The following is a 56,404-nucleotide window of genomic DNA, read 5'->3' as shown; positions in this document are numbered from 1 at the left end:
CGGCAACCAGGTCACGCAACCGCGCGAGGTTTTCGTCGAACTGGCTGCGGCCGGTCTTGAAGGTGGTCAGGTCGGCCGGCGTTGCAGACAGGGCGTAGCCGCGGGCACCGGTCGCCATGGCCTGGCTGGCCTGTTGCGTGTCGGCAATGGCCAATCGGACCTCGTAGGTGTGCTTTGCCCAGCTGCGGGTGATTTCCTGGCGTTGCAGCGCACCCAGGGTCACCACGCTGGTCAGCATGAACAGGCCCAGCAGCGGAACCACCGCCAGCAGGATTTTCTTCTGGCCCGGAAGCCGGGTCAGCCATCGATTTCGTGATCTTGTCTGCATGCCCCCACCCGCCGTCTGGAAGGACGTCCCCCGCGCCCCACCTCGTGTTTCGCAGGTGGATCCGACATCGCGAAGATTAGCGTAGGCCCTGCCGGGAAAACAGCGTGGTTGCGGCTTGGATGCCTCTCAGCGGCGGCGCCATGCCGGTGGTACGAGCGTGCCGCGACGGTATGCCACGGCAAGCAGGCCCAGCGAGCACAGCAGACACAGCGTCAGCGTGACCACCGACGCCTCCGCGCCAAACACGCCGCCGCTCAGCCAGTCCGGCCCGGTCCGTTGCGACACCAGCCAGCCGTCCGCGCTGAGTCCCGATACCGGGATTCCGTAGATCGTGCCCTGCGCAAAATTCCAGGCTGCATGCACGCCCATGCATAGCGGCAGCGAGCGGGTCACGTGGTAGAGCAGGCCGAACAGCAGGCCCGCTTCAATGGCGATGGCTGACGAACTCCATGCGGTGGCGCCGGGGTTGTGGGCGTGGGCGAAGCCGAAGAACAATGCCGAAATCAGCAGTGCGGCCCAGGTGCCCAGGCCCTCCTCGGTCACGCGAAAGAGCACGCCACGAAACATGATTTCCTCGCCGATGCCGGCACCCAGGCCCGTCATCAAAAGCGCCGGCAGCCACGCGGCATGCGGGTTGAAGCCGATGACGTGGTAGCTGCCCAGCAGCCACAGCAAGCCCACCGCCGCGCTGAACAGCAAGGTGCCGGCGAGAATGCCCAGCACCCCCTGCGGCAGCAGTTTGCGCGGCGCCAGTTCGTGCAGTGGGCGATGCTCGATCAGCCTGACCAGCACGACATAGGCCAGCACCGTCGGCACCACGCGGATCAGGAACTGTGCCAGACCGAGCATCGGCGTCGTCGCGCCCTTGCCGGCCAACATGGCCTTGTCTATCCCGAACAGCAGGTGCAGCGCGATGCCGGTCAGTGCCGAAAAAACCACGAACAGCGCCACGAAAATCACGATGCGCGCCAGCGGTGAATACAGCATCCAGCGTTTCCACTTCGTTGCCGAATCCGGGGTAACGAAGGCAACGTGAGCGGTTGGCATGCCAGGTGTCTCCATGAAGTGGGTGCCGCGACAGCCTGACGAGTGGCGATGGCCCACGGTAGTGACAGCTGTCACGCGGAATGGCTCACACGTCGACGGCCGCCGCGTGTTCGCGGGTGTTGGCGAAACGCACCTGCGGCCAGCGCTCCTGCGCCAACTGCAGGTTGACCCGCGTGGGTGCGATGTAGACCAGTTCGCCGGCGCCGTCGATGGCGAGGTTCATCGCGTTCTTCTCGCGGAACTCCTCCAGCTTCTTCTCGTCGTCGCAATGCACCCAGCGTGCGGTGCTCACGGTGACAGGTACGAAGGTGGCATCCACGTTGTATTCGTCCTTCAGCCGGTAGGCAACCACCTCGAACTGCAGCACGCCGACCGCGCCCAGGATCAGGTCGTTCGACATCAACGGGCGGAAAAACTGGGTGGCGCCTTCCTCGCTCAACTGCGCAAGGCCCTTCTGCAGCGCCTTCATCTTCAGCGGGTCGCGCAACTGGGCGCGGCGGAACAGCTCCGGCGCGAAGTTGGGGATACCGGTGAAGCGGACAGGTTCGCCCTCGGTGAAGGTGTCGCCGATGGTGATGGTGCCGTGATTGTGCAGGCCGATCACGTCGCCGGGGTAGGCGGTTTCGACGATCTCGCGATCCGATGCCATGAAAGTCAGTGCATTGGCGATGCGCACTTCCTTGCCGGTACGCGTCTGCATCATCTTCATGCCGGCGTTGTAGGTACCCGAGCAAACCCGCATGAAAGCCACGCGGTCGCGGTGCGCCGGGTCCATGTTCGCCTGGATCTTGAACACGAAGCCGGAGAGTTTCTCCTCCTCCGGCTCGATCTCGCGCGTGGTGGTGGCACGCGGCTGCGGCGACGGTGCGTTCTCGACGAAGAAATCCAGCAGCAATTGCACGCCGAAGTTGTTCACCGCCGAACCGAAGAACACGGGCGTCTGCTTGCCGGCGCGGTACTCGTCGATATCGAACGAGGGCGCCGCGCCCTGCACCAGTTCCAGCTCCTCGCGCAATTCGCGCATCGCCTCGTCGCCGATGCGCTCCAGCAGGCCGGGCGCGTCAAGGCCCTTGAAGATGGTCGAATCCTGGCGGGTGAAATTCTTGCCCGCCTCGAAGATGTGCACCTCGTCCAGCGCCAGGTGGTACACGCCCTTCAGCCGCTTGCCCATGCCGATCGGCCAGGTCAGCGGCGCGCAGGCGATGCCCAGCACCGACTCCACCTCATCCAGCAGTTCGATCGGCGAACGGCCCTCGCGGTCGAGCTTGTTGATGAAGGTCATGATCGGCGTGTCACGCAACCGGCACACCTCCATCAGCTTGATCGTGCGCTCCTCCACGCCCTTGGCGCAGTCGATCACCATCAGCGCCGAATCCACCGCGGTGAGTACGCGGTACGTGTCCTCGGAGAAGTCCGCGTGTCCCGGCGTATCGAGCAGATTGACGATCTTGCCCTCGTACGGGAACTGCATCACCGACGAGGTCACCGAAATCCCGCGCTCCTTCTCCAGCGCCATCCAGTCCGAGGTGGCACTGCGCGACGTCTTGCGACTCTTCACCGAGCCGGCCATCTGGATCGCGCCGCCGAACAACAGCAGCTTTTCCGTCAGCGTCGTCTTGCCCGCGTCAGGATGGCTGACGATGGCGAACGTGCGGCGGCGACGGGTTTCCTGGAGATGGGAGGGCATAAGGCGTGGGTCGATGCGATGCGAACCGGGCATTCTAGCGCGAAGCAGGCTGATCCTCGACGTGGATCGGATGCCGAAGATTGCGGAACTGGCGACGTCGCGAGCCAGTGATTGGTTGAATGTCTGCCATCGGCGGCGGAAACGGAGTTTGGCAAATCCACCCGCCGGGTAAATGAGAAAGCCCGAGGATGGCCCCGGGCTTTTCTTTGCGACTGGTCGAACGAGCGCCGCTACTTCGCCTCCTTCTCCATCAGCTTGTCGACCATGTTGGCGGGCACTTCCTGGTAGTGGTCGAAGATCATCGAGAAGTTGCCGCGGCCGCTGGTGGCCGAGCGCAGGAAGTTGATGTAGCCAAACATCTCCGACAGCGGCACGAAGCCCTGCACGAAGGCCGACGTGCCTTTCTGGCCCTGCTCGGTGATGTTGCCGCGGCGGCGGTTGATGTCGCCGATGACGTCGCCCAGGTACGCCGCCTCGGTGACCACTTCCAGGCTCATGATCGGCTCCAGCAGTTTCGGCTTGCTGAGCCGCTGTGCCTCGCGGAAGCACTGGCGAGTGGCGATCTCGAATGCGAGTGCCGATGAATCGACGTCATGGTATTTGCCGTCGATCAGACGCGCCTTGAAATCCACCACTTCGTAGCCGGCGATCTGGCCTTCCTGCGATTCGGTCTTGATCGCGTGTTCGACCGCGGGGATGTACTCGCGCGGCACGCGGCCACCGACCACCTCGTCGGAGAAGACCACGCCCGAGCCCGGTTCGCCCGGCTCGAAGATGATCTTCACCTCGGCGAACTGGCCGGAGCCGCCGCTCTGCTTCTTGTGGGTGTAGGTGTGTTCGACGGCCTGGCCGAAGGCTTCGCGGAAGCTCACCCGCGGTTTGCCCATGCTCGCTTCCACGCCCAGTTCGGTGCGCATGCGGTCGATGGTGATTTCCAGGTGCAGCTCACCCATGCCCTTGAGCACGGTCTGGCCGGTTTCCTGGTCCACTTCCATGCGCAGCGAGGGATCGGCCTTGACCATCTTGTAGAGTGCGGTGGACAGCTTGTCGACGTCGTTGCGGCTCTTCGGCTCGACCGACACGCTGATCACCGGGTCGGGGAAGCGCATGCGTTCGAGCAGCGCCGGGTGCGCCGGATCGCTCAGCGAATCGCCGGTCTCGGTGTCCTTCATCGACACGAAGGCGCAGATGTCGCCGGCGCGGACCTCGTCGATTTCCTTGGTGTCGTCGGCCTGCACTTCGACGATGCGGCCCACGCGCTCCTTCTTGCCGCGGGTGACGTTGAGCAGGGTGTCGCCCTTCCTGATCACGCCGGAGTAGACGCGGCAGAAGGTGAGCGTGCCGAATTGGTCGTTGATCACCTTGAACGCCAGCGCGCGCGCGGGCGCGTCGTCGGTCACCGCCTGCTCGCCGACGACGTTGCCGTCTTCGTCGACCATCGCAATGCCACCGTTCTCGCCGGGGTAGGGCAGGTAATCGACCACGGCGTCCAGCAACTGCTGCACGCCCTTGTTCTTGTACGACGAGCCGCACAGCACCGGCACCAGTTCGCCGGTGACGGTGCCTTTGCGGATGCAGTGCTTCAGCAGCTCCGGGTCGAACTCACCGGTGTTGAGCAGGCGCTCGAAGGCGTCGTCGTCCAGCGCCAGCGCGCTTTCCAGCAGGTCCTGGCGCAGCTTGGGCAACTGCGCGATCCAGTCGTTGTCGGCGTCGGAGCCGAAGGTCAGGCGACCCTCCAGTTGTTCCAGCGGCACGCTCTCCCAGGCGCTGTCCTTGTCGTCGGAGGCCCAGATGTAGCCCACGCCGGCGACCAGATCGGCCATGCCCACGAATTCGTCACTGCTGCCCAGCGGCACCTGGCACAGCAGCGCGTTGGCGCCAAGGCGCTCGCGGATGCCTTTCACGCAGTGCGCAAAGTTGGCGCCGATGCGATCCATCTTGTTGACGTAGCACAGCCGCGGCACCTTGTACTGGTCGGCCAGGCGCCAATTGGTTTCGGTCTGCGGCTCCACGCCGGCGACGCCGTCGAACACCACCACGGCGCCATCGAGCACGCGCAGCGATCGGTTCACCTCGATGGTGAAGTCGACGTGTCCCGGGGTGTCGATGACGTTGATCTGGTGGCCCTTCCACACCGCCGACACCGCGGCCGACTGGATCGTGATGCCGCGCTTGCGCTCCTGCTCCATGTAGTCGGTGGTGGTGGAGCCCTTGCCGTCCTTGGTTTCGTGCGTGTTGACGATCTGGTGCTTCTTGCCCGTGTAGTACAGCACGCGTTCGGTGGTCGTCGTCTTGCCGGCGTCGATGTGGGCAATGATGCCGATGTTGCGATAGAGGGCGAGGGGTTTCTGGCGAGCCATGAGGTGCTCCAAAGGACGATGAACGCAGACAGACGAGTCACATGCCGCCGAGGCGCCGGGAATTCAAGAAAGGTGTGATCAGCGGCGGACGGAATGGCGTGAAGTTGCAGGATGGTTCCTCCCCTGCATGGCAGGGGAGGTCAGGAGGGGTTCGCTTGACCTTCAGATCAAGAGCGACCCCACCCCAGCCCTCCCCTGCAAACAGGGGAGGGAGTCAGGGCGGCAAGTCGCCAGTAACGCCGCGAAAGGTCACCACCAGCACGTCGCGGTGGGCCGGTTTGTCGGGATCAAGCGGGGTGACGGCGGTAACGCCGTGGAAAACCCGCGCATCGTCGACCAGCGCGGCATCCAGCGGCCGGGTGAGGGTGAAGCTGCCCAGTTCGTGGCGATCGGGCGCATGGATCGTGGTGGTGCCGCTGGCGATGTTCTGCCGGTCGATCAGCAGCACCAGCACATAGTCGACGCCGTCGCGATGCACACCCTCCGGCGTGGGTTCGCCATCCTCGCCGCGACGCGCCTCGATGCGGAACTGGTGCGTTTCGATATGCCAGTGCTTCGCGGCCGGTGCCAGCGAACCGAAGAAATCGCGGCAGAAATCCAGGATGCGATGCAGGCTGGCGCCGTCGGCCACCGCAGGCAGGATGGGGTCGAACCAGCGCTGGATGTCGCCCTGCAGATGGTTGTAACTGCGGCTCTGGAAATGCGGCTGGGCCGGCTGCCGCCGTATCTCGCCCTCGCGTTCCGCGGCAAAGGTGGCGTAGCGGCGGCGGCGATGGCGACCGCTGGCGGCGAGGTAGGTGTCCGGCGACAGATCGTTCCAGCTGTCCGCGAAAGCGTCCCAGTCGTCGAGCGCCTCGCCGTGCAGCAGCGTGCGCATCACCTGCGCGGTGACGAACGCAAACCCCTCGTCCCGCAAGTTGGCGTGCAAGGCGGGCAGATCGAGGGGATGGTTCATCGACGTAATTTAGCAGGGCCGGGGTGACGCGGCGATGGCTGTGTTCCCGCGAGCACCCGCCCCTCTCCTCAATCCTCTCCCCGCAGGGGAGAGGAGGCACGGCGCCTTCGCGCTTATCAACAGGCCTCAGCGCCGAAAGACGCCGTAATCCCCTCTCCCCTGCGGGGAGAGGGCAGGGAGAGGGGGACACGCTGCGGGAAAGCCACGACGGAGCGACCCGAAAAACCGAACCAAAAGCACCACCCCCACAAACCCGCGATAATGCGCGGATGACCTCCATGCAATTCGACCTCCAGGCCACCGATGGCGCCGCCCGCCGCGGCCAACTCCACTTCGCCCGCGGCACCGTGGAAACGCCGGCCTTCATGCCCGTGGGCACCTACGGTTCGGTCAAGGCGATGACCCCGCGCGACGTGCGCGAGACCGGCGCCGAGATCATCCTGGGCAATACCTTCCACCTGTTCCTGCGGCCGGGGCTGGAGATCGTCGGGAAGTTCGGCGGGCTGCACCGGTTCATCGGCTGGGACAAACCCATCCTCACCGATTCGGGCGGTTTCCAGGTTTTCTCGCTGGCGCACAAGCGCAAAATCACCGAGGAAGGGGTGATGTTCGCTTCGCCCGTGGATGGCTCGAAGGTGTTCCTGTCGCCCGAGGTGTCGATGCGGATCCAGACCACGCTGGATTCGGACATCGCGATGATCTTCGACGAATGCACGCCGTATCCGGCCGCAGAGAAGGTGGCCAGCGATTCGATGGAGCTGTCGCTGCGCTGGGCCGCGCGCTCGCGCCAGGCGTTCGATGACCTGCAACGTGCCAATTCAAAGCCGCCCAACGCCCTGTTCGGCATCGTGCAGGGCAGCGTGTACGAGAACCTGCGCCAGCGTTCCGCGGCGGGGCTGGTGGAGATCGGCTTCGACGGTTACGCCATCGGCGGCCTGGCGGTGGGCGAGACGGAGGACGAGCGCAACCACGCGCTGGACTTCACCGTGCCGCTGCTGCCGCGCGACAAGCCGCGCTACCTGATGGGCGTGGGGCGCCCGGAAGACATCGTGGAAGCCGTGCGTCGCGGCGTGGACATGTTCGATTGCGTGATGCCCACGCGCAACGCGCGCAACGGTTTCCTGTTCACCGCCGAAGGCACGCTGCGCATCCGCAATGCGAAGTTTGCCGGCGACATGCGGGTGATCGAGGAGGGCTGCGATTGCCATGCCTGCGCCAACGGTTTCAGCCGTGCCTACCTGCGCCACCTGGATCGCTGCAACGAGATCCTGGGCAGCCAGCTGGCCACCATGCACAACCTGCGCTACTACCAGCGGCTGATGGCTGGCTTGCGCGAGGCGATCGCGAACCGGACGCTGGACGCGTTCACGGCGGAGTTTTACGCACGGCGGCAGGGCGCGGCCGCGCTGTAGGAGCGGCTTCAGCCGCGACGCTTCTGCTTTGATCCAACGAAAGGCATCGCGACTGAAGTCGCTCCTACAAAAATCTCCGTCCCCCAGGCGGTGCGGCGAGCCCTTGCAACCGGCAATCGGCGCCCTCAGTAGGGTTCGGCGGGCCAGTTGACCGTGCCGGAAGGCGTCGTGCATGGCTCCGGGGCGCATGTCATAATCAATGATCTTTTATCAGGCGTTCAGCTGATTTGCCGGGCTGCGTCATCACTTGCGAGTTAAAACCATGAGTTTTCCGATTCCCCTGGTGATTGCCCAAGGAACAGCCCAGCCAGCCGGTGGCGGCGCGTCCATGATCATCATGATGGTGGTGCTGTTCGGCCTGATGTATTTCATGATGATCCGGCCGCAGATGAAGCGGCAGAAAGAGCATCGCGCGCTGATTTCGGGCCTGGCCAAGGGTGACGAGGTTGTCATGAATGGCGGCATCGCCGGCCGCGTGGACGAGGTGGGCGAGACCTTCCTCACGGTGGAGATCGCTGCCAACGTGAAGGTCAAGGTGCAGAAGAGCGCCGTACAGCAGGTGTTGCCGAAGGGCTCGCTGAAATCGGCTTGACCGCTGGTCCGCAACGCGCCGGTTCGATGCCGGCGCTTTCCCAACGATAGACGCTACCGCCGCGGCCGATGCCGCGGCTTTGATGGGTGCATGGCATGAGTGATTTCCCCCGCTGGAAGTACGCGCTGGTCGCGCTGGTGATGTTGTTTGGCGTCATCTACGCGCTGCCGAACGTGTTCCAGCCGATACCGGCCGTGCAGGTCACCGCTAACCGCGATGCACCGCCGATCGACGAGGCCGTGCGGCAGAAGGCCGCGGCAGCGCTGCAGCAGAAGCATGTCGTCGCCGGCGAGGTGCTCGTGTCGGAGGATGGCCACCTGCTGGCCACGTTCGCCAACAGTGACGTGCAGAAGACCGGCGCCGACGTGATCAAGGACGCGCTGGGCGACGGCTACACGGTAGCGTTCAAGCTGCAGCCGACGGTGCCGCGCTGGCTCACCGCCATCGGCGCCAACTCGATGCCGCTGGGCCTGGACTTGCAGGGTGGTGTGCACTTCCTGATGCAGGTCGATCAGGACGACGTGATCGACAAGCAGGAAACCAGCTACGCGGACGACATCCGCAACCTGATGCGCGAAAAGAAACTGCGCTACGTGTCGGCCAATCGCAACGCCGGGCGTGGCAACGGCATTGCCGTGGCATTCCGCACCGAGGCCGAGCGCAACACCGCGGCCGACGCGATGGCCGTGGCGTTTCCCGACCTCAACGTGACCAACGGGCCGGACACGGACGGCCACTTCGTGGTCACCGCCAAGGTCAAGCCGGACAAGCTGCGCGAGCTTGCCGCCAACACCATCAAGCAGAACCTGGGCACGCTGCGCAACCGCATCAACGCACTGGGCGTGTCCGAGCCGCTGATCCAGCAGCAGGGCGAAGACAAGATCGTGGTGGAGCTGGCCGGCGTGCAGGATCCGGCCGAGGCCAAGAAGCTGATTGGCGCCACCGCCACGCTGGAATACCGCGCCCAGGGCGGCTCCGACGCGCAGGCGGCGGAAGCGGCCCGCACCGGCAACGTACCGCCGGATGCGCGCCTGTATTACGAGCGCGGCACGGGGCGGCCGATCCTGCTGAGCAAGCGGGTCATCGCCACCGGTAATGAGTTGATCAACGCCACCTCGTCCTTCGATTCGCAGAGCGGTTCGCCCTCCGTGTCGGTGACACTGAACGCGACCGGCGCCAAGAAGATGCTGGACTTCACCAGCGGCAACGTCGGCAAGCGCATGGGCGTGGTCTACGTCGAGCGCGTCGTCGACACCAAGGTGGTCGACGGCAAGGAAGTACGCGTTCCCAAGATCACCCAGGAGGTGATCAACTACGCCACCATCAACGGCGTGTTCGGCAAGGATTTCCAGACCACCGGCCTGGGCAGCGCGAAGGAAGCTTCCGATCTGGCGTTGCTGCTGAAGGGCGGCGCGCTGGCCGCGCCCACCGACATCGTCGAGGAGCGCGTGATCGGTGCCAGCCTGGGCCAGGACAACATCGAGAAGGGCTTCAAGGCGGTGATCCTGGGCCTGGCGCTGGTGCTGCTGGCCGCCGCCTTCTACTACAAGCTGTTCGGTCTGGTGGCTGACGTCGCGCTGTTCTTCAACCTGGTGGTGTTGATCGCCATCATGTCGATGATCGGCGTGACCCTGACCATGCCCGGCGTGGCCGGCATCGTGCTGACGCTGGGTATGGCGATCGACGCCAACGTGTTGATCTGCGAACGCATACGTGAGGAATTACGCAACGGCTGTACGCCGCATGCGGCCATCCGCGCGGGTTACGAGAAGGCGTGGTCCACCATTCTGGATGCCAACGTCACCCACCTGATCGCCGCACTGGCGCTGACCACGATGGGCACCGGCGCGATCAAGGGTTTCGGCGTGACGCTGATGATCGGCATTCTGACCTCGCTGTTCACCTCGGTGACGCTGACCCACGCGTTCACCGCGCTGATCCACGGCCACCGCAAGCTCAAGACGCTGTCGGTCTAAGGAATCGTCATGGAAATTTTCAATCACGACAGCAACATCCACTTCCTGGGGATGCGCAAGTACACCGTCGCCATCGCCATTTTCCTGATGGTGGCTTCGGTGGCGCTGATTGCCACCAAGGGCCTCAATTACGGCCTGGATTTCACCGGCGGCGTCTCGATGGTGGTGGACTACGACCAGCCGGTGGAGATCGCCGACGTGCGAGCGGCGCTGGAAAAGGGCGGCCTCGACCATGCCGTGGTGCAGGCCCTGGGTGGCACCCGCGAGGTGTCGATCCGCATGCAGCCCAAGGATGATCCGGCCGCCTTGCAAAGCGCCGATGGCAAGGTCAACCTGGACCGCATCGCCGCCGACGTCACCCGCACGCTGCAGGCTGCGCGCCCGGACGCCAAGCTGAAGAGCCGCGACTACGTGGGCTCGGAAGTCGGTGCCGAATTGCGCAGCGACGGCACGGTGGCTGCGATCTTCGTGATCCTGGGCATCATGGCCTACCTGTGGATCCGCTTCGAACGCCGCTTCGCGATCGCGGCGGTGATCACCGAAGTGCACGACACGCTGGTGACGCTGGGCATCCTGGCGCTGGTGCAGCGCGAGTTCGACATGACCGTGCTGGCCTCGGTGCTGGCGGTGATCGGCTACTCCATCAACGACAAGGTGGTGGTGTTTGACCGCATCCGCGAGCTGTTCCGCCTGGCGCGCAAGGCCGAGCCGGAGGAGATCCTCAACCGCTCGATCAACAACACCCTGTCGCGCACCATCATCACCTCGCTGTTCACCGGTATCACGATGGGCGCGTTGTACTTCTACGGTGGCCCGGTGGTGCACGGCTTCGCCATCACCATGCTGATCGGCATCGTGGTCGGCACCTTGTCGTCCATCTTCGTCGCCAGCCCGATCCTGCTGTGGCTGGGCGTGTCGAAGAAGGACCTGATGCCCGTCACCAAGGAAAACCCGGAGCTGGCGCGGCGCCCCTGAGGTCACCCCAATCCGCAAAAAAAACGGTACCAGCAGGTGCCGTTTTTTTTTGGGGGGTTTCCTGTAGGAGCGGCTTCAGCCGCGATGCTCTCGTTTCGAAGCCCGGGACAAGGGCATCGCGGCTGAAGCCGCTCCCACATTCAAGGTGGGGTTCATTCCAGCAAGCGCTTTCCATAGGCGAAATGATCGCCCCAGTACGGCCCGTCCAGGTCATCCAGGCGTACCGTGCCGCCGCTGTTGGGCGCGTGCACGAAGCGGCCCTTGCCGACATACACGCCGACATGGCTGATCGCGCCCCCGATGTCGAAAAACACCAGGTCGCCGCTGGCCAGCTGCGTCATGCGGTTGACCTTGCGGCCCTGCATGGTGGACATGGCATGCGACGTGCGCGGCAGGGAAATACCGGTGGCGGCGCGGTAGATGTAATCGACCAGCCCGCTGCAATCGAACCCGCTGTCGGGGGTATTCCCGCCCCAGCGGTAAGGCGTGCCGACGAGGCCGATGGCCCGGAACAGCACGTCGTTGGCCTCGCCCGCGCTGGCCGCCGACGGCGCGCGCGGCGGCAGGTCGGCGAGCGCGGAATGCGAGGTCTTGAAGGTGGGTTGGCGTTTGTGTGGTGTGCTGGCGCAGGCGACCAGCAGCAACGCCATGCCGCCCAGCAATCCGTAGCGCACGGCACGCCATGGCAATGGTGCGACAGCGTGGCAGACGTTTGGCTCAGGATTCACGGGAGCCCCTCGGTGGCGACGATCTCGAGGTTATCAAATCAACCACTTGGAAGGAAGTTGTGAGAAACAAGACGAATTTTGCGATATCGGGAACGGCAGCCACCGTCGTCATCGCTAACGCGGCCGTACTTCGACGAATTTGTCGGACAGCGTGTTGCCGTTGATGCCCCAGGCCCGCAGGCGGTAGCGACCGGGGCGCAGGTAGAGCTTGGTCACGGTGTCGCCCTGCAGGAAGGCGTAGCGATCGGCGGCGATGGCGTCATCCGGCTCGTCCGGATAGTGCGCGTCGACGACACAGGGCACGACCGCCTTGCACAGCGCGGTGTTGATGTTCAGTGGGCGTCGCTCGCCGTCCAACGTCAGCCATGGCGGTCGCTGCGCATTGACCTCGTGCGCCAGCATCGGCAGGGCGCGCGTGGTGTTGTGGATCATCGTCCAGGTTTGGGTGTAGCCGCTTTCGACGGCGCCCATGCCCGAGGCCGGCAGGATCACGTTGATATCGTACTGATCGGGGTGCGCGCTCCAGGCATGGCCGTCGGCGCGGTTGAGCAGCGCGGTCGGCCCGGTCGGTTCGAAGCGTGTCACCAGTTGCTGGTAGGCCTCGTCCGGTTCGGCGGGAATCTGTTCGCGAAACTGGGTCTGGTCGACTGACAGCGGCACCAGGCCGGTCAGTTTCTGCAGGCGCATCGCCATCGAATCGATCGCGCCCAGCCGCCCGCGCGCCTTGTCGATGTGGGCGTAACCCGCGTGCACGAACAACTTGGCTGCCGGATCGTGCGCAAAAACCTTCTTGTAGAGGTTTTTTGCCTGCCCGGTTTCGCGCGCCTGACCCTTGGCGCCCTCGGTGTCATAGGCGACCACGGTGAACCCGAGTCGCAGCGCCTGGCGCACGATCTCGCCGTAAAGTGGCTCATGCAGGTAGTCGCTGCCGTCGGTTTTCAGCGGGTAGCCGCGTTTGGCCAGATCGCGGTCCTCACCCAGCGCCTCCACCGCGAAATAATCGAAGCCCAGGGCGCGCAGTCGTGGCAGCAGTGCCAGTGTCAACTCGCGCGTGTGCGCATCGTGGTGGGCTTCGTTGACCATCACGATGCGCCGGTCGGTGGCCAGCCCGGCAACCACATCGACGGCGCTGGCGGCCTTCCATGCGTCGGTCGTTGGCAGCGTGGTATCGGCCGGCACGTGGCTTTTCAGCGGAAAGTCGCGCACCGCCTCGTTGTAGAACCCCAGTTCGTTCTCGACCGAGGCGAACATCTGCATCGCCAGCTGTCGTTCGTGCGGTGCGAATTGCGGCATCACCTTGAGCACGTAGACGTAGCGGGCCAGATCGTTCGGCTGCTCGTTGAGCGTGCGGAAAAACGTGATTTCGGACGCGCTGAACGACTGCGCGAACAGCGGCGCGGCCGCCAGCAGCGCCATGCAGCCGATGGCGGATATCGAGCGTATTTGCATGCGCAAGCCTCCGGACTTTTTCGAGAGCCTGCACGCGGCAGGCACGTTGGGCAAGCTGCGCGCCAGCATTGCGCGTCGTTCCGTGCGGCCGGGGTGCCCCGTGGGTGCCAGGGGGATTTTTACCGTGGCGATCGCGTTGACGCCACGATCCCGGCCGGCAGGCGACACTTCCTGCATCTTTCCAGGAAAAACATCATGGCGTCCCATCCTGACTTGATCGTGCTCGGCGCCGGCTCCGGCGGGCTGGCAACATCATTTCGCGCCGCGGAGCATGGCGCGCGCGTGGCGCTGGTCGATCCGGCCGAGTTGGGCGGCACCTGCGTGCATCGTGGTTGCGTGCCGAAGAAGGCGCTGTGGTTCGCGGCGCAATGGGAGCAGGCGCAGCGGCTCGCCGCCGCGGTGGGTTTTGCGACCCAACCCGGGCCGCTGGACTGGGCGCGTTTCCGCACGGTGCGGGCGCGCTACATCGACGGGATCGAGCAGCGCTACGGCGAGCGGCTGCAGCGGGCGAACGTGCAGCGGTTCCGGCAGCGGGCGCGGTTTGCCGGGCCGGACGTGGTCGAACTCGCCGACGGCACCCGCCTGCAGGCGCCGCACATCGTGATTGCCACCGGCGGCCGGCCACGCACGTTGTCGTTGCCGGGTTTCGATCTGGGCATGGTGTCGGACGACGTCTTTGCGCTGTCGACCTGCCCGCGCCGCGTCGCGATCGTGGGCGGCGGCTACATCGCGGTGGAGTTTGCCGGCCTGCTGCAGGCACTGGGCAGCGAAGTGACGGTGCTGGCGCGCGAACGACTGCTGCAGGGTTTCGACGACGAACTGGTGCAGGCGTTGGCGGCGCACATGCACGCGCAGGGCATTGACGTGCACTACAACACCGACGTGACGGCGGCCCGCCGCACGGACGCCGGCATCCTGCTGGACGACGCACCGGCCGGCGTGGTCGGCCCCTTTGACGCGCTGCTGTGGGCGGTGGGCCGCGTGCCCAATACCGACGACCTGGGCCTGGCGGCCGTGGGTGTCGATACCGACGAGCGGGGCCGCGTGCGGGTCGACGCGCGGCAGAAAACCAGCGTGGAGGGCATCCTGGCGATCGGCGACGCCAGCACCGACAGGGCGCTGACGCCGGTCGCCGTGGCGGCGGGGCGCCATCTCGCGGATCGCCTGTTCGGTGGCCAGCCCGATGCGCAGTTCGATGGCGAGAACATTCCCAGCGTGCTGTTCAGCAAGCCGCCGCTGGGCACGGTGGGCATGACCGAGGCGCAAGCGCGCCGGCAGCACGGCGATCAGGTGGTGGTCTATCGCAGCCGCTTCACGCCGATGCAATGGTCACTGGCCGGCGAGCAGGGGCAGAGCCTGATGAAGCTGGTCTGCGTGGGTGCCGAGGAGCGTGTGGTCGGCATCCATGCGTTGGGTCCCGGCGCGGACGAGATGCTGCAGGGATTTGCCGTGGCGTTGAAGGCGGGTTTGCGCAAGCGCGACCTGGACGCCACGCTGGCGATCCATCCCACTTCGGCGGAAGAACTGGTGTTGATGCGTTGAGTACCATGGCGGCTATGGACACTTTTACCTTGCGTCGCGGCCGCGTGCCGCTGCTGATCAGCCTGCCGCACGACAGCAGTTTCATTCCCCCCGCCATCGCCGCGCGCATGCGGCCATCGGCGCACCGTTCGCCGGATACCGACTGGCACGTGGGGCGGTTGTACGAACCGCTGGCGCAGGTGCTGGACGCCAGCGTGTTGCGCCCGCTGGCGTCGCGTTACGTGGTCGACCTCAATCGCCCCGCCGATGGCCATGCGCTGTACCCGGGTCAGCGCGAAACCGGCTTGGTGCCGTTGATCGGCTTCGATGGCGAACCGCTGTACACCGCGGCCGAGCCGGTCGATGCGGCGGAAGTGCAACAACGCATCGATGACTACTGGCGCCCGTATCACCAGGCGCTGGCCGACGAGCTGGCGCGGTTGCACGCGGCGCACGGCCGCGTGGTGCTGTGGGAAGGCCACTCGATCCGCAGCGAGGTGCCTATGCTGTTCGAAGGCCGCTTGCCGGATTTCAACCTCGGCACGGCCGCCGGCGCCAGCTGCAGTCCTGCTTTGCAGGCGCAGCTCGAAGCGTGCCTGGCCGCGCAAACGTGCTTCAGCGTGGCGGTCAACGGGCGCTTCCAGGGTGGCTACATCACCCGCCATTACGGTGCCCCGGCAAGCGGCGTGCAGGCGGTGCAACTGGAGCTGGCGCAGCGTCACTACATGGACGAGCAGACGTTCGCCTACGATGAGGCGAAGGCGCCGGCGGTGCAGCAGCTGATCGAGAAACTGCTGCGGATCTGCCTGGTGTAAGTCGTCAGCGGCGGATGGTTCAGGGCGCGGATGCGCCGATCGCGGCCACGCACTTCAGTTCGATGGCGATGGGCGTGGGCAGGGAGGTGACGCCCAGCGTGGTGCGGCAGGCGTCCACGCCGGCGAAGTATTCCGCGTAGAGGCGGTTATACGCGGCGAAGTCACGTTCCATGTCGGTGAGGAACACGGTGACGTCGACCAGGTCGGTCCAGGCTGCGCCACTAGCTTCCAGTACGGCGCGCACGTTGGCGAACACCTGGTGGCACTGCGCTTCGAAGTCGTAGCCGGTCAGCCGCCCGGCCGCATCGTGGACGTTGCCCGGTATGACATTGTCGCCCGGCTGGCGCGGGCCCACGCCGGACAGGAACAGCAGGTTGCCGACGCGTCGCGCGTGCGGGTACGCACCGACGGGCGCGGGTGCGGTGTCGGTGCGTACGATGCCGCTCACGCCGGGGCTTTCCAGCGCTCGGCCAGGTTCACCAGCGAGCGCTCGTAGGACTCGCGCGATTGCTCGTGCCCGCGCACATCGAGGCCCAGGTCCTGGATGCAGCCGTCGTCCAGGCCGTAGATCCAGGCGTGCACCGCCAGTTCCTGGCCGCGATCCCAGGCCTCGCGTACCACCGTGGTGCGGCACACGTTGAGCGCCTGCTCGATCGCGTTCAGTTCGCACAGGCGCGCATGGCGTATCGCGAAGGCCTCGGCGGAGTCGAGCTTGTCGGTGTGCTTCATCGCGATGTCGTCGATGTGTCGCAGCCAGTTGTCGATCAGGCCCAGGTGCGACTGCTTGAGCACCGCACCCACGCCACCGCAGCCGTAATGGCCCACCACCAGGATGTGCTTGACCTTGAGCACGTCCACCGCGAACTGGATGGTGCTCAGTGCGTTGAGGTCGGTGTGCACCACCACGTTTGCCACGTTGCGGTGGACGAAGATCTCGCCCGGTGGCAGGTCCACGATCTGGGTGGCCGGCACGCGCGAGTCGGAGCAGCCGATCCACAGGTATTTCGGTGCCTGCTGTTGCGCCAGCTTCTCGAAGAAGTCCGGTTCCTGGGCGGTGACGTTCGCGGCCCAGCGCCGGTTGCTGGCGAGCAGATCTTTCAGTGAGTTCATCGATGGTCCTGTGCAGTGTTCAAAAGTGTATGCAGATGTTTTTGGGCTCGGTGAAGAAGTGCAGCGCGTCGTTGCCGCCTTCGCGGCCCAGGCCCGATTGGCCCATGCCGCCGAACGGCGTACGCAGGTCGCGCAACAGCCAGCAATTGATCCAGACGATGCCGAAGGCCAGCGCGCCGGCCAGCCGATGCGCGCGCGACAGGTCCTGCGTCCACAGCGAGGCCGCCAGGCCGTAGCGGCTGTCGTTGGCGATCGCCATCGCCTCGGCCTCGTCCTCGAACGGGATCAGGCTGACCACCGGACCGAAGATCTCCTGCTGGTTCGTCGCCGTAGCGTTTCCCAGCCCTTCGATCACCGTGGGCGCGATGAACCAGCCTTCGGCGCAGCGGCCGGGCAGCCGCACAGCGTCACCGCCGCAAAGCACGCGGCCGCCTTCGGCGCGGGCCTGCGCGATGCAGCCCAGCACCTTGTCGTGGTGGGCCTTCGAGACCATCGCGCCCAGGTCGCTGTCCGCGTCATCCGGGTCGCCCACGCGCAGCGCCTGGACGCGCGCCAGATAGCGGCTGCGGAACCCGTCGTAGATCGATCGCTGCACCAGCAAGCGCGAGCCGCACAGGCAGATTTCGCCCTGGTTGGCGAAGCCCGAGCGCACGATGGTGTCCATGTTGGCGTCCGACAGATCGGCGTCCGTGAACACGATGGCCGGATTCTTGCCGCCCATCTCCAGCGACACCTTCTTGAACTGCGGCGCCGCGGCGGCAGCGATCGCCGCGCCGGTGGCGGTGCTGCCGGTGAAGGAGATCGCGCGGACCTGCGGGTGTTCGACCAGCGCCTGGCCCACGGTAGGGCCGCGGCCCTGCACGATGTTCAGCACGCCGGCGGGAAAGCCCGCCTCGATGCTCAGCTCGCCCAGAAGCGCGGCGGTGCAGGGCGTGATTTCCGAGGGTTTGGCCACCACCGTATTGCCGGCCGCCAGCGCGGGCGCGATCTTCCAGCTGAACAGGTACAGCGGCAGGTTCCACGGGCTGATGCAGGCGACCACGCCCAGTGGCTGGCGCAAGGTGTAGTTGATGGCGCCGCTGCCCGGCACGCCGCTTTCCATGGCGTGCGATTCGCTGCCCCAGCTGGTGATGGCGGCGGCGAAGTGGCGCAGGTTGCTGACCGCGCGGGGGATGTCCAGGCGACGGGCCAGCGCCACGGGCTTGCCGCTGTCGCGCGATTCCAGCACGGCGAATTCCTCCAGCCGTGCCTCGATCAGTGCGGCCAGCCGCAACAGCAGGGCGGCGCGCTGCTCGATCGGGGTGGCGGCCCATGCCGGCGCAGCCGCGCTGGCCGCCGCCACGGCGGCGTCGACGTCACGCGCATCGGAATCGGGGCATCGGGCGAACACCTGGCCGGTGGCCGGCTCGTGCACATCCAGCCATCGATCGATGAGCGGTGCCTGCAGGCGACCGTCGATCAGATTGGCTAATTGCAGCGATGGCATCCGCCAAGCTTACGTCCAGCGGCCCGCAATTGCACCGAACGCGGGCGTATGCAACGGCCGTGAAGCCGCGGCACCAGGGCATTTTTCCGCTACAGCGAGCGGGTGCGGCCACCGTCCACCGGCAGGTTGATGCCGGTGATGTAGCTGGCGGCGGGCGAGGCCAGAAAGGCGACCGCCGCGGCGGTTTCGGCGGGGTCGGCGAAGCGGCCCATCGGGATCGCCGCCGCCATCGCCTGCTGCACGTCGCGCGTGCTGCGGCCGCTGGCCTGCGCTTTTGCCGCCACGATCTGCGCAATGCGCGGCGTATCGGTGGAGCCGGGCAACACGTTGTTGACGGTGATGCCGTCGGCGGCCACTTCGCCCGCCAGCGTCTTGGCCCAGTTCGCCACCGCGCCACGCGTGGCGTTCGATACGCCGATGCCCGCGATCGGCTCCTTCACCGAGGTGGAGATGATGTTGACGATGCGGCCCCAGCCTGCCGCACGCATGCCGGGCAACACGGCCTGCGCCAGCGTGTGGTTGGCCAGCAAGTGCCGGCGGTAGGCATCGAGAAAGGCGGCCGGTTCGGCGGTGGCGATGTCGCCTGGCGGCGGACCACCGCTGTTGTTGATGAGGATGTGCACCGGATGCGCCGCCACCAGCTCGTCGGCCTGGCGGCGCAGCGTGTCGGTATCGGCCACGTCGGCGACCAGGAAACCGTGTCGTTGCGCGGCGTGGCTGCGCGGCAGTTCGTTCGCCAGCGCAGCCAGCACATCGGCGCGCCGCGCCAGCACCGTCACATCGGCGCCCAGCAGCGCCAGCTCGATGGCGCAGGCCCGGCCGATGCCTTGCGATGCACCGCAAACCAGTGCGTGGCGTCCCGTCAGATCAAGTTGCATCGGCGTTCTCCCTCGGGGCGTGGGACGCCCGTCGATTAAGGCGACGCTGATTAAGTATCGCCGCCGTCATGATGACTGGAAGGCCCGCAGGTGGTGTTGCGTGGCGCCGGCAAGACTGGCCGTCTTGCCAAGCCGCGCGGCATCGCCTGCGGGCCTTCCAGTCATCACCTCATCATTTCAAATTCAACCGGTTGAGGCCCATCCTCTCTGTCCGCACACCTTCGGCCCGCCGCCTCGACAGACGGCCAGTCTGCCTTCGCCGACGGTCCTGTGGTCTGCGAACAGAGAGGGTGGGTGACGGCGGTGATACTTAATCAGCGTCGCCTTAATGCAGCAACAGACGCATCGCCAGCGCGCCAAGCCAGCACAACCAGCCCAGCCAGGGGCTGTAACGCCAGATGGCGCGCCAGCGGTTGATGGATGCGTCTTCCAGCGCCGGCAGGGCGGGCGAGCGCAGCGCGTATTGCATGCGCATCCAGGTGCGCATCGCGCCGGCCTTGCCGTTTTCCGGTTCGGCGATGATTTTCCACTGCTGCGGGTAGCGCTGGCGCAGCAAGGCAGCCACCCGGAAATGGGCGGCGTACGAGAGCACGAACAGCGCGACGCCGGCGAGCAGCAAACCGAGATAGAGGACGATCACGGGCTGCGGGCCCGATCGCCATTGTCACCGTGGTTGCTGTCGCCAGCGTCATGGCTCCATGGTGTGGGCAGCGCGGTGCGCAAGGTGCTCAACACGCCGTTGCCCTCGGGCGCCTTCTTGCAGATCGCGTTGTCTATGGCCTTGGCATAGGTGGTGTTCATCATGCCGACCCACAGCGTGCCGTCCGGCCCGTGCGGCACGCTGAAGCTGCCGGCGGAGTTCATGTTCAAGGTGGCCTTGGTGCTGAAGGCGGCGGGTGATTGTTCCCAGTAGGTCTGCCCCGACTGCTGCGCGGCAGAGCTGTAGACCAGCAGGTAGCGCGCCTTGTCGCTGCCTACTTCCAGGCTGCCAAACGCGCCGGTGGTTTCCTCGCCCCAGCCCATGTGTTCGCACAGGTCGATGTCCTTGGAGCGGATCGGCTGGAAGCCGCCATCCAGCAGCACGATGGTCGGTGCAAACAGATAGCTGCTGTGCAGCCAGCGACCGTTCAATTCGGATTTCAGCGCTACCCGGTACGGCAGCTTGGCGTCCGCGGGCAGTCGGAATGCCAGGAAATAACTGTGCGCGCCGTTGAGGTTGGCCACCATGCCGCCGCTGCCCAGCGTGAATTTCTGCGGCTGCCACGGCAGCATGCGCTGGTAGGAAAAGTCGGCAAAACTGCTGCAGCACGGGGTCGCCTGCAGCAGGCGTTGCATCGCTTCGTCACGGGTGTTGCCGGTATCCGTCGACGGCCGGAGGTTGGGCGGCAGCAGCGTTTTCACGCTGTGGCAACCGGCCAGCAGGACGCCGAGGAACAAGGCAAGCAGCAGGGGCAATCGATGGGTCATGGCCAGTCGTTACTCAGAATTCCGCCAGCCCCGCCGCACGCGGGAAGGGGATGGCATCGCGGATGTTGGCCAGGCCGCACACATACACCAGCAGGCGCTCGAAGCCGAGGCCGAAGCCCGCGTGCGGCACGGTGCCGTAGCGGCGCAGGTCGCGGTACCAGCCATACGTGGTGGCATCGAGGTTGAACTTCTGCATGCGGCGGTCGAGGTAATCCAGCCGCTCCTCGCGCTGGGCGCCGCCGATGATCTCGCCGATGCCCGGCGCCAGCACGTCCATCGCCGCCACGGTTTTCTCGTCATCGTTCAAGCGCATGTAGAACGCCTTGATCGCCTCGGGGTAATTCATTACGACCACGGGGCGGCCGATATGTTTCTCGGCCAGGTAGCGCTCGTGCTCGGTCTGCAGGTCCACGCCCCATTCCACCGGGTATTCGAACTTCTGCCCGGATTTCTTCAGGATCTCGATGGCGTCGGTGTAGTCGATGCGCTCGAACGGCTGGGCGATGAATGCCTCGATGCGGCTGATCGCCTCCGGCAACACGCGCTCGGCGAAGAACGCCATGTCGTCGGCGCGCTCGTCCAGCACCGCCTTGAAGATCGCCTTCAGGAAACCCTCGGCGCAATCGGCATCGGCGTTGAGGTCGGCAAAGGCGATTTCCGGCTCCACCATCCAGAACTCGGCCAGGTGGCGCGGGGTGTTGGAGTTCTCGGCGCGGAAGGTGGGGCCGAAGGTGTAGACCTTGCTCATCGCCAGGCAATACGCCTCCACGTTGAGCTGGCCGGACACGGTGAGGAACGCCTCACGGCCGAAGAAATCCTTGCGGAAATCGATCTTGCCGTCCGGCGTGCGCGGCAGATTGGCCAGATCCAGCGTGGACAACCGGAACATGTCGCCGGCCCCCTCGGCGTCGGAGGTGGTGATGATCGGCGTATTGATCCAGAAGAAGCCCTGTTCGGTGAGATGGCGGTGGATCGCCGTCATCATCGTGTGGCGCACGCGGGTCACCGCGCCGAACAGGTTGGTGCGCGGACGCAGGTGGGCGACCTCGCGCAGGAATTCCATCGAGTGCTGCTTGGGCTGGATCGGGTAGGTTTCCGGATCGTCGACCAGGCCGGTGACGATCACTTCGCTGGCCTGGATCTCGAACTTCTGCCCCTTGCCCTGCGACGGCACCAGCGTGCCGCTGACGATCACGCCCGCGCCGGCGGTGAGGTGCTTGATCTCGCTGTCGTAATTGTCCAGCGTGGCCGGTACCACCGCCTGGATCGGGTCGAAGCAGGAGCCGTCGGTGACATTGACGAACGACAGCCCGGCCTTGGAATCGCGTCGCGTACGCACCCAGCCGCGCACGGTGACCGCGCTGCCCGCGTCGATCGCGCCGGACAGCGCCTGTTTCACGCTGCAAATGCTGGGGCTGACTGCGGCCATCGATTGAAACTCCTGGGCGGGCACCGCATCTGGGTGCAAGGGTGGAAAGCGGCGGCGCCGGCCGGCGCGCGCCAAACCACCATGATAATGTAGGCATTGCCCGGGCCGCGAATGTCCGGGCGCCAGTCCGAGGTCTTGTCGCACCATGAGCATCACCATCACCCCCGCCGCCAACGAACGCATGCGCCATTTCCTGGCCAGTACGCCCGCCGCTGCCGGCGTGCGCTTCGGGGTCAAGCGCACCGGCTGCTCCGGCTTCGCCTATGTGGTGGACCTGGCCGATACCGTCGGTGACGGCGACCAGAGGGTCGAGGTGGACGGCTTGCCGCTGATCATCAACGACAGCAGCGTGGCGCTGGTCGAGGGCGTGGTGATCGATTTCCAGCGCCAGGGCCTGAACGCCAGCTTCGTCTTCCACAACCCCAACGCCACCGGCGCCTGCGGTTGCGGCGAGAGCTTCACGGTCAGCTGAGCCGGCCGCGGGCGCAGCGCGCGCCTCGCTCCCCAACGACTTGCGCTTCAATGACTTGCGGGTTGCCGCTGCGCCGGCTTACAATCCCGCTTCTGTCCGCGCCCTTTCTGGCGGGCAGCACACTTGCCTCACCGCCACGGCGGGAGGCTGCGAGGCCATCCGGCCGCATCCACAAGGAGTCAACCCACAATGACCCTGCGTCATTACGAGATCGTGTTTCTGGTCCACCCTGACCAGAGCGAACAGGTTCCGGCGATGATCGAGCGCTACAAGTCGCTGATCGAAGCGGACGGCGGCAAGATCCATCGTCTCGAGGACTGGGGCCGTCGTCAGCTGGCCTATCCCATCGTGAACCTGGCCAAGGCGCACTACGTGCTGCTCAACATCGAAGTTGGCCAGAACGCGCTGAACGAACTGGAGTCGGGTTTCCGCTTCAACGATGCCGTGCTGCGCCACCTGGTGGTGCGTCGCGACGAAGCCGATACCGAGCCGTCCTTCATCCTGAAGTCGAAGGAAAAGGACGACGCCAAGACCACCCGTCGCCGTGACGACGAGGGTGACGGCGAAGGCCGCGGCCGTGACCGCGACGACAACCATCGCGACAGCGACGACTGATAGGAACCCAGACCATGTCCAAGTTTTTCCGCCGCCGCAAGTTCTGCCGCTTCACTGCCGAAGACGTGAAGGAGATCGACTACAAGGATCTCAACACCCTGCGCCAGTACGTCACCGAGAACGGCAAGATCGTCCCGAGCCGCATCACCGGCACCAAGGCGCGCTACCAGCGCCAGCTGGCCACCGCGATCAAGCGCGCCCGCTTCCTGTCGCTGCTGCCGTACACCGACAACCACGACGTCTGATGACGTCGGGGAATGGGGAGTAGGGAATAGGGAATCGGTTGCTCCGTAGCGCCGCTTCTACCATTCCCGATTCTCCATTCCCCATTCCCGCCCTTCGGACACCCGTCCTCTGGCTGCGCCGGGCCACACCGGTGCTAACGAACAGGAATTCCCATGGAACTCATTCTTCTGCAGAAAGTCCGCAATCTCGGCAACCTTGGCGACAAGGTCACCGTGAAGCCGGGCTATGGCCGCAACTTCCTCCTGCCGCAGGGCAAGGCCGTACGCGTCAACGCCGCCAACCTGGAAGCGTTCGAGCAGCGTCGTGCCGAGTACGAGGCCAAGGCCAACACCATGTTGAGCGAAGCCGAAGCGCGCAAGGCGAAGCTGGCCGAGGCCTCGGTCACGATCGCCGCCCACGCCAGCGCCGAAGGCAAGCTGTTCGGCTCGGTCGGCCCGCGCGATATCGCCGCGGCGCTGACCGCCGCCGGCAACGACGTCCACAAGGGTGAAGTGATTCTGGGCGAAGGCCCGCTTCGCAACACCGGCGAGTACGACGTGGTGATCAGCCTGCACGCCGACGTGCAGACCACCGTCAAGGTGATTGTCGTCAGCGACAAGTAAGCGTTGTTGCTGTGAAAAAAACGGGCGCCGCAAGGCGCCTGTTTTTTTTGGGGAATGGGGAATAGGGAACCGCAAAGCGCCGCGAAACCCCACCGTTCTCCCTGAGCGTAGCCGCGCAGCGGCGGAGTCGAAGGGTATGCCTCGGCGTTCGCCGCACGCTGCGTTCAACCTGCCCGCGGAAACCGGACCACCCATCCTCCCCGCTCTTATCCACAACAACCCACAGGTTTTCCACAGAGTTGTTGTCTCGACGGCTGAGACGCTGCCGCGCATGATGGTAGGTATGTCCATCCGCGAGGTGTCGGCGCGTTGCGCACCGGTCGTGGGGTATTTTCCGAGGTAAATCGATGTCCTTCGTTCCCGAGCGCAAATCGCCTTCCACCGCCGTCGAGGCGCTGCGCGTGCCGCCGCATTCCATCGACGCCGAACAGGCGGTGCTGGGCGGGCTGATGCTGGCGCCCGATGCGCTGGACAAGGTGGCCGACCGGCTGGCGGAAATGGATTTCTACCGCAAGGATCACCGCCTGATCTGGCGCGCCATCAACGAGCTGGCGAACAAGGGCATGCCCTGCGATGCGGTGACCCTGGGCGACTGGTTCGAGAGCAACGGGCTGGCCGAGATGGTCGGCGGCGCCAGTTACCTGATCGAACTGGCCAACAGCACGCCCAGCGCCGCCAACATCGCCGCCTACGCCGAGATCGTGCGCGAGAAGTCGGTGATGCGGCAGCTGATCGACGCGGGCACCTCGATCACCGAGGACGGCTACCGGCCCGAGGGCAAGAGCGTGCAGGAGGTACTGGAAAGCGCCGAACAGCGCGTGTTCCACATCGCCGAATCCGGTGCGCGCGGCAAGAAGGATTCCGTCTCCATGCGCGAGGCGGTGAAGGACGCCTTCCGCCTGCTCACCGAGCGCTACGAGAACCGCGGCCAGCTGACCGGCATCACCACCGGCTTCACCGACCTGGACAACCTCACGTCGGGCCTGCAGCCCTCGGACCTGATCATCGTGGCCGCGCGCCCGTCGATGGGCAAGACCGCGTTTGCGCTGAACATCGCCGAGACCGCCGCGCTGCGCAGCAAGAAGGCGGTGGTGGTGTTCTCGATGGAAATGTCCGCTTCGCAGCTGGCATTTCGCCTGATCTCCTCGATCGGCCGCATCCACCAGCAGCACCTGCGCAACGGCGATCTGGAAGAGGAGGACTGGCCGCGGGTTTCCAACGCCATCGCGATCCTGTCCGAAGCGAAGATCTTCATCGACGATACGCCCAGCCTGTCGCCGGTGGAACTGCGTTCGCGCGCGCGCCGCCTGCACCGCGAGCATGGCGGCCTGGGCTTGATCGTGATCGATTACCTGCAGTTGATGCAGGTGCCCGGCAACAAGGAAAACCGCGCCACCGAGATCTCCGAAATCTCGCGCTCGCTGAAGGGTCTGGCCAAGGAACTGAACGTGCCGGTGATCGCGCTGTCGCAGCTGAACCGCTCGCTGGAGCAGCGCGCTGACAAGCGCCCGATGATGTCCGACCTGCGCGAATCCGGCGCCATCGAGCAGGACGCGGACGTGATCATGTTCATCTACCGCGATGACTACTACAACAAGGAATCGCCGGACAAAGGCATGGCCGAGATCATCATCGGCAAACAGCGCAACGGCCCCACCGACACCTGCAAGCTGACCTTCCTGGGCCACTACACCAAGTTCGAGAATTACGCGGCGGATTCGTTCGTGGGGAGTTTTGATTAGGGCCGGGATGGGTGATTCGGGATTCGGGATGACCAGACATTCGTCTGTTGAAAGCCGGGATTCGGGATTTGGAAGGGCTGCTTCGCTCCCTCTTCCCCGGGCGCAGCGCGGGGAGAGGGTTGGGGTGAGGGGGTGCCACACCTTTCGAAGCGCCAGCGCCAACCACGCGCGGCGAAAACCTACAAGCATCCCCGTCATGGTGTCTCGCCGTCTGCGATGACTGCCGTCTAAGCTTCAACGCCTCACTACACCGCTGGATTCCGCATGGCCAAAGCCAAGACCGCCTACGTTTGCACCGATTGCGGTGCCGAGCACAGCAAGTGGCAGGGCCAGTGTGTGGAGTGCGGTGTGTGGAACACGCTCAGTGCGGTGGTGCTGGCACCCTCATCGCCCGCGGCGGCCGTGTCGGCGGGCGCGCAGCGCTCCAATTACGCCGGTCATGCGGCTGGCTCCGCCAAGATCACACCGCTGACCGAGGTGGCGCTGACCACCGAGGCGCGCACGCTGACGGGCATCGGCGAGCTGGACCGGGTGTTGGGTGGTGGCCTGGTGCAGGGCTCGGTGGTGTTGATCGGCGGCGATCCGGGCATCGGCAAGTCGACCTTGCTGCTGCAGATGCTGGGCACGCTGGGCGCGCACCTGCCCAGCGTGTATGTCACCGGTGAGGAATCGCTGTCACAGGTGGCTTCCCGCGCGCAGCGGCTGGACCTGCCGCTGGCGCCGTTGCAGGCGCTGGCCGAGACCTGCATCGAGCGGATACTGGAACAGGCGTTGACGACGCGGCCGCGGGTATTGGTGATCGATTCGATCCAGACCATCTGGACCGAGCTGCTGACCGCCGCGCCTGGTTCGGTGTCGCAGGTGCGCGAGTCGGCGGCCAAGCTCACCCGCTTCGCCAAGGAGACCGGCACCAGCGTGTTCCTGGTCGGCCACGTCACCAAGGAGGGCGGTATCGCCGGCCCGCGCGTGCTGGAGCACATGGTCGACGCGGTGCTGTATTTCGAGGGCGAATCGGGTTCGCGCTTCCGCGTGCTGCGTGCGTTCAAGAACCGCTTCGGCGCGGTCAACGAGCTGGGCGTGTTCGCGATGAGCGACAAGGGCCTGCGCGAGGTGCCCAATCCGTCGGCGATCTTCCTCTCATCGCATGCGGGCCCGACCCCGGGCAGCGCAGTGATGGTGACGCGCGAGGGCACCCGGCCGCTGCTGGTGGAAGTGCAGGCGCTGGTCGACCAATCGTCGCTGGGCAATCCGCGCCGCGTCACGCTGGGGCTGGAACAGAACCGTCTTGCCATGCTGTTGGCGGTGCTGCATCGGCATGGCGGCGTGGCCGCGTACGACCAGGACGTGTTCGTCAACGTGGTCGGCGGTATCCGCGTGCAGGAAACCGCGGCCGACCTGCCGGTGCTGTTGGCGGTGCTGTCATCGCTGCGCGACCGGCCGCTGCCCGAGCACATGATCACCTTTGGTGAAGTCGGTTTGTCGGGTGAGATCCGTCCGGTGCCCAATGGCGAGGAGCGCCTGAAGGAGGCCGCGCATCACGGCTTCCGCCAGGCAATCGTGCCCAAGGCCAATGCGCCGAAGAAGGGCAAGGTGGGCGACATGCAGGTGATCGGCGTCGAACGCCTCAGCGAAGCGATCGACGCCTGCCGCTGAAGCTTGTGTAGGAGCGACTTCAGTCGCGATGCTCTCCACCAATCCAGAGCAGAGCAGAAGCATCGCGGCTGAAGCCGCTCCCACAGACATCGCGCTGGCGCACGATGCTTTGTCGAATCCCTAATCCCTAATCCCCAATCCCGGCTTCTTCAATACACACCCTGATCGATCATCGCGTCGGCCACCTTGCGGAAGCCGGCGATGTTGGCGCCCAGCACCAGGTTGTGCGGCTGGCCGAATTCCTCGGCGGCGGCGGTGCAGCTCTGGTAGATGCCTGACATGATCTCATGCAGCTTGCCGTCGACCCGTTCCATGGTCCATTGCTGCATGCCGCTGTTCTGCGCCATTTCCAGCTGGCTGGTGGCGACACCGCCCGCATTGGCCGCCTTGCCCGGGCCGTAGGCGATCTTGCTTGCCAGCAGCACGTCGATGGCGTCGGCGGTGGAGCCCATGTTGGCGCCTTCGGCGATGCAGGTGACGCCGTTGGCCAGCAGCGCCCTGGCATCGGCGGCGGTGACCTCGTTCTGCGTGGCCGAGGGGAACGCGGCATCGGCCTTGATGCGCCATACGGCATGGCCGTCGTCGGGGTAATCGCCGCGCGGGATATAGGTGGCGTCGGGGTGGTGCGCCGTGTACTCGCTCAACGAGGCGCGCTTGACCTCCTTCAGCAGCTTCAGCGTTTCCAGGTTGATGCCGGCCGGGTGGTGGATCGTGCCCAGCGAATCGGAGCAGGTGATCGGCCGTGCGCCCAACTGGTACAGTTTCTCGATGGTGTAGATCGCCACGTTGCCGGCGCCGGACACCAGGCACACCTTGCCCTCGAAATCCTCACCGCGGGCCTGCAGCATGTGCTGCGCGAAATAGACCGTGCCGTAGCCGGTGGCTTCCTTGCGCCCCAGCGAACCGCCCCAGTTCAGTCCCTTGCCGGTCAGCACGCCCTCGTAGTGGCCGGTGAGGCGCTTGTACTGGCCATAGAGATAGCCGATTTCGCGCGTGCCCACGCCGATGTCGCCGGCGGGTACGTCGGTGGTCGGGCCGATGTGGCGGTACAGCTCGTTCATGAAGGACTGGCAGAAGCGCATCACCTCGGCGTCGGATTTGCCCTTGGGGTCGAAATCCGAACCGCCCTTGGCGCCGCCGATGGACAAGCCGGTGAGGGCATTCTTGAAGATCTGCTCGAAACCCAGGAACTTGATGATGCTGGCGTTGACCGACGGGTGGAAACGCAGGCCGCCCTTGTACGGGCCCAGTGCCGAGCTGAATTGCACGCGATAGCCCTTGTTGACCTGCACCTTGCCGGCGTCGTCGGTCCAGCAAACCCGGAAGAAGATCTGCCGCTCCGGCTCCACGATGCGTTCGATGATGTTGTGCTGGCGGTAGCGCGGCTCGGCGTCCAGCAGCGGCTGCAGACATTCCAGAATTTCGCCGGCAGCCTGGTAAAACTCGGTTTGCGCCGGACTGCTCTTGCGCAGGCGCGTCAGCGTCTCGTGGATGAAGGACATCAAGGATTCCCCGGGAAGAAGTGTCGGAAGGCAGGCATCGCCGAGCCGCAATGTATTAATGCGTTAGTGCGATAGCCTGCAATATAGTGCGATGCACAAACCGCGCGCAACCGGTGCGTGCAGCGGGATGACCGACCGGGCCGCGTCCGCGCCCCGCCCGGCAGGCTCCTAAGAGGTGAACACCACCGTCTTGCTGCCGTTGAGCAGGATGCGGTCGTCGAGGTAGTGACGCAGGGTGCGCGCCAGCACGCGGCGCTCGATATCGCGGCCGATGCGGATCATGTCCTCGGCGGTATCGCGATGGGTGACGCGCTCGATGTCCTGCTCGATGATCGGGCCTTCGTCCAGCTCAGCGGTGACGAAATGCGTGGTGGCGCCGATCAGCTTGACCCCGCGCCGGTGCGCCTGGTGGTACGGCCGGGCGCCCTTGAAACCGGGCAGGAAGGAGTGGTGGATATTGATGCAGCGGCCGGCCAGCTTCGTGGTCAGCTCATCCGACAGCACCTGCATGTAGCGGGCAAGCACCACCAGATCGCACTGGCTCTGCTCGATCACCTGCCACAGCAGCGTCTCCTGCGCGGCCTTGTGGTTGCGGTCGGCGGGCAGGTAGTGGAATGGGATGGCGTCGAGGTCGAGGTGGCGATACGTCTCGCGCGGATGGTTGGCGACGATGCCGGCGATATCCATCGACAGCTCGCCGGTGCGCCAGCGGTACAACACGTCGGCCAGGCAGTGGTCGAACTTCGAGACCAGCAACAGCACGCGTCGCCGCTCGCCGCGGTCGCGCAGCTGCCACTGCATGTCGAAGCGCTCGGCGATCGGGGTGAAGGCGGCCTGCAGCCCGGCCAGCGTGGCATCGGCGGCCAGCGCCTCGAACACGATGCGCATGAAAAAGCGACCCGTGTCGGTGTCGTCGAATTGCTGCGCTTCCAGGATGTTGTTGCCCTGCGCCGCGAGATGGCCGGATACCGCCGCCACGATGCCCGGGCGATCCGGGCACGACAACGTCACCACGAATTGCGCTGCCGCCATGTCAGATATTCCGGTGCAGGACCAGCTCCAGCACCGCCTTGCTGCCGAAAAACGCCAGCACCAGCACGGTCATGCCGATCAGGGTGAGATTGACCGCGCGGGTACCGCGCCAGCCCTGACGCCAGCGGCCCAGCAGCAGGGTGCCGAACACCAGCCAGGCGAACACCGACAGCACTGTCGTATGGACGAGATGCTGGGCGCGGATGTTTTCGATGAACAGCGCGCCGCTGAGCAGGGCCACGGTCAACAGCGCGAAACCGCCCGCGATCAAGCGGAACATCAAAGCCTCGGTTTGCGTCAGCGGCGGCAGTGCACGCAGCCAGTTGCCGAAATGCCGGGCGCGCAGCGCGCGTTCCTGCACCGCCAGCAGGATCGCCAGCACGGCCGCGATCGACAATACGCTGAAGGCCAGCAAGGCCAGCGTCACATGCAGCTTGATCGGCCAGTCCATCTGCAGCGGCGCCGTGGGCGCCGCCACGAAACCATCCAGGAACAGGAACAACGCCGCCAGCGGAAACACCACCACGCCCAGCGCCGCCACCGGGCGAGACAGGTTGACCAGCAGCGTCAGCGCGGCCACGACACAGGCCACCAGCGACAGCGCCGCAAAAAAATGCAGGTCCAGCGCGCCGCGGTGTATGCCCAGCAAGATGCCTGCGTGCAGCAGCACGGCCGCCCCCGCCAGGCACAAGGCCAGCCGGTTGAGCGGCTGTCCGCCGCTCAGCAACGGGCGCGCCAACCCGCCCGCTGCAGCGAGGTAGAGCACGACGGCAAGCAGCGCGAGCACATGGACGGACATAGCCGTGAAGTGTCGCACACGGCATGGGCGAGTGCAGCAGGGGCTCCGCGCATGCTTCCGGGCACGCGCATCGACAAAGTCGGGCCGGGAGCGGCGGACGTGTCTGGTATATTTGCGGGCTAGCCCCAGCTCGTGCCCTCATCATGTTCGAATCGCTCAGCCAACGCCTTTCCACCACCGTCAACCGTCTGCGCGGCCGTGGCCGGCTGACCGAGGAAAACATCCGCGAATCGCTGCGCGAGGTACGCATCGCCCTGCTGGAAGCAGACGTGGCGTTGCCCGTGGTGCAGGCCCTGATCCAGCGGATCAAGGTGCGCGCGGTGGGCCAGGACGTGATGAAGAGCCTGTCGCCCGGCCAGGCGCTGATCAAGGTGGTCAGCGACGAGCTGACCACGGTGATGGGCAGCGCCAACACGGAGCTGAACCTTGCCCAGCAGCCACCCGCCGTGGTGTTGCTGGCCGGCCTGCAGGGCGCGGGCAAGACCACCACGGTGGCCAAGCTGGCGCGGCTGCTGACCGAGCGCAAGAAGAAAAAGGTGATGGTGGTCAGCTGCGACGTCTACCGTCCCGCCGCCATCGAGCAGTTGCGCACCCTGGCCGGTCAGGTCGGGGTGAGCTTCTTCCCCTCCGACGCAGGCCAGGACCCGGTCGCCATCGCCAAGGCGGCGGTCGCTGCGGCTCGGCGCGAGGTGGTGGACGTGCTGATCGTCGACACCGCCGGCCGCCTGCACGTGGACGAGGCGATGATGGCCGAGATCAAGGCGCTGCACGCCGCGATCACCCCGGTCGAAACCCTGTTCGTGGTCGATTCCATGACCGGCCAGGACGCGGCCAACACCGCCAAGGCGTTCAGCGATGCCTTGCCGCTGACCGGCGTGATCCTCACCAAGACCGACGGCGATGCCCGCGGCGGTGCGGCCTTGTCGGTGCGTTATGTCACCGGCCGGCCGATCAAGTTCCTTGGCGCGGGCGAGAAGACCGACGCGCTGGAACCGTTCCACCCCGACCGCCTGGCCCAGCGCATCCTGGGCATGGGCGATGTGTTGTCGCTGGTGGAGGAGGTCGAGCGCAAGGTCGATCAGGACAAGGCGCAGAAGCTGGCCCAGAAGGTGATGAAGGGCAAGCGCTTCGACCTCAACGACATGAAGGATCAGCTGGAGCAGATGGGCAACATGGGCGGCCTGGCCGGCCTGATGGACAAGCTGCCGGGCATGGGCAACCTGCCGGACAGCGTGAAATCCAAGGTCAACGACGGCGAGATGAACCGCATGATCGCCATCATCTGCTCGATGACCAAGAAGGAGCGTCGCCATCCCGATCTGCTGAATGGCTCGCGCCGCGCCCGTGTGGCGCGCGGCTCCGGCACCCAGCCGGCTGACGTCAACCGCCTGCTGAAGCAGTACATGCAGATGGAAAAGATGATGTCCAAGCTGTCCAGGGGCGGCAGCAAGGGCCTGATGCGGCAGATGCGCGGCGCGATGAAGGGCATGGGCGGGATGGGCGGTTTGCCGCCGATGCGCTGATGACGCAGGGAAGGGGCTTTTCCCGTTCCCTATTCCCTTTTCCCCATTCCCCCTCTAAAATGCCCCGTTTACCGCGCACGGTTCCCGTGCCGCTGCCGCATGGTGCGGCAACTCTGGAGTTTTACTATGGTCAAGATTCGTCTTTCGCGCGGTGGCGCCAAGGGCCGTCCGTTCTACCACGTTGTGGTGACCGATCAGCGCAACAAGCGCGACGGTCGCAACATCGAGAGCGTGGGTTTCTACAACCCGGTTGCGTCGGGCAAGGACAAGCGCCTTGAGCTGAACGTCGATCGCGTCAACGAATGGGTGGGCAAGGGCGCCCAGCTGTCCGACAAGGTCGCCGCGCTGGTCAAGGAAGCGGGCAAGCTGCAGCAGGCTGCCTGAGCGTGACGGCAGCCGGTCGGCGCGTCCTGATCGGGCGCATCGTCGGGCTGTATGGCGTGCAGGGCTGGCTCAAGATCGAATCCTGGGCTGAGCCGCGCATGCGGATCTTCGATTACCAGCCGTGGCTGCTCAGTGCAGCGCCCGGCGTGGAAACGCAGGTCAGCGGTGTCAAGGGTCGCGAACAAGGCAAGGGCATGGTGGCCCAACTGCCGGGTGTCGATGACCGTGAGCAGGCAGCGGCGTTGATCGGCAGCGACATCTACGTCAACCGCGATCAGTTGCCGCCGCCAGCCGAAGGTGAGTATTACTGGGTCGACCTCGAAGGACTCGAGGTGGTCACCACGGAAGATGTGTCGCTGGGGCGGGTCAGTCACCTGTTCGCCACCGGTGCCAACGACGTGGTGGTGGTGAGGGACGGCACGCGCGAGCGGCTGATTCCCTTCGTCCAGGGTTCGTATGTGCGATCGGTGGACTTGTCCGCAGGGCGCATGGTGGTGGACTGGGATCCCGAGTTCTGACATCGCCGGATCGAAAGGTCGCCGGATTGAAAGCCGGGGACCAGGCGGCAGAGGGCAAGGATTCATGCGTATCGATGTCGTCAGCCTGTTTCCCGACTTCGTGCGCCAGTGTGCCGCGGTCGGTGTGGTGGGACGCGCGCAGCAGCGGCAGTTGTTGCAGGTGGAAGCCTGGAACCCGCGCGACTACACCAGCGACCGCCACCGTACCGTGGATGCCAGCTCGTACGGCGGCGGCCCCGGCATGGTGATGATGATCGAGCCGTTGCGCGCCACCCTGGCGGCTGTGCGCGGCGCCGCGCCGGAACCGGCGCATGTGATTTACCTCAGCCCGCAGGGACCGCGGCTGACGCAGGGCAGGGTGGAGGCGCTGGCGAAAATGCCGCGAATCGCCCTGCTTTGTGGACGTTATGAAGGTGTGGACGAGCGGTTGCTGGCGCACGAGGTCGACGAAGAGCTTTCCATCGGCGACTATGTACTGTCCGGCGGCGAGCTGGCGGCGGCGGTAATCATCGACGCGGTGGGTCGCTTGCAGGAAGGCGCATTGAACGACGCGCTGTCAGCCGAGCAGGATTCATTCGCCAATGGCCTGCTCGACTGCCCGCACTATGCAAAACCGGTGCAGGACGCACTGGGTACCGTACCGGAGGTGCTGCTTTCCGGTGACCATGCGGCAATTGCCCGCTGGCGCCTGAAGCAGTCGCTGGGACGAACCTGGTTGCGCCGCCCCGACTTGTTGTCACGCTGCGTACTGGACAAGACCTCCCGTGCGTTGCTGGATGAATTCCGCCGCGAACACGCCAGCCAGGCGCTGTCGCGACAAAACGAAGCGGTCGATGATTGACCGCAGTTATTGAAAATACACAGGTGTTGCCATGAACAAGATCATTGAACAGTTCGAAGCCGAGCAGATTACCCGTCCCTTGCCGGAATTCGGCGCTGGCGACACCGTGGTGGTCAACGTCAAGGTGAAGGAAGGCAACCGCGAGCGCGTCCAGGCGTTCGAGGGCATCGTCATCGCCAAGCGCAGCCGCGGCCTGCATTCGGCCTTCACCGTGCGCAAGATCTCGCACGGCACCGGCGTGGAGCGCGTGTTCCAGGCGCACAGCCCGTCGATCGAGTCGGTCACGGTGAAGCGCAAGGGCAAGGTCCGCGGCGCCAAGCTGTATTACCTGCGTGGTCTGGAAGGCAAGGCCGCCCGCATCAAGGAAGACGTGGCCGCCGCCGCCGCGATCAAGGCCGCCCACAAGGCTGCCGTTGCCGCCGCTGCTGCTGCCGCCGAGTAATCGGCACGCACAGCTTCGGCTGGCGATAAAAAAACCCGCGCTCATGCGCGGGTTTTTTGTGCGCGGAACAATGTCCTCCGCCATTCGCTCCCCGTTTGGATATCCGTTCCAGCGGATGCCGCGTGGGCGATTCTGCCTTACAGCCGCTGCGGCGGCTGCAGGAAGTTGCCCTGCACGAAGTCCACGCCGCAGGCGAACAGCAGCGAGGTGCTGGTGGCGTCCTCGACCCATTCGGCAATCGTCTGGCGGTTCAGCTCGCGTGCCTGCTGGCAGATCTCGGTGACCTTCTTCTGGTTTTCCGGGTGCCGTGGCAGTTCCGCCATGTAGCTGCGGTCGATCTTCACGTAGTCGGCGTCGACGTGGTTCAGCAGCTGGAACGAGTTCAGGCCCGAGCCGAACTGCTCCAGCGCGAACTTGCCGCCCAGCTTCTTCCAGCCGTTGACGAATTCCTGGGTGGGCCGCAGCAAAGTCATGACCTTGCTCTCGGTCATTTCCAGCACGATGCGACCGTGCTTCAGGTTGGCGGCGGCCAGTTGTTCGCCCAGCCACGGGAGCAGGTGCTCATCCTGCAGCGAGGCGGCAGTGAGCTTGACGAAGAACGTGGTCGGCTGGCCGTGTTTGTCGCGCTCGCGCAAGGTCTTGATCGTCTGTTTCAGCACCCAGCGGTCGATGTCGCCGTTCAAGCCATGTTTTTCGGCGATCGGCATGAAGAATCCGGGCAGCACCTCGCCCTGCGGACCGTTCATGCGCAGCAGGATTTCCGAGAAGTCGCCCTCGGCGTCCTGCAGGCTGATCGCCTGCTGGTGATAGAGCATCAGGCCATCGTTGGCCAGCGCATCCTTCAACAGCCCCAGCCAGTACTGCTCGCGCTCCTCGTCGGCCTTCTCGCGGGCGGCCGGGTCATGCAGCTCCACCTTGCCGCCGCCCTGGCTCTGCGCATTGCGCAATGCCTGGCTGGCCTGGTTGAGCAGCAGGTCGGTGTTGGCGTTTTTCTCGCCCAGCAGGCTGCCGCCGATGCTGGTGTTGACGGTGATGGAGCGGCTGCCGGCGTCGAAGATTTCATTGCTGACGCTGTGTTGCAGCTTGCTGATCCACTCGCGGATGGCCTCGTCCTGGCGCGAATCGAGCACCACGCCGAACGTGTGCTCGGCCAGCATGCCGGCCACGTCGGTGGAGCCGAGCAGGATGCGGATGCGGTCGGCAAAGCCGGCAATCAGCTCGTCCGCCTTGCCCAGGCCGATGCTGGCCACGATCGACGACCAATTGTCCGGTTCGATCAGCAGCAATGCCTGGCCCTTCTTGCCATTGGCGGCGGCGGCGACGGCGGTGTCGATCCGCTCCAGCGTGTGGGCCCGGTTGAACAGGCCGGTGACCGGGTCCCGCTGCAGTTGCGCCAGCGCTGCCGGGTCGACCAGCTGGCGCCGGAACACGATCTGCAGGCAGGGCTCGCCCTCGAACGTGGCGGGGGCGAATTCCACCGTGGCATCGAAGTGGCTGGCGTCGGCGCGGCGTGCGCGCAGGGACAACTGGTTGGGCAGTTTCTCCTGCCCTTGCGGCCCGCGCAGGATCGCCTTGAACTCGTCGGCGTGGGTCGAGTCGATCATGTCCAGCACGGGCATGCCGAGCAGGTCGTCGAACTCGTCGTAGCCGAAGGTCTCCAGGTAGGCGCGGTTGGCGCGTACGTGCATGCCCTCGTGCACGTAGGCGATGGCGTCGGTGGAGGAGTCGAGCAGTGCGTCGCAGCGGCGTTCGGATTCGCGCAGCGAGGCTTCCAGCCGGCGCAGTTGCCGGCGCGCCTGCAGCGAATCGAACTCGCGCTGCAGCACCGCGGTGAGCTGCTTCGGATGGGTACGCGAGGCCACGCCGCGGGCGCCTCCCACAAACAGGTCCGCCACCAGCTGGTTGTCCATCGAGTTGACCAGGCCCAGCAGCGCGTAGTCGCGGCCGTAGGCGTCCATCAGTTTCACTACCTCGCGCAGCGACAGCGTGGTGATGGCCGGGTCGAACATCACGATATCGGGCCCCAGTTCATCCAGTGCGGCCTGCAACTGTTCGGCATTGGTGGCGCGGGCGGGGCGTACGGCGATACCCGAATTGCGCAGCAGGCTGATGATCTGCTCTGCCTCCTCCAGCGAGTTTTCGATGAAGAGGATCTTGATGACGAGGTCTTTTTTCATGGATGGCCGGGAAGAAGGTGGTCGTCACGAATCGTGTTGCAGGCATCAGGAATGCCCCGTGGCCCTATGTTTGTAACGGATAAAGCCCGCGGCTGCCAGAAAAAAACGCAGCCGGCGCTCAGAGCGGGCGCTTGGACGTATCGCCGCCTATTTCGCGCACCAGTCGCGGCACCAGGTAGCCCGGCAACCGCGCCCGCAACGCTTCCAGCAGTGCTATCGCCTCGACGTCGCCGACCTCGAAATGCGCGGTGCCGTGTACCCGATCGAGCTGATGCAGGTAGTACGGCAGCACCCCGGCGGCAAGCATCCGCTCGGACAGGGCGGCCAGCGTGTCGGCGTGATCGTTGATCCCTCGCAGCAGTACCGATTGATTGAGCAAGGTGGCGCCGGCGTCGCGCAGCCGCGCGCAGGCCGCGTCGACACCCGCGTCGAATTCATTGGCGTGGTTGGCGTGCAACACCACCACCTTCTGCAACGGCAGCGAAGCCAGCCACTTGAGGAAGGCGTCGTCGATCCGCTCCGGCAGCACCACCGGCAGGCGCGTGTGGATGCGCAGCCGCTTCACGTGCGGGATATCGGCCAGGCCGTGGGTCAGGTCCTCCAGCTTGCTGGTGGCCAGCGACAGCGGATCGCCGCCGGAGAGGATCAGTTCGCTGATCGACGGGTCGGCCTTCAGTTGCGCCAGCGCATCGCGCCATTGCGAGGCGGCGGCAATCTCCTCGCCATAGGGGAAATGGCGGCGGAAGCAGTAGCGGCAGTTCACCGCGCAACTGCCACTGGCGATCAGCAGGGCCCGGCCCTGGTACTTGTGCAGGAAACCCTGGCCGCTGCGCGACGCCATGTCGCCCACCGCATCCATCGTGAAGCCGGCCACCCGATCGTGTTCGGCGCGTTGCGGCAGCACCTGCAGCAGCAGCGGGTCGGCGGGATCGCCGTGGCGCATTCGCGCCACGAAACCACGCGGCACGCGCAGGGCGAAGCCGGCGTCGTCGGGTGGGATCAGGTCGGTACGATCGCCCAGGCCCACCGCCTGCAACAGCTCCAGCGGGTCGGTGATCGCGTCCCGCCACAGCGCGCGCCAGTCGGGCGCAGCGGACGATAGGCGGGAATGGGGGCTTGCGGTTATCATATCGGGCCTTGAATCGGGCGGTGACGCCCGTGACATCCATCCATTTTAGCCGCCCCTCGGGCGAAAACGACTCCGGAGCAGACAGCGCATGGCGACCCTTGGCCTCAACGACGTCAAAACGGGCAAGAAGATCCTTCACAACGGTGATCCCTGGATCATCACCGAAGCGGACTTCGTCAAACCCGGCAAGGGGCAGGCGTTCACCCGCATCCGCATCCGCAACCTGAAGGATGGCCGCACCACCGAGCAGACGCTGAAATCCAGCGATTCGTTCGAGGAAGCCGACGTCACCGATACCGACATGCAGTTGTCCTTCATCGACGGCATCGGCAAGGACCGCGTGTGGAACTTCATGAACATGGAGACCTTCGAGATGGTGCCCGCCTCGCTGGCCGCGATGGGTGATACCTGGAAGTGGCTGAAGGGCGAGGAGGAATGCGTGGTCACCCTGTTCAACGGCAACATCGTGGCCGTGCAGGCGCCGAAGTTCGTGGAACTGAAGATCGTCGAGACCGACCCGGGCGTGCGCGGCGACACCTCGGGCGGCGGCGGCAAGCCGGCCACGCTGGAGACCGGCGCCGTGGTGCGCGTGCCGCTGTTCGTCAACCAGGACGAAGTGATCAAGGTCGATACCCGCACCGGCGAGTACGACAGCCGCGTGAAGTGACGAACTGGCGCGCGGGCTTCGCCCGCGCCTTTGCCAGTTCGTCACCCCTGCGAAGGCAGGGGTCCAGTGGAGCACTCTGTGCGCAGCACGCAAAATCTCTCGCACACTGAAGCGCAAGTCGCTGGGTTCCAGCTTTCGCTGGAACGACGGGCATGGGGCGGCGCCGCAAGGTAAGCCGCCCTTCGCTTATCCGCCTACGGAGTTTTCCATGAGCGACATCCAAGCCCAATCCGTCGACCTGCTGATCGAAGCCCGCTGGGTGGTGCCGGTGGAGCCGCACGCCGTGGTGCTGGAGGACCACGCCGTGGTGGCCGATGGCGGCCAGATCGTCGCCGTGTTGCCCATTGCCGATGCCCGCGCCGCGTATGCACCGCGCGAGCGGGTCGAGCTGGGCGAGCACGCGCTGATCCCCGGCCTGGTCAACAGCCACACACACAACCCGATGACTTTGCTGCGCGGGTTGGCCGACGACCTGCCGCTGATGGTGTGGCTGCAGCAGCACATCTGGCCGGCCGAGGCGAAAGTGATCGGGCCGGAGTTCGTGCGCGACGGGGTGGAGCTGGCGGTGGCCGAGATGCTGCGCGGCGGCACCACCTGCGCCAGCGAGAACTACTTCTTTCCCGACGTGATCGGCGCCACCTACCGGCGCATGGGTTTCCGCGCGGTGGTCGGCCTGCCGGTAATCGAATTCCCCACCGCCTGGGCCACCACCCAGGACGACTATTTCGCCCGCGCCGTCGCGGTGCACGACAGCTTCCTCAGCGACAACCTGATCAGCACCGCGTTCGCCCCGCACGCGCCGTATACGGTGTCGGACGAGAGCTTCGAACGCATCCGCGTGCTGTCCGACCAGCTCGATATTCCGGTCCATCTGCACCTGCACGAAACCGCGCACGAGGTGGACGAGGCGAAGGCCAAGAGTGGCCTGCGTCCGTTCCAGCGGCTGCAGAAGCTGGGGCTCGTCAACGACCGCCTGATCGCCGTGCACATGACCCAGGTGACCGAGGGCGAGATCGCCGCCTGTGCCGCCGCCGGCGTGTCGGTGGTGCATTGCCCGGAGTCCAACCTGAAGCTGGCATCGGGTTTCTGCCCCGCGGAAAAACTGCGCCAGGCCGGCGTCAACCTGGCGCTGGGCACGGACGGCTGCGCCTCCAACAACGACCTGGACATGTTCGGCGAAATGCGTACCGCGGCCCTGCTGGCCAAGGCCGTGGCCGGCAATGCGGCGGCATTCGATGCGGCTTATGCATTGCGGGCCGCCACGCTGCATGGCGCGCGGGCGATCGGACTGGGGGCGTGCATCGGTTCGATCGAGGTGGGCAAGCAGGCCGATCTCGCCGCCGTGCGGCTCAGCGATCTGGAGACCCAGCCGCTGTTCAACGTCGTCTCGCAACTGGTGTACGCCACCGGCCGCCACCAGGTCACCGACGTGTGGATCGCCGGCCAGCGAAAACTGGCCGCGCGCGAGCTGCCCGACATCGACACCGCCGCCATCCTGGCCAAGACCCGCGCCTGGCGCGAACGCATCGCCGCCGCCTGATCACCGCATCCCACGGAGCCTTCCATGAACCGTTACCTGGTCTATCTGCTGCGCCGACCCGACGTCGATCCGGCGGTGGTGCCTTTGCACCTCGCTTTCCTCGACGACTTGCGTGCGCAGGGCAGGATCGAACTTTCCGGTGGCTTCAGCGACAAGTCCGGCGGCGCTTATCTGCTGCGCGCGGATGACCTTGCCGAGGCCCAGGCCATCGTGCAGCGCGACCCCGCGCACACCAGTGGCGGCTGGATCATCACCGTGCACGAATGGCTGGCGCGGTAAACTGCGCTTTCCCCGAGAGGTTTTGTGATGTCGACCGCATCCCCCGAACGCGCCGCCGATAGCCGTCACGACGGCAATGTCAGCGCCGCCGAAATCGCCCGTTTCGATACCCTGGCCGCGCGCTGGTGGGATCCCGATGGCGAGTCCCGCCCGCTGCACGATCTCAACCCGGTGCGCTTCGCCTATATCGCCGAACGCGTCGAGCTGGCGCAGGCGAAGGTGGCCGATGTCGGCTGCGGCGGCGGCCTGCTGAGCGAGGCACTGGCCCGCGCCGGCGCCCGCGTCACCGGCATCGACCTGGGCGGGAAGGTGATCGAGATCGCGCGGTTGCACCTGCACGAATCGGCGTTGTCGGTGGATTACCGCGTGCAGTCGTCCGCCGAGCTGGCCGCGGCCGAGCCCGCCTCATTCGACGACGTGTGCTGCATGGAACTGATCGAGCACGTACCCGATCCGGCCGCGCTGGTGACCGATCTTGCCGCGATGCTGAAACCCGGCGGCCAGTTGTTCATGTCCACCCTCAACCGCACGCCAGCCGCGTTCGGCGCCGCCATCGTGGGCGCCGAATACGTGATGCGCATGCTGCCGCGTGGCACCCATCACTACGCGCAATTCCTGAAACCGTCCGAGCTGGGCCGGTTGTTGCGACAGGCCGGTCTGGAGCTGGAGGACGTCAGCGGCCTGGGCTACAACCCGCTGGCGCGCAAGGCCTGGATCAGCCGCTTCACCGCGATCAACTACGTGCTCAGCGCACGCAAGCCGCTATGACGCCGTTGCCGGAAAATATCCAGGGCGTGCTGTTCGACCTGGACGGCACCTTGCTCGACAGCGCGGCCGACCTGTACGGCGCGCTGGTCGAACAATGCGCCGAGGAGGGCGAACCCGCGCCCGCTTACGATGCCGTGCGCCAGGTGGTATCGCGCGGTTCGACCGCGATCCTGCAGCAGGGTTTTCCGCGGCGCGACGACGCCGAACGCAAGGCGCTGCTGCCCCGCTACCTGGCGCTCTACCAGCGCATGCTGGCGCAGCAGACGCGGGCGTTCGACGGCGTGGATGCGCTGCTGCAACAACTTGAACAAGAAGGCCTGCGCTGGGGCATCGTCACCAACAAGCCGGGCTTTCTTACCGACGAGCTGGTGCAGCGGATCGGCTGGGCGTCGCGCGCCGCCGCAGTGGTTTCCGGCGACACCCTGCCGGTGAAAAAACCCGACCCCGCACCCGTGCTGCTGGCCTGCGAACGGGCAGGGCTGCAACCGGCACGCTGCGTCTTCGTGGGCGATGATCGTCGCGACGTGCTGGCGGGCGAGGCGGCGGGGCTGTACACGGTGGCGGTGAGCTGGGGCTATCTCGACGGCGGCGATCCGCACAGCTGGGGCGCCGACGCGGTGGTGGACCAACCCGCGCAGCTGGCCGCGTTGCTGATGCCGTCATCGGTCGCGGCATGAGCGACGGAGACACAAGCAACGCAGCGTGGCAGGGCTTCATCGACAAATGGCTGGCGGCGCAACCCCAGCAGCGCGTGGCGCTGGTGTTCGTCGATGGCCATCGCCATCCCGGCCATATCGCGCTGGCCGCGCTGGAGCAGGAACTGCTTGATGCCGCCTACGGCATCCGCGAGCCGCAGGTGGCCGCTGCCAAACTGGGTTGGTGGGCGGAAGAGTTGTCCGGCGCGGCCAGCAGTGGCGGCCGTCATCCGCTGACCCAGGTGCTGTTCGATGACGAGCGCGCGCACGCGATTGCGGCCGAACAGTGGGTGGCGCCGGTGCTGGCGGCGATGGCCCAGCTTGAACAGGGCACCGCCGCGGATTTCGCCGCCCAACTGGACGCGGCTCTGCCGCTGCATGGTGCGCTGGCGGCGCTGGAAACGGCGTGGTGGTATGGCGCTGCGGCTCCGAGCGATCGCGCTGCAAGGCTGGCCACGCTCGACCATTTGCTGGATGCGCTGCTGCGCACCGAGGTCGACGCCGGTCGCGACCGCCTGCCGCTGTCGATGGCCAACCTGGCCCGCCACGGCTTGAGCCGATCGCAGCTGGGTCAGGCCAGCGCGGCGCGGCAACAGGCGATCCAGGATCAACTGCGCGAGCTGCTGCAGAGCTGGCGCGAAGCGGCCCACCTGCCCGGACCGCTCAGCGTGTTTCGTGCGCTGGCCTCCAGCCACGGCATGCGGATGGCGCAACGCGCGGCGCGCGCGCCCGATGCGCTGGCCAGCCTCGGTGCGGAGCGTCCGCGCATCCGGCCGGTGACTACATGGCGCGCATGGCAGGCCGCGCGCGCGTGGCGCCGCAACGCGTCGTGAGCCGTGGCGAAAACGCAGCGTTTCCGCCGCGGCTATTGCACCGGGGCGCTGATGCCTCAAACTTGAACGTCGCGGCGCCATGCATCCCCGCCACGACGATCCCCAGGACAAAACCATGACCAACCAGGAAAACACCGCCCGCCTGCTACCCGATGTGGCCGTGCACGCACAGCCGCATCTCGCCGGCGCGCTGGACTGGGTCGGTATGGCCGAGATCCAGGTGCCGGTGCGTTTCGATGCCGGCGATGGCGATGTGCAGCGCGCCAGCGCGCGGGTTGGCGCCTTCGTGAACCTGAAACGGCCGGACAAGCGCGGCATCCACATGTCGCGGCTGTACCTGCAGGCCGAGCAGGCGCTGAGCACGCAAACGCTCAGCGCCGAGACGCTGCAGGCGCTGCTGCGCGGTTTTCTCGACTCGCACGCCGATCTGTCCGACCGTGCCTGCCTCAGCATCCGTTTCGAGCACCTGGTGCGCCGGCCTGCGCTGCGCAGCGCCAACAGCGGCTGGCGCGCCTATCCGGTGACCATCGAGGCCAGCCTCACCGGCAGCGCGTTCCTGCTGGAGCTGGGCACCGAGGTGGTTTATTCGTCCACCTGTCCGGCGTCGGCGGCGTTGTCACGGCAGTTGATCCAGGACCAGTTCGCCAGCGATTTCGCGGCCGACGCCACGCTCGATCGCGCCGCGGTGCTGGAATGGCTGGGCAGCGAAAAAGGTATCGTGGCCACGCCGCATGCGCAGCGCAGTGTCGCCTGTCTGCGGGTGCGTCCCGCGGCGGGTGCGCCGTTGCAATTGATCAACCTGATCGATCGCGTCGAGGCGGCACTCGGTACGCCGGTGCAGACGGCGGTGAAGCGCCAGGACGAGCAGGCCTTCGCGCTGGCCAACGGCGGCAACCTGATGTTCTGCGAGGACGCGGCCCGCCGTATCCAGAAGGCACTCGATGCCGATGCCGCGCTGGATGATTTCCACATCCGCGTGGAGCATCAGGAAAGCCTGCATCCGCACGACGCCGTAGCGTATGCCAGCAAGGGCGTCGACGGCGGCTACGGCGGCGTCAAGTTCTAGCGCTGTTTCGCCGGCGCCGCGTTGGTGCTGGCTGTATCTGTTTTGCGATGGGTGATGTGCCGTGGCTGGTGCCTCGTCCCTTGCGCTCTCGATCGAAGACACCATGCAGACCCGCGCCGAAAACATCCCCTTGTCCGTCGCCCCGGAAGCGTCGCCCGAGCGCACGCAGTTCGCCGTACTCGGCGGCATCAGCGTGGCGCACATGCTCAACGACATGATCCAGTCGTTGATCCTGGCGATCTACCCGCTGTTGAAAAGCGATTTCCACCTCAGTTTTGCCCAGGTTGGCCTGATCACGTTGACCTACCAGCTCACCGCCTCGCTGCTGCAGCCGCTGGTGGGCATGGTGACCGACCGCAAGCCGATGCCGTATTCGCTGCCGATCGGCATGGGCTTCACCTTGAGTGGCCTGCTGCTGCTGTCGGTGGCGCCCACCTTCCCGATCCTGCTGCTGGCGGCGGCGCTGGTCGGTACCGGCTCATCGGTGTTCCATCCGGAATCCTCGCGCGTGGCGCGGATGGCCTCGGGCGGGCGGCACGGCCTGGCGCAATCGCTGTTCCAGGTCGGCGGCAACACCGGCTCGTCGCTGGGCCCGCTGCTGGCGGCATGGCTGGTTGTGCCGCACGGGCGCGGCAGCGTGGCGTGGTTCTCGCTGGCGGCGTTGCTGGCGATCGTGGTGCTGCTGCAGGTGGGCCGTTGGTACGGCCGCCACCACCTCACCCGCGGCAAATCGCGGTCGCGGCATCTGGCGGTGGTGGCGTTGCCGCGCAACAAGGTGATCGCGGCGCTGGGCGTGCTGGGCCTGCTGATCTTCTCCAAGTTCTTCTACCTGGCCAGCCTCAGCAGTTATTACACGTTCTACCTGATGCACAAGTTCGGCGTCTCGGTGCAGAGCGCGCAGGTGCATTTGTTCGTGTTCCTGTTCGCGGTGGCGATGGGCACGCTGGTGGGCGGCCCGGTGGGCGATCGCATCGGGCGCAAGTGGGTGATCTGGGTTTCGATCCTGGGCGTGGCGCCGTTCACCCTGGCGCTGCCGCATGTGGGGCTGATGTGGACCGGCGTGCTGACGGTGATCATCGGCCTGATCCTGTCCTCGGCGTTCTCGGCCATCCTGGTCTACGCGCAGGAACTGGTGCCGGGCCGCGTGGGCATGATCTCGGGCCTGTTCTTCGGCTTCGCCTTCGGCATGGGCGGCATCGGCGCCGCCGTGCTGGGTGCGCTGGCCGACGTGCACGGCATCGAATATGTCTACGGCCTGTGCGCCTTCCTGCCGCTGATGGGCCTGATCACGGTGTTCTTGCCGAACATCGAAAAGCGCGCCCACGCCTGACGCTTGCGCGGGCGCGCACCTTGGGGCAAGGCTCTTGCTTCAAGGTTGCACTAAACAAAAGCGTCGCGACTGAAGTCGCTCCTACAGATCGCCGAAGCTGGCTACTTGCGCTCGGCGGCGCTCTTGTCGCGGATGGCGCGGAATTCGGAATCCTTGCTCCAGTCCGGCCATGCATCGGAATTGGCCAGGTCGTTGCCTACCGTGTAGAGCAACTGCAGGTCGCGGGCCATGCCGGTGAATGACCAGTCGGCCCGCCATTCGTCGGCGGGCTGGTGGTAGCGCTTTTCGGTGTAGTCGTCTTCGGCCGCCTTGCCCGCGGCAACGCCGCCATCGACCCAGTCATTGCCCGAGCCGAACGAGACGGCGGGTACGCCGCGCTTGGCGAACGAGAAATGATCGGAGCGGAAGAAGTAGCCGGCTTCCGGTTTCGGGTCGGGCGTGTAGACCATGCCGTAGGACTTCGCCGCCGCGATCAGATCATCCAGCAAGCCCAGCCTGGCGCTGCCGGAAATGGTGAAGTTGTGGGCGGGGCCGTGCGGATCGAGCGCGTCGACGTTGAGTACGCCGGCGGTTTTCGCCAACGGGTACAGCGGATTGGCGGCGTAGTACTCGGAGCCGAGCAGGCCTTTTTCCTCGGCGGTGACGTTGAGGAAAATCACCGAGCGCTCCGGCTGAGGACCGTGCGCGAACGCGCGGCCCAGTTCGATCAGCGCCGCGGTGCCGGTGGCGTTGTCCACGGCGCCGTTGTAGATGCGGTCGCCCCTGGCGTCGGGTGCGCCGACGCCAAGGTGATCCCAGTGCCCGCTGTAGATCACGGTTTCGTCGGGGCGCTTGCTGCCCTCGACGCGGCCGACGATGTTGTGCGAGGTGATCACCTTGGTATCGGCCTTGAAATGGGCCGAGAGGCTTTCGCCTTTCAGCACCACCGGGCGGAAATCGCGGGTTTGCGCTTTTTGTTTCAGCGCCTCGAAATCCAGCCCCGCGCCCTTGAACATGGCCACTGCCAGATCGCGCTGGATCCAGCCTTCCAGTTCGGGATGCACTTCGGCCGGCTTGTCGCGCACGATGTCGAACATCGTGTTGGTGTTGGAATTCTTCACCGTGGCCCAGCCGTAGGATGCGGGCGCGGTTTCGTGGATCACCAGCATGCCCAGCGCGCCTTGCCGCGCGGCTTCCTCGTACTTGTAGGTCCAGCGGCCGTAGTAGGTCATGGCCTTGCCGCCGAAGTCCCCCTTGCCGGTTTCGAAATCGGGGTCGTTGATCAGCACCACGGCGATCTTGCCGCGCAGATCCACGCCCTTGAAGTCATCCCACTGGCGCTCGGGTGCCTTGACGCCGTAGCCCACGAACACCAGCGGCGCATCGGCGATGGTTACGCTGTTGCTGCCGTTGGTGGGGGCGCGCACCGCGATCTGTTCACCCTGGGTCAGCGCTTGCGGCTTGCCGTCGATGGTGAGCGTCAACGCCGGCGTGCCGACGATCGCGCTGCGCAACAGCGGCACGGCCTGGGTCCAGGTGCGCTTGCCGTCGACGATGTCGCCGCCGGGCTGCACGCCGGCGGCCTTCATCTGCGCCACCACGTAGTCGATGGTGCGCGTCTCCGCCGGCGTGGCCGGGCCGCGGCCCTCGAACGCGTCGGAGGACAGCGTCTTCACTTCCGCGGACAGGCGCTGGGTGCTGAAGGTCGGTGGGGCGGCGGCGATCGCCAGCGTGCAGGTGGACAACGCCAGCGTGGAGAGGATCAGTCGTTTCACGGGCAACTGCCTGTCGGAAAGGTTCTCCGATAGTAGTCAGCGGGGCGGGGCGTATCCATGTGTCGGTGGGCATGGTCGATCCACCGGTGCGGCCTAATTCGAGGGCGATACCTGCAGCCGCAGATAGCCTTCGGCCACCAGCGCGTCCAGGTTCGCGGTCAGCGGCAGGTCGGTGGTTCCGGCCGCCGGCGTGTGCAACTGGCGCACGCCGACCCAGCTGTTGCGGCCGTTGTGCTTGGCCGCGTACAGGCACTGGTCGGCCAGGCTCACCACGTCTTCCCAGCTGAACCGCCACGGCTCGCTGGGCAGCACGGGGTAGCTGGCAAAGCCGATCGAGCAGGTGCGGCGGATGAACACGCCGTTGCCGAGGTCGAATTCGTGCTGCGCCATCAGGCGGCGGATGTGCTCGGCGATCACCGGCCCCGATTCGCTGTTGGTGCGGCGGGCGATGACCAGGAATTCCTCGCCGCCCCAGCGTACCGGTGTATCCGTTTCGCGGATGGCGGCGAGGGTGATGTCGCGCAGCTGCGCCAGCACGCGATCGCCTGCCGCGTGCCCGTAGTGATCGTTGACGTCCTTGAAGTGGTCGATGTCGATCAGCAGGAACAGCAGGTTGATGTTGGCGGCGGGGCCTTGGGCTGAGTTCGGGCCGAGTTCGCGATACAGGCGCAGTACCGAGGCGACGTCACGGCCCACGTTTTCCAGCGCATAGCGGCGGTTTTTCATGCCGGTAAGCGCATCAGTAATGGTCTGCCGCTGCAGTGCGCAGTTGGCTTCCTCGAGCGCGTGGTTCGATGCGGAAAGCTCCTCGGTACGCTGCTCGATCAGGCGCGCCAGCTCGCGGTTGCGCCGCTGCAGCACGGCGGAGCGCAGCTGGATACCCAGCGCGGCCACCAGATAAGCCAGCACGAAATAACCCAGATAGGCCCACCAGGTGCGATACCACGGTGGCAGCACCTGGAAGGCAAATTCCGCGTCCGCGCCGATGTTGCCGCGGAAATCGCGCGAACGCACGCGGAAGCGGTAATCGCCCTCGTGGATGTTGGTGTAGTCGCGATAGGTTTCCGTGCTCCAGTCCGACCAGCGCGCATCGGCGCCTTCCAGTTGCACCTGAAAGGTGTTGGCGGCGCGCGCGCGGAAATTCGGCGCGGCGTAATCGAAGCGCAGGCTGTTGTTGCCCCATGGCAACTTCAGCGTGGGCGGTGTGGTGCTTGCGCCGCCCCACAACACATGGCCGTTTCCGTCGGAAATCTTGCGCAGCAAGGTGGGCAGCGGCTTGTCCGGCGGCGGGGTGATCGAGGAGTCCAGTCGATACAGGCCGTCGCTGGAGCCGAACCAGGTGATGCCGTCGGGCTCGGCGTAGAGGGTGTACATCTCCACCCCGGACAGCGCGCGCAACGGTTGCGGCTCCCAGTGGTAGTGGCCCTTGGCATCGGCCACGGCCACGCCGGTTTCGCGGATGGTCTTGGTGCCGTCGGCGGTGTACATCCAGATGTGCCCGGGCACGCTTTCGCTGAGTCGTGAAAGCCGCCTTGCACCCTGTGGGAACAGGCTGGCGAACGCGGTATCCGGTTGCAGCCTGGCGCGCTTCTCGTCGTAGAGGTAGATGCCCTGGGCGGTAACCACGCGCAACCCGGCGGCGAGCGACATCACGAACGCATAGTTGGGGCCGGCGACCGAATCACGGTGCTGCTGGAACGACTGCGTATGCGGTGGCACGCCGTCGCCTGGCTGCCATCCGTCCGGCAGGGCAACGCGGATGGCGCCGTTGCTGAGCGTGCCCAGCCAGAGGTTGTCGTGGTCATCGTGGGCCAGGGAGCGGATGTCGCCGGAAATGCCGGGAATCCGGCCTTCGTCGATCCACTTGCCGCTATCGCGGCGCATCACCGCCAAGCCGTTGCGCAGGCCCACGAAGACGCGCGAGGGGTCGCGTACCGAACGCAGCAGCGAAAAGGCCACGTCACCGGAGGTGCATACCTGCGCCGCGCAGGGTTTGGCGACGCCATTCCTCACTTCCACCACACCTTGCGAAGTCGCCGCCAGCAGCGAGTCGCCCATGTCCAGAAAGCTCCAGACCTGCGCGCGGACACCATCCAGCGCCGCGAACTCCGCGTTGCCGTCGACCCCGCTGTGCAACAGGAACAGGCCCTTGGTGGTACCGACGTAGAGCTCGCCCCGGAAACGCTGCATCGCCAGCACGGTGCCGTCCAACCCGGAGTTGCGCGAAAACAGGGTCAGCGGGGATGCCACGTCGAGGCGGCTGAGGCCGTTGTCCAGTGCCAGCCACAAGCCATGCTCCCGGTCCTGGAACATCGACAGGACGGTGTCGTTGATGAGGCCTTCGTTGCGGCGCAGCCGCTCCAGCAGGTGGCCCATGCGGTCGACCAGCAGCACGCCGCCCTGCAGGGTGCCGACGGCCAGGGTGCCATTGGCAAGCCATTGCGCGTCGTACAGCTGGTCGTCGCGCAGGGTCTTGTTTGTCTCGTTGGGCCAGGCGGCAAGTCGGCCCTTGTCCAGCACAAGCCAGCCCCGCTCGCGGGTGCCGACCAGCAGCGGCCCGTCGTGGTCGGCCTCGTCGCCCCAGGCCACCAGCGCGTGGATCCTTTCGTGCGCAAAACGCGCACCACCCTTGACCATCTTCAGCTGGTCACCAACGACCTCCATCAGCCCGCGACCCTCGGCGCGCACGTAGAACCGGTCGCGCACCTTGAAGAAATAATCGAACGGGGTCGTGGCCGTCCAGACGTCCATATGCTTGTCGCGCAAGCGGAACAACTGGGCCACCGTGCCGAAATAGACCCCGTCGTCGGTGACGAAAATACGCCACACGTCGGCGAAATTGCGATAGGCAGGGGCGACGCGGTCGAGCAGGGAGACGTAGTGCATGCGGCCATGCACATCGGGTTCGAGGTAGCCGAACTCGCCGATGCACCCCACGTACACGCGGCCGTTGGCGTCGACCGCCAGTGAACGCACGGAGCTCTGGTTGGGCACGGGGATGCGGCGCCAGCGGGTGCCGTCGTATTCCAGCACGCCATCATCGCTGTTGCCCACGTAGATCACGCCGCGCCGGTCCTGCGTCACCGCCCAGTTCTGCGGTGCGGCGCCGTAATCGAGCGGGCTGAAGTTCTGCAGCAACGGCACGCCGGCCTCGGCGGCGTGTTTGCTCTCGATGGTGGATTCCGCGTTGGCCGGGTACGCGCAAAGCCACAGCGAGGCCAGCAAAGTGGCGATTTTCATCCACGCCATGCTGGCGCGCCTTGCACAGGGCAAGGCGCGCGCAGCAGGGCCAACAACGCATGGCGCCGTCGACGGGTGGATGACCACAGTCATGCTGAACGTGACTCCGGCTGATTTTGCTCAGCCATCGTTAAAGACAAAGCGTCCCCGCGGCCCGATCCGTGCCGATAGTGAGTCGGCCATGGCCGCGGCTTCCCCATCAACGCTGTTTCTCGTCCAGCTTCCGGTTTCAAACCTGCCCCTGCCGGCTCCGGCACAAACATCCATCGGGCGATGGGTGCACGGATACTTGAGCGGCCATTATTGGCAAAACTTTAGGTGTTGGCGCAAATGGGGCGCCCCCGGAGGGTGGCTGGCGCGCCGAAGGGCAGGGTGGCCAGGGCGCGCCATCGAAGGCACTGAGGCCTCCGATGGCGACGGTTGGAGCGGGACTCAATCCTTGCCGATGACCTTGCCGTTGCTCGGGTCCAGCCGCAGCTCCACCTTGTTGCCCGCGGCATTTTTTGCCTTGGCCTTCCAGACACCGTCATCGAAATCCACGTCGTGGACATCGGTATAACCCTGGGTGGACAGCGACGCGCGCACATCCGCCTCGCTCAACTTCGATACCTCGTCCTCCGGGTACACCTTGCCGGTGGCCGGGTCGATGCGCACATCCACGTCGTTGCCATCCGCGCTTTTCGCGTCGGCGTGCCACATGCCGTCCTTGAACTCCACGTCATGGATCTTCGTGTAACCCTGCTCGGTCAATTTGGCCTGCACCTGCGGTGCCGTCATCGACTGTGCGAGCGCCGCCGCGGAAACGCCCAGGCCAAGCCCGAAAGCCAGCGCTGCGACACCGATTTTCATCCACGCGGCGGTCCGCGTGCCGTGCAAGTTCGTCTGTGTCATGTCGACTCCTCGTAATGGACGAAGCGCGAGTGTTGAGCGCCGTCGATCAAGTCGCGGTGAACAGAATGTCAGGGCAAACAGGCGGCAAAAAGCCGCATCCCGTACGTTATCCACGTCGCCGAGACGTCACGGGTGCGAGACTGGCAACGATCGGTAGATGCCGACGCCTTTGGAGCTTTCGCATGGGCAACACCAATCTTCCGCAATTCGGCGCCGCTGGCGTCGACAACAGTCGAGACACCTTGGCGGGCACGGGGCAGTTGACCGACCGGCAGCGCAACAAATCGCCGGTTGTCGCTGAAAGCGCCGCCATGGCGGCGGCGCTGATGTCGAAAACCGCACCGTTGCCGGCTACCGAGCACCAACTCCGCGCCCCCGACGCCACGCTCGGCCTGGAAGAGCTGCTCGCCTATGGCGGCCACCACAACACGGGGTATTCGCCTTCCGACGCCACCTGACGTTTACCTGCAGCGATGCCGATGGCGCTGCGCGTCAGACACAAAGAAAAAGGGCCCGCATCGCTGCGAGCCCTTTTCATGCATGGTGGCCGGGGACGGAATCGAACCGCCGACACGGGGATTTTCAATCCCCTGCTCTACCAACTGAGCTACCCGGCCGGAAACCTGGAACCATGGGCGAACCGTGCGGTTGCCAATGATGCGTGGGAGCCGCGCATTAGACCGAATGCGCGGGTTTTCGTCAAGACTCCGTGTCTGGCGGGACGAAGCCGGGCGGCATGGCGGACTCGCCGCCGAACAGGAATTTTTCCATTTCACCGCTCAGGTACTTGCGCGCTTCGGCGTCGAGCGGGTTGAGTCGGTACTCGTTGATGAGGATGGTCTGGCGTGCCAGCCATTGCTGCCAGGCGGGCTTGGAGATTTCGGCGTAGATGCGCTGGCCCAGCGGGCCGGGCCAGGGGGCGAAGTCGAGGCCTTCGGCGTCGGCGTCGAGCTTGGCGCAGTGAATGGTACGGGTCATGGGGTTTCCTGGAAGCTTCGCAGAATTTTGCGGGAGTGCGCTGCGTTGCGCCCTGATCGGTATCAAGCGCATCGCGCACGAATGCGTGTCTACGCGGTGTTCTGCAGCAAGGTGCGGACTGGCGCCGGCAGGCCGAGTGCGGCCAGTTCGGTGGCGCTGCACCAGCGCAGGTCGGGATTATCGGCGATGGCGGCGTGTGCCGTCGTCCGGTCGAACAGAAGCGGCTCGATCGCGAGCCGGTAGTGGCTGAAGACGTGGGTGAAGGGGGCCAGCGCCTGGGCGTCGTCGATCCGTGCGTGCCGTTGCGCGAGGCGCCAGGCGTCGTCGGTGCTGGCGGCTTCGGGCAGGCTCCACAGGCCCGACCAGACGCCTTGCGGGCCGCGTCGTTCCAGCAGCACGCGGCCATCGCGGTCGCGCAGCACGAGCATCACGGTGGCGCGGGTGGGCAGGGCTTTCGATGGTTTGCGGCTGGGCAGTTCCGCGGTGAGGTTGTCGCGGTAGGCAATGCAGTCGCTGGCCAGCGGGCAAGCGTCGCAGCGCGGGCGCGAGCGCACGCAGAGCGTGGCGCCCAGATCCATGATGGCTTGCGTGTAATCAGCCAGCCGCGCGGTTGGCGTGTGGCTGTCGGCGTGCAGCCACAGCAACTTTTCCACCGCGCTCTGGCCGGGGTGGCCGTGGATGCCGTGGTAGCGGGTCAGCACGCGTTTCACGTTGCCATCGAGGATGGCGAAGCGCAGGCCGTGGGCTTGCGCCAGGATCGCGCCCGCGGTGGAGCGGCCGATGCCGGGCAGGGCGCTGAGGGCGACGAAATCGCGCGGCAGTTCGCCGCCGTGCTGCTCCACGCAGATCTGCGCGGCGCGGTGCAGGAAGCGCGCGCGGCGGTAGTAGCCGAGGCCGGACCACAGCGCCAGCACGGTGTCTTCGTCCGCGGCGGCCAGGTCGCGCAGCGTGGGCAAGGCTTCGGTGAAGCGCTGGAAATAACCGATGACCGTGGCGACCTGGGTCTGCTGCAGCATGATTTCCGACAGCCACACGCGGTAGGCGTCGCGGCCGTCAGCATCGCCCGACTGCCATGGCAGGTCCTTGCGGCCATGCTGGTCGAACCAGCGCAGCAGACGCGCCGCGACGGTCGGCGCGCGTCGGGTCGTGCTGCGGGTCACCTGGAAACCGCCGGCTTTTTTCCCCGCACGGGGGCGGGTGATGCCGGGGCGGCGGCACTGGCCGCTGTGGGCACTTCGTCACCGGCACGCAATGTGAGGCCTTCGATGGTGATGCCGCCCATGTCGATTTTCGCGATGTCGGCGCGGCCGCTTCCCGGTGGCACGGTCAGCTGGGTGTTGTCGCCACTGCCCACGTGGCCCCACCAGCGTGCCAGCGCCAGCGGCGGCAGTTGCAGGTCGGCGTGGTTGTCCGGGCCGTCGAGCTTCAGCGAAAGCAGCAGTGGTTTGCTCTGGTTGGCGGGGGTCAACGCCAGCGAAATCGCGTATTGCCCGGCCGTCGCATGGTCGAGTGTGCCGGTGAGGCTGGCGGCAGCATCGGCGGCGCCATGCCAGCGTGCGCTGCCGGTCAGTTGCATGTGGGTGGCGACGCCTTGCGAGAGGTACAGGGCGATGTTTTCCAGTTGCAGCGCATTGCCCTGGATGCGTGGCGTGGCCGAGAGGCGCAGCTGAAGCGGCATACCGTCGGCGGTGTTGGCGGAGATGCTGAGCGGGAACGGCACGCCGGATGCGAGGCTGCCCGCTTCCAGCGAAAGATTGCCCAGCAGCAGCTGATCGCCGCGCACCACGCTGCCGTGATCGATGCTGACGCCAGTGTCGATGCGCGGGATGTCTGGCGGCGTGTCCGGGCCGCGCGCGGGCAGCGCGTTGATCCAGGCTTGCAGTGCATCGAGATCCACGCGGGGCGAGTTGATCTCCAGACGGGTGATGACCGTGGGGCCGCCGAGCAAGGTGCGCCAGGGCAGCGCCAGGCGCCCGCCGGAAGCCAGCAGGATGGGGCGGTTCGCCCCTTGCGCGTTGATGGTGATGCCGTGCAGGTCCAGCGCTGGGCGCGGGAACAACGACGGGCTGGCCGGGCGCGAAAGGTTGAGTTCCAGCCCCGCGTTGGCGGCCTGGTTCTGCAACATCACGGTGAAGCGATCGGGCTGCAGCAGGAAATAGACCGACCCCACCAGCAGCAGCAACACCGCCAGGGCGCTGGCGCCGACGATCGCAAGTATCCGCCGCAACCGTGGGCTCATCGCTCAGCCTCGCGCCGGCAAGATGGCCGCCACCGGCACGTGGCGCTGGCGGCCCCGGATGGGCGCCGGCTCAATCACGACCGAGGCTGGCCGGCAGCAGGCCGTCGACATAGGCCTGGGCGTCGAAGGTGCGCAGGTCGGTGGCGCTTTCGCCCAGCCCCACGAAGCGGATGGGCAAGCCGAACTCGCGCGCCAGCGCGAACACCACGCCGCCCTTGGCGGTGCCGTCCAGCTTGGTCACCACCAGGCCGGTGACGCCCACGATCTCGCGAAACTGGCGTACCTGGTTGACCGCGTTCTGGCCAGTGGTGCCGTCGATCACCATCAACACCTCGTGCGGCGCGTCGGCGTCGATCTTCTTCAGCACGCGGGCGATCTTGCCCAGCTCGTCCATCAGCCCGCCCTGCGTATGCAGCCGGCCGGCGGTGTCGGCAATGAGCACGTCGGCGCCGCGCGAACGCGCCGCCTGCAGGGCGTCGAAGATCACGCTGGCCGCGTCGGCGTCCTGGCCTTGCGAAATGACCGGCACCTTGTTGCGTTCGCCCCAGGTTTTCAGCTGCTCCACGGCGGCCGCGCGGAAGGTGTCGCCGGCGGCCAGCATCACCGCGTGCTTCTCGTCGCTCCAGCGGCGCGCCAGCTTGCCGATGGTGGTGGTCTTGCCGGCGCCGTTGATGCCCACCACCAGCACCACGAACGGCTGCTTGCCCGATACCTGCAGCGGTTTCTCGACGGGCTGCAGCAGCGCAACCAACGCCTGGCGCAGCGCGTCGAGCAGGGCTGGCGCATCGGCGAATTCGCGCTTGTGCATGCGTTTGCGCAGGGCTTCCACCAACGCGGTGCTGGCTTCCACGCCCACGTCGGCGGTGATCAGCGTGGTTTCCAGCTCATCCAGCAGATCGTCGTCGAGCTTGGGGTTGCGCACGAACAAGGTGCCGAGGCCGCGGGCGAACGAGTTTCCCGCCAGGCGCTCGCGCCAGCTGCGTTTGGCCGGCGCCTCGGCGCTGACGGCCACGGCCGTTTCTGCGGCGGCAGCTTGTTCGTCGGATGCGGGTGCCTCGGTCAGCGCTACCGGCAAATCCTGCGGATGGCTTTCGGCGGCGACGACATCGGCCTTGGTGTCGACCTGCGGCTCCTGCGCGTCCTCCGTTGTGGCCGATGCGGTTTCAGTCGGCTTTTTCTTCCAGAATTTGAGCATTGCGGGCGCGATTCAAAGACAATGGGCGGCATGCTATCACCCCAACCTGTACTGCCCGCTGAGGATGTTTCGGCCGTCCTGCATGCCTGCCGCCGCAATGGGTGGCGCTGGTGAGCGCTGCCCGCCACGGGGCCCCCGGCCGCATCCGCATCATCGGCGGCAACCTGCGCAATTCGCGGCTCGATGTGGCGGACATGCCGGGCCTGCGGCCCACGGCCGAGCGGCTGCGGGAGACCCTGTTCAACTGGCTGGCCCCCACCATCGCCGGTGCGCGTGTGCTTGATTTGTGCGCGGGTACGGGCGCGCTGGGCATCGAGGCCTTGTCGCGCGGTGCGGCCAGCGTGCAGTTCGTCGAGCGCGAGGCGCGGGTGGCCCGGGCGATCGAGCAGAATCTGGCCCGGCTCAAGCAGGCCGGCGGCGCGGTGGCGGCAACGGATGCGGAGGCTTTCCTGCGTGGGACGGGGCGGCCGCATGATCTGGTCTTGCTGGACCCACCGTTTGCGCTGGGGTTGTGGGAAGCGCTGGCGCAGCAACTGGAACAGGGCGGCTGGCTGGCCACGGCGGCGTTGATCTACGTGGAATCGCCGCGCGCGGTGACGCCGACCCTGCCGCCGAACTGGCAACTGCAACGGGAGAGCCATGCCGGCGATGCGCGCGGGGCGCTTTATCGACGTGCCTGACCGGCACGCCGCGCCATGCCGCCGGTGCATCCGTTAAGCTAGGGCTCCGGGTGGTTTCCCCGTCCAGGCTTCAGGGCCCTGGCCTTCATTCACAGGCGTTGTTGAACTCGTGAACAAACCTTTGGGCAATCCGCGTCTGGCTGTCTATCCAGGCACGTTCGATCCGATCACCAATGGCCATGCCGACCTGGTGTCGCGCGCCGCCACGTTGTTCGATCACGTGGTGGTGGCGGTGGCCGACAGCTCCAGCAAGGGGCCGGTTTTCAGCATCGCCGAGCGGATCACCCTGGCGCGGCTGGCGCTGGCCGATCTGCCGAACGTGGAAGTGCGCGGCTTTGATTGCCTGCTGGCCACCTT

54 protein-coding genes and 1 tRNA gene (2 of these 55 cut by a window edge) are annotated in these 56,404 nt (G+C 66.0%); 28 read left to right on the top strand and 27 right to left on the bottom strand.

Annotated features, from left to right (window positions below; all coding sequences use genetic code 11):
- The 5 genes from ASD68_RS15275 to ASD68_RS15255 form a co-directional block, all read right to left on the bottom strand.
- Window positions 1–328, bottom strand: partial view of a response regulator gene (locus ASD68_RS15275; RefSeq protein ID WP_056608294.1) — the beginning only. The gene continues 3,293 nt to the left of window position 1, outside the view; the window shows 328 of its 3,621 coding nt (coding positions 1–328); the start codon lies at window positions 326–328; its stop codon lies off the left edge, out of view.
- A gap of 126 nt (window positions 329–454) precedes the next feature.
- Window positions 455–1,375 carry a type II CAAX endopeptidase family protein gene (locus ASD68_RS15270; protein ID WP_056608291.1) on the bottom strand — a complete coding sequence of 307 codons (921 nt, stop codon included), beginning with the start codon at window positions 1,373–1,375 and terminating at the stop codon, window positions 455–457.
- An 85-nt stretch (window positions 1,376–1,460) separates the two neighbouring features.
- Window positions 1,461–3,062 (bottom strand): peptide chain release factor 3, encoded by a 1,602-nt coding sequence (locus ASD68_RS15265; protein ID WP_056608288.1) that lies wholly within the window; start codon window positions 3,060–3,062, stop codon window positions 1,461–1,463.
- Between the two features lie 230 nt (window positions 3,063–3,292).
- A complete protein-coding gene (gene fusA, locus ASD68_RS15260; protein WP_056608286.1) occupies window positions 3,293–5,422 on the bottom strand; it encodes an elongation factor G in 2,130 nt (709 codons plus the stop codon).
- A gap of 214 nt (window positions 5,423–5,636) precedes the next feature.
- A complete protein-coding gene (locus ASD68_RS15255) occupies window positions 5,637–6,377 on the bottom strand; it encodes a 2OG-Fe dioxygenase family protein (RefSeq protein ID WP_056608283.1) in 741 nt (246 codons plus the stop codon).
- 269 nt (window positions 6,378–6,646) lie between these two features.
- Between ASD68_RS15255 and tgt the strand changes: the two genes are divergently transcribed.
- From tgt to secF, 4 genes are all read left to right on the top strand, one after another.
- Window positions 6,647–7,789: a tRNA guanosine(34) transglycosylase Tgt gene (gene tgt / locus ASD68_RS15250; RefSeq protein WP_200945425.1), complete on the top strand. Its 1,143-nt coding sequence runs from the start codon at window positions 6,647–6,649 to the stop codon at window positions 7,787–7,789.
- A 262-nt stretch (window positions 7,790–8,051) separates the two neighbouring features.
- Window positions 8,052–8,381, top strand: coding sequence for a preprotein translocase subunit YajC (yajC, locus tag ASD68_RS15245; protein WP_056608280.1), 330 nt, complete (start codon window positions 8,052–8,054; stop codon window positions 8,379–8,381).
- Window positions 8,382–8,476: 95 nt separating this feature from the next.
- Window positions 8,477–10,357 carry a protein translocase subunit SecD gene (secD, locus tag ASD68_RS15240; protein WP_056608277.1) on the top strand — a complete coding sequence of 627 codons (1,881 nt, stop codon included), beginning with the start codon at window positions 8,477–8,479 and terminating at the stop codon, window positions 10,355–10,357.
- 9 nt (window positions 10,358–10,366) lie between these two features.
- Complete coding sequence (secF, locus tag ASD68_RS15235) at window positions 10,367–11,332, top strand: protein translocase subunit SecF (RefSeq protein ID WP_056085365.1); 966 nt, start codon at window positions 10,367–10,369, stop codon at window positions 11,330–11,332.
- A 152-nt stretch (window positions 11,333–11,484) separates the two neighbouring features.
- On the opposite strand, the gene ASD68_RS15230 is transcribed toward secF, so the two are convergent.
- Window positions 11,485–11,982: a C40 family peptidase gene (locus ASD68_RS15230; RefSeq protein ID WP_235578773.1), complete on the bottom strand. Its 498-nt coding sequence runs from the start codon at window positions 11,980–11,982 to the stop codon at window positions 11,485–11,487.
- Window positions 11,983–12,174: 192 nt separating this feature from the next.
- Window positions 12,175–13,509 (bottom strand): hypothetical protein, encoded by a 1,335-nt coding sequence (locus tag ASD68_RS15225; RefSeq protein WP_056608275.1) that lies wholly within the window; start codon window positions 13,507–13,509, stop codon window positions 12,175–12,177.
- A gap of 195 nt (window positions 13,510–13,704) precedes the next feature.
- Here ASD68_RS15225 and gorA point away from each other — a divergent pair, with 195 nt between their 5' ends.
- Entirely contained in the window at window positions 13,705–15,051 is a 1,347-nt protein-coding gene (gorA, locus tag ASD68_RS15220) for a glutathione-disulfide reductase (protein ID WP_056608272.1), read from the top strand.
- 14 nt (window positions 15,052–15,065) lie between these two features.
- Entirely contained in the window at window positions 15,066–15,845 is a 780-nt protein-coding gene (gene hutG, locus ASD68_RS15215) for an N-formylglutamate deformylase (protein WP_056608269.1), read from the top strand.
- Window positions 15,846–15,864: 19 nt separating this feature from the next.
- Here the strand turns inward: hutG and ASD68_RS15210 are convergent, their stop codons facing one another.
- The 7 genes from ASD68_RS15210 to asnS form a co-directional block, all read right to left on the bottom strand.
- Complete coding sequence (locus ASD68_RS15210) at window positions 15,865–16,293, bottom strand: Rid family hydrolase (RefSeq protein WP_056608266.1); 429 nt, start codon at window positions 16,291–16,293, stop codon at window positions 15,865–15,867.
- On the bottom strand, window positions 16,290–16,955 hold the full coding sequence (can, locus tag ASD68_RS15205) for a carbonate dehydratase (protein ID WP_056085359.1): 666 nt from the start codon (window positions 16,953–16,955) through the stop codon (window positions 16,290–16,292). The genes ASD68_RS15210 and can overlap by 4 nt, the downstream gene beginning before the upstream one ends.
- 19 nt (window positions 16,956–16,974) lie before the next feature.
- On the bottom strand, window positions 16,975–18,441 hold the full coding sequence (locus tag ASD68_RS15200) for an aldehyde dehydrogenase (protein ID WP_200945424.1): 1,467 nt from the start codon (window positions 18,439–18,441) through the stop codon (window positions 16,975–16,977).
- An 89-nt stretch (window positions 18,442–18,530) separates the two neighbouring features.
- Entirely contained in the window at window positions 18,531–19,319 is a 789-nt protein-coding gene (locus ASD68_RS15195) for an SDR family oxidoreductase (protein WP_056085357.1), read from the bottom strand.
- 325 nt (window positions 19,320–19,644) lie between these two features.
- Window positions 19,645–19,959 carry a hypothetical protein gene (locus ASD68_RS15190; protein ID WP_056085355.1) on the bottom strand — a complete coding sequence of 105 codons (315 nt, stop codon included), beginning with the start codon at window positions 19,957–19,959 and terminating at the stop codon, window positions 19,645–19,647.
- Window positions 19,956–20,786 carry a MalM family protein gene (locus ASD68_RS15185; RefSeq protein WP_056085353.1) on the bottom strand — a complete coding sequence of 277 codons (831 nt, stop codon included), beginning with the start codon at window positions 20,784–20,786 and terminating at the stop codon, window positions 19,956–19,958. The genes ASD68_RS15190 and ASD68_RS15185 overlap by 4 nt, the downstream gene beginning before the upstream one ends.
- A 13-nt stretch (window positions 20,787–20,799) precedes the next feature.
- Entirely contained in the window at window positions 20,800–22,215 is a 1,416-nt protein-coding gene (asnS, locus tag ASD68_RS15180) for an asparagine--tRNA ligase (RefSeq protein ID WP_056608728.1), read from the bottom strand.
- Between the two features lie 145 nt (window positions 22,216–22,360).
- On the opposite strand from asnS, the gene ASD68_RS15175 reads away from it, so the two are divergent.
- The 6 genes from ASD68_RS15175 to radA all read left to right on the top strand — a co-directional run bounded on the left by ASD68_RS15175 (window position 22,361) and on the right by radA (window position 27,545).
- The gene (locus ASD68_RS15175) at window positions 22,361–22,687 is read left to right on the top strand and encodes an iron-sulfur cluster assembly accessory protein (RefSeq protein WP_056085351.1); all 327 of its coding nucleotides are present in this window, start codon (window positions 22,361–22,363) and stop codon (window positions 22,685–22,687) included.
- Between the two features lie 189 nt (window positions 22,688–22,876).
- Window positions 22,877–23,302 carry a 30S ribosomal protein S6 gene (rpsF, locus tag ASD68_RS15170; protein WP_056608263.1) on the top strand — a complete coding sequence of 142 codons (426 nt, stop codon included), beginning with the start codon at window positions 22,877–22,879 and terminating at the stop codon, window positions 23,300–23,302.
- 14 nt (window positions 23,303–23,316) lie between these two features.
- Window positions 23,317–23,547 carry a 30S ribosomal protein S18 gene (rpsR, locus tag ASD68_RS15165; protein WP_007081973.1) on the top strand — a complete coding sequence of 77 codons (231 nt, stop codon included), beginning with the start codon at window positions 23,317–23,319 and terminating at the stop codon, window positions 23,545–23,547.
- Between the two features lie 153 nt (window positions 23,548–23,700).
- Window positions 23,701–24,150, top strand: a complete 450-nt coding sequence (gene rplI / locus ASD68_RS15160) for a 50S ribosomal protein L9 (protein WP_056608252.1) — start codon at window positions 23,701–23,703, stop codon at window positions 24,148–24,150.
- Between the two features lie 347 nt (window positions 24,151–24,497).
- Complete coding sequence (locus ASD68_RS15155; protein ID WP_056085348.1) at window positions 24,498–25,892, top strand: replicative DNA helicase; 1,395 nt, start codon at window positions 24,498–24,500, stop codon at window positions 25,890–25,892.
- Window positions 25,893–26,156: 264 nt separating this feature from the next.
- Window positions 26,157–27,545: a DNA repair protein RadA gene (gene radA / locus ASD68_RS15150; RefSeq protein WP_056085346.1), complete on the top strand. Its 1,389-nt coding sequence runs from the start codon at window positions 26,157–26,159 to the stop codon at window positions 27,543–27,545.
- Window positions 27,546–27,694: 149 nt separating this feature from the next.
- On the opposite strand, the gene gdhA is transcribed toward radA, so the two are convergent.
- From gdhA to ccsA, 3 genes are all read right to left on the bottom strand, one after another.
- A complete protein-coding gene (gdhA, locus tag ASD68_RS15145; protein ID WP_056085343.1) occupies window positions 27,695–29,047 on the bottom strand; it encodes an NADP-specific glutamate dehydrogenase in 1,353 nt (450 codons plus the stop codon).
- 168 nt (window positions 29,048–29,215) lie between these two features.
- Window positions 29,216–30,079, bottom strand: a complete 864-nt coding sequence (gene purU / locus ASD68_RS15140; protein WP_056608249.1) for a formyltetrahydrofolate deformylase — start codon at window positions 30,077–30,079, stop codon at window positions 29,216–29,218.
- A gap of 1 nt (window position 30,080) precedes the next feature.
- Complete coding sequence (gene ccsA / locus ASD68_RS15135) at window positions 30,081–30,878, bottom strand: cytochrome c biogenesis protein CcsA (RefSeq protein ID WP_056608247.1); 798 nt, start codon at window positions 30,876–30,878, stop codon at window positions 30,081–30,083.
- A 143-nt stretch (window positions 30,879–31,021) separates the two neighbouring features.
- On the opposite strand from ccsA, the gene ffh reads away from it, so the two are divergent.
- The 5 genes from ffh to rplS all read left to right on the top strand — a co-directional run bounded on the left by ffh (window position 31,022) and on the right by rplS (window position 34,586).
- Window positions 31,022–32,401 (top strand): signal recognition particle protein, encoded by a 1,380-nt coding sequence (ffh, locus tag ASD68_RS15130; protein ID WP_056608244.1) that lies wholly within the window; start codon window positions 31,022–31,024, stop codon window positions 32,399–32,401.
- A gap of 126 nt (window positions 32,402–32,527) precedes the next feature.
- Window positions 32,528–32,785 carry a 30S ribosomal protein S16 gene (rpsP, locus tag ASD68_RS15125; protein ID WP_007080137.1) on the top strand — a complete coding sequence of 86 codons (258 nt, stop codon included), beginning with the start codon at window positions 32,528–32,530 and terminating at the stop codon, window positions 32,783–32,785.
- A gap of 2 nt (window positions 32,786–32,787) precedes the next feature.
- A complete protein-coding gene (rimM, locus tag ASD68_RS15120) occupies window positions 32,788–33,303 on the top strand; it encodes a ribosome maturation factor RimM (protein ID WP_056608241.1) in 516 nt (171 codons plus the stop codon).
- 64 nt (window positions 33,304–33,367) lie between these two features.
- Entirely contained in the window at window positions 33,368–34,144 is a 777-nt protein-coding gene (trmD, locus tag ASD68_RS15115; protein WP_056085332.1) for a tRNA (guanosine(37)-N1)-methyltransferase TrmD, read from the top strand.
- Between the two features lie 31 nt (window positions 34,145–34,175).
- Entirely contained in the window at window positions 34,176–34,586 is a 411-nt protein-coding gene (gene rplS / locus ASD68_RS15110) for a 50S ribosomal protein L19 (protein WP_056608238.1), read from the top strand.
- A gap of 137 nt (window positions 34,587–34,723) precedes the next feature.
- Here rplS and ASD68_RS15105 read toward each other — a convergent pair whose 3' ends face one another.
- Together ASD68_RS15105 and epmB are read right to left on the bottom strand one after the other, a co-directional pair.
- Entirely contained in the window at window positions 34,724–36,763 is a 2,040-nt protein-coding gene (locus tag ASD68_RS15105; RefSeq protein WP_056608235.1) for an EAL domain-containing protein, read from the bottom strand.
- Between the two features lie 118 nt (window positions 36,764–36,881).
- Window positions 36,882–37,892: an EF-P beta-lysylation protein EpmB gene (gene epmB / locus ASD68_RS15100; protein WP_056608232.1), complete on the bottom strand. Its 1,011-nt coding sequence runs from the start codon at window positions 37,890–37,892 to the stop codon at window positions 36,882–36,884.
- Between the two features lie 88 nt (window positions 37,893–37,980).
- On the opposite strand from epmB, the gene efp reads away from it, so the two are divergent.
- The 8 genes from efp to ASD68_RS15060 all read left to right on the top strand — a co-directional run bounded on the left by efp (window position 37,981) and on the right by ASD68_RS15060 (window position 45,070).
- Window positions 37,981–38,559 carry an elongation factor P gene (efp, locus tag ASD68_RS15095; protein WP_056085324.1) on the top strand — a complete coding sequence of 193 codons (579 nt, stop codon included), beginning with the start codon at window positions 37,981–37,983 and terminating at the stop codon, window positions 38,557–38,559.
- A 208-nt stretch (window positions 38,560–38,767) separates the two neighbouring features.
- On the top strand, window positions 38,768–40,099 hold the full coding sequence (locus ASD68_RS15090; protein WP_056608230.1) for a TRZ/ATZ family hydrolase: 1,332 nt from the start codon (window positions 38,768–38,770) through the stop codon (window positions 40,097–40,099).
- Window positions 40,100–40,123: 24 nt separating this feature from the next.
- Window positions 40,124–40,378 (top strand): YciI family protein, encoded by a 255-nt coding sequence (locus ASD68_RS15085; protein ID WP_056608227.1) that lies wholly within the window; start codon window positions 40,124–40,126, stop codon window positions 40,376–40,378.
- A gap of 27 nt (window positions 40,379–40,405) precedes the next feature.
- On the top strand, window positions 40,406–41,146 hold the full coding sequence (ubiG, locus tag ASD68_RS15080) for a bifunctional 2-polyprenyl-6-hydroxyphenol methylase/3-demethylubiquinol 3-O-methyltransferase UbiG (protein ID WP_056608224.1): 741 nt from the start codon (window positions 40,406–40,408) through the stop codon (window positions 41,144–41,146).
- Window positions 41,143–41,823 (top strand): phosphoglycolate phosphatase, encoded by a 681-nt coding sequence (gene gph, locus ASD68_RS15075; protein ID WP_056608221.1) that lies wholly within the window; start codon window positions 41,143–41,145, stop codon window positions 41,821–41,823. The genes ubiG and gph overlap by 4 nt, the downstream gene beginning before the upstream one ends.
- Entirely contained in the window at window positions 41,820–42,674 is an 855-nt protein-coding gene (locus tag ASD68_RS15070; RefSeq protein ID WP_056608218.1) for a hypothetical protein, read from the top strand. Before gph ends, ASD68_RS15070 begins: the two co-directional genes overlap by 4 nt.
- A gap of 115 nt (window positions 42,675–42,789) precedes the next feature.
- Entirely contained in the window at window positions 42,790–43,740 is a 951-nt protein-coding gene (gene folE2, locus ASD68_RS15065; protein ID WP_056608725.1) for a GTP cyclohydrolase FolE2, read from the top strand.
- 103 nt (window positions 43,741–43,843) lie between these two features.
- A complete protein-coding gene (locus ASD68_RS15060) occupies window positions 43,844–45,070 on the top strand; it encodes an MFS transporter (RefSeq protein WP_056085314.1) in 1,227 nt (408 codons plus the stop codon).
- A gap of 101 nt (window positions 45,071–45,171) precedes the next feature.
- Here the strand turns inward: ASD68_RS15060 and ASD68_RS15055 are convergent, their stop codons facing one another.
- From ASD68_RS15055 to ASD68_RS15045, 3 genes are all read right to left on the bottom strand, one after another.
- Window positions 45,172–46,824, bottom strand: coding sequence for a M28 family metallopeptidase (locus tag ASD68_RS15055; RefSeq protein WP_056608216.1), 1,653 nt, complete (start codon window positions 46,822–46,824; stop codon window positions 45,172–45,174).
- 93 nt (window positions 46,825–46,917) lie between these two features.
- Window positions 46,918–50,064, bottom strand: coding sequence for a ligand-binding sensor domain-containing diguanylate cyclase (locus ASD68_RS15050; protein ID WP_162247422.1), 3,147 nt, complete (start codon window positions 50,062–50,064; stop codon window positions 46,918–46,920).
- A 432-nt stretch (window positions 50,065–50,496) separates the two neighbouring features.
- Entirely contained in the window at window positions 50,497–50,913 is a 417-nt protein-coding gene (locus ASD68_RS15045) for a PepSY domain-containing protein (RefSeq protein WP_056608723.1), read from the bottom strand.
- A gap of 224 nt (window positions 50,914–51,137) precedes the next feature.
- On the opposite strand from ASD68_RS15045, the gene ASD68_RS15040 reads away from it, so the two are divergent.
- On the top strand, window positions 51,138–51,413 hold the full coding sequence (locus ASD68_RS15040) for a hypothetical protein (RefSeq protein WP_056608209.1): 276 nt from the start codon (window positions 51,138–51,140) through the stop codon (window positions 51,411–51,413).
- Between the two features lie 83 nt (window positions 51,414–51,496).
- Here the strand turns inward: ASD68_RS15040 and ASD68_RS15035 are convergent.
- The 5 genes from ASD68_RS15035 to ftsY form a co-directional block, all read right to left on the bottom strand.
- Window positions 51,497–51,572 (bottom strand) — tRNA-Phe (locus tag ASD68_RS15035).
- Between the two features lie 82 nt (window positions 51,573–51,654).
- Window positions 51,655–51,933, bottom strand: a complete 279-nt coding sequence (locus ASD68_RS15030; RefSeq protein ID WP_056085305.1) for an oxidative damage protection protein — start codon at window positions 51,931–51,933, stop codon at window positions 51,655–51,657.
- Window positions 51,934–52,022: 89 nt separating this feature from the next.
- Entirely contained in the window at window positions 52,023–53,093 is a 1,071-nt protein-coding gene (gene mutY, locus ASD68_RS15025) for an A/G-specific adenine glycosylase (protein ID WP_056608205.1), read from the bottom strand.
- A complete protein-coding gene (locus ASD68_RS15020) occupies window positions 53,090–54,172 on the bottom strand; it encodes an AsmA family protein (protein ID WP_056608202.1) in 1,083 nt (360 codons plus the stop codon). Before ASD68_RS15020 ends, mutY begins: the two co-directional genes overlap by 4 nt.
- A gap of 70 nt (window positions 54,173–54,242) precedes the next feature.
- Window positions 54,243–55,367 carry a signal recognition particle-docking protein FtsY gene (gene ftsY / locus ASD68_RS15015; protein WP_082520292.1) on the bottom strand — a complete coding sequence of 375 codons (1,125 nt, stop codon included), beginning with the start codon at window positions 55,365–55,367 and terminating at the stop codon, window positions 54,243–54,245.
- A gap of 101 nt (window positions 55,368–55,468) precedes the next feature.
- Between ftsY and rsmD the strand changes: the two genes are divergently transcribed.
- A complete protein-coding gene (gene rsmD / locus ASD68_RS15010; RefSeq protein ID WP_200945423.1) occupies window positions 55,469–56,047 on the top strand; it encodes a 16S rRNA (guanine(966)-N(2))-methyltransferase RsmD in 579 nt (192 codons plus the stop codon).
- Window positions 56,048–56,168: 121 nt separating this feature from the next.
- A protein-coding gene (gene coaD / locus ASD68_RS15005; RefSeq protein WP_056085296.1) for a pantetheine-phosphate adenylyltransferase crosses the window boundary here: on the top strand, window positions 56,169–56,404 show its 5' portion. It continues 304 nt past the right edge of the window; the window shows 236 of its 540 coding nt (coding positions 1–236); it begins with the start codon at window positions 56,169–56,171; its stop codon lies off the right edge, out of view.

The organism is Rhodanobacter sp. Root627 (assembly GCF_001427835.1).
Classification (GTDB): Bacteria; Pseudomonadota; Gammaproteobacteria; order Xanthomonadales; family Rhodanobacteraceae; genus Rhodanobacter; species Rhodanobacter ginsenosidimutans.
This window is presented reverse-complemented; position numbering and strand designations above follow the sequence as displayed.

Bases quoted from the DNA above. Each gene is read 5' to 3' on its own strand.
- ASD68_RS15270 (WP_056608291.1), bottom strand. From the start codon at position 1,375: ATGCCAACCGCTCACGTTGCCTTCGTTACCCCGGATTCGGCAACGAAG.
- ASD68_RS15265 (WP_056608288.1), bottom strand. From the start codon at position 3,062: ATGCCCTCCCATCTCCAGGAAACCCGTCGCCGCCGCACGTTCGCCATC.
- fusA (WP_056608286.1), bottom strand. From the start codon at position 5,422: ATGGCTCGCCAGAAACCCCTCGCCCTCTATCGCAACATCGGCATCATT.
- ASD68_RS15255 (WP_056608283.1), bottom strand. From the start codon at position 6,377: ATGAACCATCCCCTCGATCTGCCCGCCTTGCACGCCAACTTGCGGGAC.
- tgt (WP_200945425.1), top strand. From the start codon at position 6,647: ATGACCTCCATGCAATTCGACCTCCAGGCCACCGATGGCGCCGCCCGC.
- yajC (WP_056608280.1), top strand. From the start codon at position 8,052: ATGAGTTTTCCGATTCCCCTGGTGATTGCCCAAGGAACAGCCCAGCCA.
- secD (WP_056608277.1), top strand. From the start codon at position 8,477: ATGAGTGATTTCCCCCGCTGGAAGTACGCGCTGGTCGCGCTGGTGATG.
- secF (WP_056085365.1), top strand. From the start codon at position 10,367: ATGGAAATTTTCAATCACGACAGCAACATCCACTTCCTGGGGATGCGC.
- ASD68_RS15230 (WP_235578773.1), bottom strand. From the start codon at position 11,982: ATGGCGTTGCTGCTGGTCGCCTGCGCCAGCACACCACACAAACGCCAA.
- ASD68_RS15225 (WP_056608275.1), bottom strand. From the start codon at position 13,509: ATGCAAATACGCTCGATATCCGCCATCGGCTGCATGGCGCTGCTGGCG.
- gorA (WP_056608272.1), top strand. From the start codon at position 13,705: ATGGCGTCCCATCCTGACTTGATCGTGCTCGGCGCCGGCTCCGGCGGG.
- hutG (WP_056608269.1), top strand. From the start codon at position 15,066: ATGGACACTTTTACCTTGCGTCGCGGCCGCGTGCCGCTGCTGATCAGC.
- can (WP_056085359.1), bottom strand. From the start codon at position 16,955: ATGAACTCACTGAAAGATCTGCTCGCCAGCAACCGGCGCTGGGCCGCG.
- ASD68_RS15200 (WP_200945424.1), bottom strand. From the start codon at position 18,441: ATGCCATCGCTGCAATTAGCCAATCTGATCGACGGTCGCCTGCAGGCA.
- ASD68_RS15195 (WP_056085357.1), bottom strand. From the start codon at position 19,319: ATGCAACTTGATCTGACGGGACGCCACGCACTGGTTTGCGGTGCATCG.
- ASD68_RS15185 (WP_056085353.1), bottom strand. From the start codon at position 20,786: ATGACCCATCGATTGCCCCTGCTGCTTGCCTTGTTCCTCGGCGTCCTG.
- asnS (WP_056608728.1), bottom strand. From the start codon at position 22,215: ATGGCCGCAGTCAGCCCCAGCATTTGCAGCGTGAAACAGGCGCTGTCC.
- ASD68_RS15175 (WP_056085351.1), top strand. From the start codon at position 22,361: ATGAGCATCACCATCACCCCCGCCGCCAACGAACGCATGCGCCATTTC.
- rpsF (WP_056608263.1), top strand. From the start codon at position 22,877: ATGACCCTGCGTCATTACGAGATCGTGTTTCTGGTCCACCCTGACCAG.
- rpsR (WP_007081973.1), top strand. From the start codon at position 23,317: ATGTCCAAGTTTTTCCGCCGCCGCAAGTTCTGCCGCTTCACTGCCGAA.
- rplI (WP_056608252.1), top strand. From the start codon at position 23,701: ATGGAACTCATTCTTCTGCAGAAAGTCCGCAATCTCGGCAACCTTGGC.
- ASD68_RS15155 (WP_056085348.1), top strand. From the start codon at position 24,498: ATGTCCTTCGTTCCCGAGCGCAAATCGCCTTCCACCGCCGTCGAGGCG.
- radA (WP_056085346.1), top strand. From the start codon at position 26,157: ATGGCCAAAGCCAAGACCGCCTACGTTTGCACCGATTGCGGTGCCGAG.
- gdhA (WP_056085343.1), bottom strand. From the start codon at position 29,047: ATGTCCTTCATCCACGAGACGCTGACGCGCCTGCGCAAGAGCAGTCCG.
- purU (WP_056608249.1), bottom strand. From the start codon at position 30,079: ATGGCGGCAGCGCAATTCGTGGTGACGTTGTCGTGCCCGGATCGCCCG.
- ccsA (WP_056608247.1), bottom strand. From the start codon at position 30,878: ATGTCCGTCCATGTGCTCGCGCTGCTTGCCGTCGTGCTCTACCTCGCT.
- ffh (WP_056608244.1), top strand. From the start codon at position 31,022: ATGTTCGAATCGCTCAGCCAACGCCTTTCCACCACCGTCAACCGTCTG.
- rpsP (WP_007080137.1), top strand. From the start codon at position 32,528: ATGGTCAAGATTCGTCTTTCGCGCGGTGGCGCCAAGGGCCGTCCGTTC.
- trmD (WP_056085332.1), top strand. From the start codon at position 33,368: ATGCGTATCGATGTCGTCAGCCTGTTTCCCGACTTCGTGCGCCAGTGT.
- rplS (WP_056608238.1), top strand. From the start codon at position 34,176: ATGAACAAGATCATTGAACAGTTCGAAGCCGAGCAGATTACCCGTCCC.
- ASD68_RS15105 (WP_056608235.1), bottom strand. From the start codon at position 36,763: ATGAAAAAAGACCTCGTCATCAAGATCCTCTTCATCGAAAACTCGCTG.
- epmB (WP_056608232.1), bottom strand. From the start codon at position 37,892: ATGATAACCGCAAGCCCCCATTCCCGCCTATCGTCCGCTGCGCCCGAC.
- efp (WP_056085324.1), top strand. From the start codon at position 37,981: ATGGCGACCCTTGGCCTCAACGACGTCAAAACGGGCAAGAAGATCCTT.
- ASD68_RS15090 (WP_056608230.1), top strand. From the start codon at position 38,768: ATGAGCGACATCCAAGCCCAATCCGTCGACCTGCTGATCGAAGCCCGC.
- ASD68_RS15085 (WP_056608227.1), top strand. From the start codon at position 40,124: ATGAACCGTTACCTGGTCTATCTGCTGCGCCGACCCGACGTCGATCCG.
- ubiG (WP_056608224.1), top strand. From the start codon at position 40,406: ATGTCGACCGCATCCCCCGAACGCGCCGCCGATAGCCGTCACGACGGC.
- gph (WP_056608221.1), top strand. From the start codon at position 41,143: ATGACGCCGTTGCCGGAAAATATCCAGGGCGTGCTGTTCGACCTGGAC.
- ASD68_RS15070 (WP_056608218.1), top strand. From the start codon at position 41,820: ATGAGCGACGGAGACACAAGCAACGCAGCGTGGCAGGGCTTCATCGAC.
- folE2 (WP_056608725.1), top strand. From the start codon at position 42,790: ATGACCAACCAGGAAAACACCGCCCGCCTGCTACCCGATGTGGCCGTG.
- ASD68_RS15060 (WP_056085314.1), top strand. From the start codon at position 43,844: ATGCAGACCCGCGCCGAAAACATCCCCTTGTCCGTCGCCCCGGAAGCG.
- ASD68_RS15050 (WP_162247422.1), bottom strand. From the start codon at position 50,064: ATGAAAATCGCCACTTTGCTGGCCTCGCTGTGGCTTTGCGCGTACCCG.
- ASD68_RS15045 (WP_056608723.1), bottom strand. From the start codon at position 50,913: ATGAAAATCGGTGTCGCAGCGCTGGCTTTCGGGCTTGGCCTGGGCGTT.
- ASD68_RS15040 (WP_056608209.1), top strand. From the start codon at position 51,138: ATGGGCAACACCAATCTTCCGCAATTCGGCGCCGCTGGCGTCGACAAC.
- ASD68_RS15030 (WP_056085305.1), bottom strand. From the start codon at position 51,933: ATGACCCGTACCATTCACTGCGCCAAGCTCGACGCCGACGCCGAAGGC.
- ASD68_RS15020 (WP_056608202.1), bottom strand. From the start codon at position 54,172: ATGAGCCCACGGTTGCGGCGGATACTTGCGATCGTCGGCGCCAGCGCC.
- ftsY (WP_082520292.1), bottom strand. From the start codon at position 55,367: ATGCTCAAATTCTGGAAGAAAAAGCCGACTGAAACCGCATCGGCCACA.